The sequence below is a fragment of the Myceligenerans crystallogenes genome, from assembly GCF_039529775.1.
GTDB lineage: Bacteria > Actinomycetota > Actinomycetes > Actinomycetales > Cellulomonadaceae > Myceligenerans > Myceligenerans crystallogenes.
Window position 1 is genome coordinate 1 of record NZ_BAAANL010000004.1, and the last position, 57,671, is coordinate 57,671.

46 protein-coding genes and 4 tRNA genes (1 of these 50 running past the window's edge) are annotated in these 57,671 nt (G+C 72.9%); 18 read left to right on the forward strand and 32 right to left on the reverse strand.

Going from position 1 to position 57,671, the window contains the following annotated elements; all coding sequences use genetic code 11:
• Positions 1-619 precede the first annotated feature (619 nt).
• The 3 genes from ABD208_RS10315 to ABD208_RS10325 form a co-directional block, all read right to left on the reverse strand.
• Positions 620-1,852, reverse strand: coding sequence for a thiolase family protein (locus ABD208_RS10315; protein WP_344102320.1), 1,233 nt, complete (start codon positions 1,850-1,852; stop codon positions 620-622).
• A gap of 57 nt (positions 1,853-1,909) precedes the next feature.
• Positions 1,910-1,982: transfer RNA gene (locus tag ABD208_RS10320), tRNA-Arg, on the reverse strand.
• Between the two features lie 381 nt (positions 1,983-2,363).
• Positions 2,364-2,452, reverse strand: a tRNA-Ser gene (locus ABD208_RS10325).
• Positions 2,453-2,610: 158 nt separating this feature from the next.
• Between ABD208_RS10325 and ABD208_RS10330 the strand changes: the two genes are divergently transcribed.
• A complete protein-coding gene (locus ABD208_RS10330) occupies positions 2,611-4,320 on the forward strand; it encodes a GMC family oxidoreductase N-terminal domain-containing protein (RefSeq protein ID WP_344102323.1) in 1,710 nt (569 codons plus the stop codon).
• A gap of 1 nt (position 4,321) precedes the next feature.
• Here the strand turns inward: ABD208_RS10330 and ABD208_RS10335 are convergent.
• The 5 genes from ABD208_RS10335 to ABD208_RS10355 all read right to left on the reverse strand — a co-directional run bounded on the left by ABD208_RS10335 (position 4,322) and on the right by ABD208_RS10355 (position 10,207).
• A tRNA-Ser gene (locus ABD208_RS10335) sits at positions 4,322-4,406 on the reverse strand.
• An 83-nt stretch (positions 4,407-4,489) separates the two neighbouring features.
• On the reverse strand, positions 4,490-5,038 hold the full coding sequence (locus ABD208_RS10340) for a GTP-binding protein (protein ID WP_344103220.1): 549 nt from the start codon (positions 5,036-5,038) through the stop codon (positions 4,490-4,492).
• A 229-nt stretch (positions 5,039-5,267) separates the two neighbouring features.
• Entirely contained in the window at positions 5,268-5,681 is a 414-nt protein-coding gene (locus tag ABD208_RS10345; protein ID WP_344102326.1) for a DUF742 domain-containing protein, read from the reverse strand.
• A 10-nt stretch (positions 5,682-5,691) separates the two neighbouring features.
• Positions 5,692-6,141 (reverse strand): roadblock/LC7 domain-containing protein, encoded by a 450-nt coding sequence (locus ABD208_RS10350; protein ID WP_344102328.1) that lies wholly within the window; start codon positions 6,139-6,141, stop codon positions 5,692-5,694.
• Between the two features lie 37 nt (positions 6,142-6,178).
• Positions 6,179-10,207, reverse strand: a complete 4,029-nt coding sequence (locus tag ABD208_RS10355) for an ATP-binding protein (RefSeq protein WP_344102330.1) — start codon at positions 10,205-10,207, stop codon at positions 6,179-6,181.
• Positions 10,208-10,368: 161 nt separating this feature from the next.
• On the opposite strand from ABD208_RS10355, the gene ABD208_RS10360 reads away from it, so the two are divergent.
• Both ABD208_RS10360 and ABD208_RS10365 read left to right on the forward strand, forming a co-directional pair.
• Positions 10,369-11,346, forward strand: coding sequence for an NAD(P)H-quinone oxidoreductase (locus ABD208_RS10360; RefSeq protein WP_344102332.1), 978 nt, complete (start codon positions 10,369-10,371; stop codon positions 11,344-11,346).
• Positions 11,347-11,366: 20 nt separating this feature from the next.
• Positions 11,367-12,002, forward strand: coding sequence for a bacterial proteasome activator family protein (locus tag ABD208_RS10365; RefSeq protein ID WP_344102334.1), 636 nt, complete (start codon positions 11,367-11,369; stop codon positions 12,000-12,002).
• 18 nt (positions 12,003-12,020) lie between these two features.
• Here the strand turns inward: ABD208_RS10365 and ABD208_RS10370 are convergent, their stop codons facing one another.
• From ABD208_RS10370 to ABD208_RS10385, 4 genes are all read right to left on the reverse strand, one after another.
• A complete protein-coding gene (locus ABD208_RS10370; protein WP_344102336.1) occupies positions 12,021-12,890 on the reverse strand; it encodes an EamA family transporter in 870 nt (289 codons plus the stop codon).
• 68 nt (positions 12,891-12,958) lie between these two features.
• Positions 12,959-14,074: a hypothetical protein gene (locus ABD208_RS10375; protein ID WP_344102338.1), complete on the reverse strand. Its 1,116-nt coding sequence runs from the start codon at positions 14,072-14,074 to the stop codon at positions 12,959-12,961.
• A 45-nt stretch (positions 14,075-14,119) separates the two neighbouring features.
• The gene (gene dcd / locus ABD208_RS10380) at positions 14,120-14,695 is read right to left on the reverse strand and encodes a dCTP deaminase (RefSeq protein ID WP_344102340.1); all 576 of its coding nucleotides are present in this window, start codon (positions 14,693-14,695) and stop codon (positions 14,120-14,122) included.
• Between the two features lie 63 nt (positions 14,696-14,758).
• Positions 14,759-15,196: a TM2 domain-containing protein gene (locus ABD208_RS10385; protein WP_344102342.1), complete on the reverse strand. Its 438-nt coding sequence runs from the start codon at positions 15,194-15,196 to the stop codon at positions 14,759-14,761.
• Between the two features lie 132 nt (positions 15,197-15,328).
• On the opposite strand from ABD208_RS10385, the gene ABD208_RS10390 reads away from it, so the two are divergent.
• From ABD208_RS10390 to ABD208_RS10400, 3 genes are all read left to right on the forward strand, one after another.
• Positions 15,329-15,399: transfer RNA gene (locus tag ABD208_RS10390), tRNA-Gly, on the forward strand.
• Between the two features lie 284 nt (positions 15,400-15,683).
• A complete protein-coding gene (locus tag ABD208_RS10395) occupies positions 15,684-16,736 on the forward strand; it encodes an SPFH domain-containing protein (RefSeq protein WP_344102344.1) in 1,053 nt (350 codons plus the stop codon).
• Positions 16,736-17,740 carry a hypothetical protein gene (locus ABD208_RS10400; protein WP_344102347.1) on the forward strand — a complete coding sequence of 335 codons (1,005 nt, stop codon included), beginning with the start codon at positions 16,736-16,738 and terminating at the stop codon, positions 17,738-17,740. Before ABD208_RS10395 ends, ABD208_RS10400 begins: the two co-directional genes overlap by 1 nt.
• A 50-nt stretch (positions 17,741-17,790) precedes the next feature.
• On the opposite strand, the gene ABD208_RS10405 is transcribed toward ABD208_RS10400, so the two are convergent.
• Positions 17,791-18,660, reverse strand: coding sequence for a sugar phosphate isomerase/epimerase family protein (locus ABD208_RS10405; RefSeq protein ID WP_344102349.1), 870 nt, complete (start codon positions 18,658-18,660; stop codon positions 17,791-17,793).
• Positions 18,661-18,746: 86 nt separating this feature from the next.
• Positions 18,747-20,474 (reverse strand): phosphoenolpyruvate--protein phosphotransferase, encoded by a 1,728-nt coding sequence (gene ptsP, locus ABD208_RS10410; protein WP_344102352.1) that lies wholly within the window; start codon positions 20,472-20,474, stop codon positions 18,747-18,749.
• 83 nt (positions 20,475-20,557) lie between these two features.
• Here ptsP and ABD208_RS10415 point away from each other — a divergent pair, with 83 nt between their 5' ends.
• Entirely contained in the window at positions 20,558-21,013 is a 456-nt protein-coding gene (locus ABD208_RS10415) for a PTS sugar transporter subunit IIA (protein ID WP_344102355.1), read from the forward strand.
• Between the two features lie 47 nt (positions 21,014-21,060).
• Here ABD208_RS10415 and ABD208_RS10420 read toward each other — a convergent pair whose 3' ends face one another.
• Positions 21,061-21,672: a TetR/AcrR family transcriptional regulator gene (locus tag ABD208_RS10420; RefSeq protein ID WP_344102357.1), complete on the reverse strand. Its 612-nt coding sequence runs from the start codon at positions 21,670-21,672 to the stop codon at positions 21,061-21,063.
• 229 nt (positions 21,673-21,901) lie between these two features.
• Here ABD208_RS10420 and ABD208_RS10425 point away from each other — a divergent pair, with 229 nt between their 5' ends.
• Positions 21,902-22,909 carry a hypothetical protein gene (locus ABD208_RS10425; protein ID WP_344102360.1) on the forward strand — a complete coding sequence of 336 codons (1,008 nt, stop codon included), beginning with the start codon at positions 21,902-21,904 and terminating at the stop codon, positions 22,907-22,909.
• A gap of 761 nt (positions 22,910-23,670) precedes the next feature.
• Positions 23,671-24,393: a GntR family transcriptional regulator gene (locus tag ABD208_RS10430; protein ID WP_344102363.1), complete on the forward strand. Its 723-nt coding sequence runs from the start codon at positions 23,671-23,673 to the stop codon at positions 24,391-24,393.
• A 54-nt stretch (positions 24,394-24,447) separates the two neighbouring features.
• Here ABD208_RS10430 and ABD208_RS10435 read toward each other — a convergent pair whose 3' ends face one another.
• The 7 genes from ABD208_RS10435 to ABD208_RS10465 form a co-directional block, all read right to left on the reverse strand.
• A complete protein-coding gene (locus tag ABD208_RS10435; protein WP_344102365.1) occupies positions 24,448-25,482 on the reverse strand; it encodes a pirin family protein in 1,035 nt (344 codons plus the stop codon).
• A 147-nt stretch (positions 25,483-25,629) separates the two neighbouring features.
• The gene (locus tag ABD208_RS10440) at positions 25,630-26,787 is read right to left on the reverse strand and encodes a magnesium and cobalt transport protein CorA (RefSeq protein ID WP_344102367.1); all 1,158 of its coding nucleotides are present in this window, start codon (positions 26,785-26,787) and stop codon (positions 25,630-25,632) included.
• 563 nt (positions 26,788-27,350) lie between these two features.
• Complete coding sequence (locus ABD208_RS10445) at positions 27,351-29,369, reverse strand: NHL domain-containing thioredoxin family protein (RefSeq protein ID WP_344102369.1); 2,019 nt, start codon at positions 29,367-29,369, stop codon at positions 27,351-27,353.
• Between the two features lie 10 nt (positions 29,370-29,379).
• Complete coding sequence (locus ABD208_RS10450) at positions 29,380-29,724, reverse strand: hypothetical protein (protein WP_344102371.1); 345 nt, start codon at positions 29,722-29,724, stop codon at positions 29,380-29,382.
• A 156-nt stretch (positions 29,725-29,880) separates the two neighbouring features.
• Positions 29,881-30,981, reverse strand: coding sequence for a hypothetical protein (locus tag ABD208_RS10455; RefSeq protein ID WP_344102373.1), 1,101 nt, complete (start codon positions 30,979-30,981; stop codon positions 29,881-29,883).
• 210 nt (positions 30,982-31,191) lie between these two features.
• The gene (locus ABD208_RS10460; RefSeq protein ID WP_344102375.1) at positions 31,192-32,151 is read right to left on the reverse strand and encodes a phosphate/phosphite/phosphonate ABC transporter substrate-binding protein; all 960 of its coding nucleotides are present in this window, start codon (positions 32,149-32,151) and stop codon (positions 31,192-31,194) included.
• 52 nt (positions 32,152-32,203) lie between these two features.
• Positions 32,204-33,379 (reverse strand): TIGR03364 family FAD-dependent oxidoreductase, encoded by a 1,176-nt coding sequence (locus tag ABD208_RS10465; protein WP_344102377.1) that lies wholly within the window; start codon positions 33,377-33,379, stop codon positions 32,204-32,206.
• 195 nt (positions 33,380-33,574) lie between these two features.
• Between ABD208_RS10465 and ABD208_RS10470 the strand changes: the two genes are divergently transcribed.
• Both ABD208_RS10470 and ABD208_RS10475 read left to right on the forward strand, forming a co-directional pair.
• Positions 33,575-35,611 carry a bifunctional copper resistance protein CopD/cytochrome c oxidase assembly protein gene (locus tag ABD208_RS10470; RefSeq protein ID WP_344102379.1) on the forward strand — a complete coding sequence of 679 codons (2,037 nt, stop codon included), beginning with the start codon at positions 33,575-33,577 and terminating at the stop codon, positions 35,609-35,611.
• A 102-nt stretch (positions 35,612-35,713) separates the two neighbouring features.
• Positions 35,714-35,995: a WhiB family transcriptional regulator gene (locus ABD208_RS10475; RefSeq protein ID WP_344102381.1), complete on the forward strand. Its 282-nt coding sequence runs from the start codon at positions 35,714-35,716 to the stop codon at positions 35,993-35,995.
• 144 nt (positions 35,996-36,139) lie between these two features.
• Here the strand turns inward: ABD208_RS10475 and ABD208_RS10480 are convergent, their stop codons facing one another.
• From ABD208_RS10480 to hisC, 4 genes are all read right to left on the reverse strand, one after another.
• A complete protein-coding gene (locus ABD208_RS10480) occupies positions 36,140-37,708 on the reverse strand; it encodes a dihydrolipoamide acetyltransferase family protein (RefSeq protein ID WP_344102383.1) in 1,569 nt (522 codons plus the stop codon).
• Positions 37,709-37,720: 12 nt separating this feature from the next.
• A complete protein-coding gene (locus ABD208_RS10485; protein WP_344103222.1) occupies positions 37,721-38,755 on the reverse strand; it encodes an alpha-ketoacid dehydrogenase subunit beta in 1,035 nt (344 codons plus the stop codon).
• A gap of 20 nt (positions 38,756-38,775) precedes the next feature.
• Positions 38,776-39,951: a pyruvate dehydrogenase (acetyl-transferring) E1 component subunit alpha gene (pdhA, locus tag ABD208_RS10490; RefSeq protein ID WP_344102385.1), complete on the reverse strand. Its 1,176-nt coding sequence runs from the start codon at positions 39,949-39,951 to the stop codon at positions 38,776-38,778.
• Between the two features lie 246 nt (positions 39,952-40,197).
• The gene (gene hisC / locus ABD208_RS10495) at positions 40,198-41,295 is read right to left on the reverse strand and encodes a histidinol-phosphate transaminase (RefSeq protein WP_425561095.1); all 1,098 of its coding nucleotides are present in this window, start codon (positions 41,293-41,295) and stop codon (positions 40,198-40,200) included.
• A gap of 116 nt (positions 41,296-41,411) precedes the next feature.
• Between hisC and ABD208_RS10500 the strand changes: the two genes are divergently transcribed.
• Entirely contained in the window at positions 41,412-41,810 is a 399-nt protein-coding gene (locus ABD208_RS10500; RefSeq protein WP_344102389.1) for a phage holin family protein, read from the forward strand.
• 111 nt (positions 41,811-41,921) lie between these two features.
• The gene (gene purB / locus ABD208_RS10505) at positions 41,922-43,397 is read left to right on the forward strand and encodes an adenylosuccinate lyase (RefSeq protein ID WP_344102391.1); all 1,476 of its coding nucleotides are present in this window, start codon (positions 41,922-41,924) and stop codon (positions 43,395-43,397) included.
• A gap of 151 nt (positions 43,398-43,548) precedes the next feature.
• Here the strand turns inward: purB and ABD208_RS10510 are convergent, their stop codons facing one another.
• Together ABD208_RS10510 and ABD208_RS10515 are read right to left on the reverse strand one after the other, a co-directional pair.
• A complete protein-coding gene (locus tag ABD208_RS10510) occupies positions 43,549-46,443 on the reverse strand; it encodes a YhgE/Pip family protein (RefSeq protein ID WP_344102393.1) in 2,895 nt (964 codons plus the stop codon).
• Positions 46,440-49,241, reverse strand: coding sequence for an MMPL family transporter (locus tag ABD208_RS10515; protein WP_344102395.1), 2,802 nt, complete (start codon positions 49,239-49,241; stop codon positions 46,440-46,442). Before ABD208_RS10515 ends, ABD208_RS10510 begins: the two co-directional genes overlap by 4 nt.
• Before the next feature lie 121 nt (positions 49,242-49,362).
• Between ABD208_RS10515 and ABD208_RS10520 the strand changes: the two genes are divergently transcribed.
• On the forward strand, positions 49,363-50,076 hold the full coding sequence (locus ABD208_RS10520; protein WP_344102397.1) for a TetR/AcrR family transcriptional regulator: 714 nt from the start codon (positions 49,363-49,365) through the stop codon (positions 50,074-50,076).
• 96 nt (positions 50,077-50,172) lie between these two features.
• Here the strand turns inward: ABD208_RS10520 and ABD208_RS10525 are convergent, their stop codons facing one another.
• Entirely contained in the window at positions 50,173-51,558 is a 1,386-nt protein-coding gene (locus tag ABD208_RS10525) for a glycoside hydrolase family 6 protein (protein ID WP_344102399.1), read from the reverse strand.
• A gap of 342 nt (positions 51,559-51,900) precedes the next feature.
• Between ABD208_RS10525 and ABD208_RS10530 the strand changes: the two genes are divergently transcribed.
• The 3 genes from ABD208_RS10530 (at position 51,901) to pgm (ending at position 54,401) form a co-directional block, all read left to right on the forward strand.
• Positions 51,901-52,107 (forward strand): hypothetical protein, encoded by a 207-nt coding sequence (locus tag ABD208_RS10530; RefSeq protein ID WP_344102401.1) that lies wholly within the window; start codon positions 51,901-51,903, stop codon positions 52,105-52,107.
• Positions 52,108-52,331: 224 nt separating this feature from the next.
• Positions 52,332-52,652, forward strand: coding sequence for a GNAT family N-acetyltransferase (locus ABD208_RS10535; protein WP_344102403.1), 321 nt, complete (start codon positions 52,332-52,334; stop codon positions 52,650-52,652).
• Positions 52,653-52,703: 51 nt separating this feature from the next.
• Positions 52,704-54,401, forward strand: a complete 1,698-nt coding sequence (gene pgm, locus ABD208_RS10540) for a phosphoglucomutase (alpha-D-glucose-1,6-bisphosphate-dependent) (protein ID WP_344102406.1) — start codon at positions 52,704-52,706, stop codon at positions 54,399-54,401.
• Between the two features lie 26 nt (positions 54,402-54,427).
• Here pgm and ABD208_RS10545 read toward each other — a convergent pair whose 3' ends face one another.
• From ABD208_RS10545 to ABD208_RS10555, 3 genes are all read right to left on the reverse strand, one after another.
• Positions 54,428-54,742, reverse strand: coding sequence for a GNAT family N-acetyltransferase (locus tag ABD208_RS10545; RefSeq protein ID WP_344102409.1), 315 nt, complete (start codon positions 54,740-54,742; stop codon positions 54,428-54,430).
• A 10-nt stretch (positions 54,743-54,752) separates the two neighbouring features.
• Positions 54,753-55,616 carry an LPXTG cell wall anchor domain-containing protein gene (locus ABD208_RS10550; protein WP_344102411.1) on the reverse strand — a complete coding sequence of 288 codons (864 nt, stop codon included), beginning with the start codon at positions 55,614-55,616 and terminating at the stop codon, positions 54,753-54,755.
• A gap of 481 nt (positions 55,617-56,097) precedes the next feature.
• Entirely contained in the window at positions 56,098-57,243 is a 1,146-nt protein-coding gene (locus tag ABD208_RS10555; protein ID WP_344102413.1) for a VIT1/CCC1 transporter family protein, read from the reverse strand.
• 170 nt (positions 57,244-57,413) lie between these two features.
• Here ABD208_RS10555 and ABD208_RS10560 point away from each other — a divergent pair, with 170 nt between their 5' ends.
• Positions 57,414-57,671 carry the 5' portion of an RNase H family protein gene (locus ABD208_RS10560; RefSeq protein ID WP_344102416.1) on the forward strand. 342 nt of this gene lie beyond the right edge of the window, so the window shows 258 of its 600 coding nt (coding positions 1-258); its start codon is at positions 57,414-57,416; the stop codon falls past the right edge of the window.

The following is a 57,671-nucleotide window of genomic DNA, read 5'->3' on the forward strand; positions in this document are numbered from 1 at the left end:
CAACATCCCCATAACGAGGATAAATTTGGCATTGACTATCAAGCACACTGTTGAGTTCTCAAACAACCGACGCACACATCCGAACCAGAATCTCTTGATCCCGGCCCGCTCAGGGCGACTCGTAAAACTTACCAGATCGATTTCCCTGTCCCAAATCCTCGAAAGTGATCTGAGCCGAAGGTGATTCGACAGGCCCCACCCGATCGAGAGCGCACGAGGCACCCGGTAGATCTTGAGTGGGTTTCCGCCCCGGGACCGGCCAGTCCGCGTGATCCGCGGTTCCGTCCGTGCCTCCCTGTCGGGCGAACAACGAGAACGTTACGTGAGGCGGTCCGGCGAGTCAAAACGAGACGCCCGTGACGCCGACCACACCAGCGCGTTCACCCACCCGAAGACAAAGTGAACACCAGCCCGGTGCGCCCCGGCCCCCAGCGATCCCCCGCTGCAGGGCCCTCGATGGCTCGTGAGCGCCCCCGTTCCCCAAGGAACCGCCAGCAAGCAGGCCATTGAGTAATTTTTGGTTCAGTTTTCTCCCGGCCCAGCGGCGTCCCGCCGCAGCTCGGCCCCGGTGCGACGCCGCGGTGCGACGCCCCGCCGCCTCGGCAGACCGCCGCGTCCGTCACGACGCTGCCGCGGTGCCCGCAGTGTTCTCGGGGGATCCCAGGTTCTCCAGGACCACGGCGAGCCCCTGACCGACACCGATGCAGATCGCCGCCACGCCCCACCGGGCCCGCTCCGCCCGCAGCCGGCGGGCGAGGGTACCCAGGACCCGGGTGCCGGATGCCCCGAGCGGATGCCCGAGGGCGATCGCACCGCCCCAGGTGTTGACGATCGACCCGTCGATCCCCCAGCCGTCGACGCACGCGAGCGACTGCGCGGCGAAGGCCTCGTTGAGCTCGACCGCGCCGACGTCGTCCCACGTGATGCCCGACCGTTCGAGCGCACGGTTGGCGGCGTCGACCGGGGCGTAGCCGAAGTACTGCGGTGCGTTGCCGACGGCCGCTCGGCCGGCGATCCGCGCGAGCGGATCGAGCCCGATCAGGCTCGCCGCCTTCTCGGAGCCAAGCAGCGCGGAACTCGCGCCGTCAGACAGCGGGGAGGAGTTCGCGGCGGTGACCGTGCCGTCCGGCCGGAAACTGGGTTCGAGCGTCGCGAGCTTCTCCGCCGATCCGCCGAGGCGGATCGGTTCGTCCCCGGCAAGCGGCTCCTTGCCCGCGCCGGGGCCGGCGTACGGGACCACGAGGTCGTCGTAGCGGCCGGCCTCCCACGCCTCGTGGGCCAGCCGGTGCGAACGCAAGGCGAACTCGTCCTGGCGGACCCGGGAGATGCCGAACCTCTCGCGCAGGCGCTCGGTGCCCTCCCCCATGGACACGGTCCAGTCCGGCTGCATGCGGTCGTTGACCAGACGCCAGCCGAGCGTGGTGGAGACCATCTCGAGGTTGCCCGCCGGGAATCCGCGCGCGGGCTTCGGGACCACCCAGGGCGCCCGGCTCATGGACTCGACGCCGCCCACGACGACGACGTCGGCGTCCCCGCTCTCGATCGCCCGCGCCCCCTGGATCGTCGCCTCGAGGGCGGAGCCGCAGAGCCGGTTCACCGTGACGCCGGTAACCGAGACCGGAAGTCCGGCAAGCAGCACGGCCATGCGGGCCACGTTCCGGTTGTCCTCGCCCGCCCCGTTCGCGTTGCCGAGGATCACGTCGTCGATCCGCGCGGGATCCAGCCCCGGAGCCCGCGCGACCTGTTGCCCGACCACGAACGCGGCGAGATCATCGGCCCGGGCCCCGGCGAGCGCGCCGCCGTATCTCCCGAACGGCGTCCGGACGGCGTCGTACACGTATGCCTGCACCATCGCACCTCCACGGACGACAAAGGCCCTGACATCAGTGTCAGGGCCGTCATCTGGAAGTGCGCCCGGAGGGATTCGAACCCCCAACCTTCTGATCCGTAGTCAGATGCTCTATCCGTTGAGCTACGGGCGCCTACCGCTCAGCCGCTTCCGGCCGAACGACGAGAACACTACCCGGTCAGCCACCAGTTCCCAAACCGAAATCCCCCGACGTGACCGAGGACACCCCACCAGCCCCCACCCCCCAAAGCAAAACGGCCCCCAGAGGCCCAGAACCTCCCGAGCCCACTCCAGGAAGCCGACGCCAACCGCCCGCAAGCCAAACCTCATGGACAACCCACGTCGAAGGCCGGCGACAACTCAGCTCAAGGGCCGGCAGACCCGCACCCAACCCACGTCATCGGGGGTCCGGGGGCATGCCCCCGGGGCGGGGCGTGGGGGCTCCGCCCCCACAAGAAATGGCGATGGTGAGCCGGTTCTCCGTCAGGAGAACACACTCCACCCCTCACCAGAGCGGAGACGGCGGGATTTGAACCCGCGAACGGCTTGCACCGTTACCACCTTAGCAGGGTGGCGCACTAGACCTGACTATGCGACGTCTCCACGTGACGACACGCCCGTACTGCTGGGAGGCGACGCCCGCGGCGACCAGAGTACCTGGCGCACGGCCCGTCCGGCAAAGCGGATCCCCGCAGGCGGTCGGCTCCAGTATCACGACGGCATTATTGGAGACTGTTTCAGTACTCCGCTACCGTTCCGGCATGGACTACGACTACGACGTCTTGGTCATCGGATCGGGCTTCGGCGGCAGCGTGGCCGCCCTCCGGCTCACGGAGAAGGACTACGCGGTGGGCGTCCTGGAGGCCGGCCGCCGGTTCGCCGATCACGAGTTCCCGGCGAACAACTGGCATCTCAAGGACTACCTCTGGGCCCCCGGGCTCGGCTGGTACGGCATCCAGCGCGTCACGCTCCTGCGCGACGTGCTGTGCCTGACCGGCAACGGGGTCGGCGGCGGGTCGCTCGTCTACGCGAACGTCTCCTACCGCCCGCGCGACGACACGTTCTTCCGCGACCCCGCCTGGGCGGACATCACCGACTGGAAGGCCGAGCTGGACCCGTACTACGACCAGGCGGCGCGCATGCTCGGCGTGACGACCTACCACGGCGACTCCCCCGCGGACCACCTGATCCGCGGGGTCGCCGACGACCTGGGCGTCGCGGACACGTTCCGCCCCACCGACGTCGCCGTCTGGTTCGGCCCGGGCGGCGCGGCGCGCCCCAGCCCCCGGGAGACCTTCCCCGACCCGTTCTTCGGCGGCGCGGGCCCCGAGCGCACGGGTTGCCGGGAGTGCGGCGAGTGCATGACCGGCTGCCGGCACGGCGCCAAGAACTCCCTCGCCAAGAACTACCTGTATCTGGCGGAGCAGGCGGGCGCCGTCGTCCACCCCCTCACCACCGCGCGGACCGTGCGGCCGCTGGCCGGCGGCGGCTACGAGGTCCTCACCCACCGCACCGGCCGACGCCGCGCGGACCGGCGCCGCCTCACGGCCCGCCAGGTGGTGTTCGCGGCGGGCACGCTCGGCACGCAGGACCTCCTGCACCGGATGCGGGCCGACGGCGAGCTGCCGGGGATCTCGGACCGCCTCGGCGCCCTGACGCGCACCAACTCCGAGGCGCTGCTCGGCGCCGTCACCAAGAAGGTGGGCGAGGCCGACTACACGCGCGGGGTCGCGATCTCGTCGTCGATCTTCCCCGACGAGCACACGCACGTCGAGCCCACCCGCTACGGGAAGGGGTCCAACCTGATGGGGGCGCTCGTCACGCCGCTGGTCCCCGGCGGCAAGCCGCTGCGCCCGCTGCGCTGGATCGGCGTCCTGCTGCGCCACCTCGGCTGGCTGCGGGTGCTCGTCGACTACCGCCGCTGGTCGGAGCGCACCGTGATCGCGCTGGTGATGCAGGACCACGACAACTCGCTGACGGCGTACCTGCGGCGCGGTCCGTTCGGCAGGCGCCTGACGACCCGCCGGCCCGATCGGAACGGGAACCCCGAGTGGATCCCGCAGGGCCACGAGGTGGCGCGCCGCATGGCGGCCCGGATGGGCGGGGTGGCGGGAGGGATCGTGACGGAGCCGTTCGGCGCCCCGGTGACCGCCCACATCATGGGCGGCTGCACGATCGGCTCCACGCCGGAACGCGGCGTCGTCGACCCCTACCTGCGCCTGTACGGGCATCCGGGCCTGCACGTCCTGGACGGCACCACGATCTCCGCCAACATCGGCGTCAACCCGTCCCTCACGATCACCGCGCAGGCGGAGCGCGCCTGCGCGCTCTGGCCCAACAAGGGGGCCGACGACGCCCGCCCGCCCCTCGGCTCCGCCTACCGGCGCGTCGAGCCGGTACGGCCGCGTCGCCCGGCCGTACCGGAAACGGCACCGGCAGCCTTGCGGCTGCCGATCGTGGACATCACCTGAGCGGAGGGCGAGGGATTCGAACCCCCGGTGCATTGCTGCACAACGGTTTTCAAGACCGTCACATTAGGCCGCTCTGTCAGCCCTCCCGGGCGCCTGTCGCCAGGCGCCGGACAAGTCTAACGGCGGGCCGTCCCGGAGAGGACAGCCCGCCGTCGGCGTACGAGTGGGCTCAGCCCTGCTTGCCCGCGCGGAGCTGACGCATGGCGAGCTGGACCAGCGCGATGAGCGTCTGCTTCGTCGCCGCACGCGACCGCGCGTCCGTGTACAGCATCGGCACGTGCTCGGGGATCTGCAGCGCCTCGCGCACGTCCTCGAGCCGGTGCTTCGCGACGCCGTCGAAGCAGTTCACGCCGACGACGAACGGGATGTTCCGCGACTCGAAGTAGTCGATCGCGGGGAAGCACTGCTCCAGGCGGTCCGTGTCCACCAGGACGACGGCGCCGATCGCGCCGCGCACCAGGTCGTCCCACATGAACAGGAAGCGGTCCTGGCCCGGCGTACCGAACAGGTACAGCCAGAGGTTGCCGGGCAGCTCCACGCGGCCGAAGTCCATGGCCACGGTCGTGGTGGTCTTGCGGTCGGTCACGCCACCGGCGTCGTCCACGCCGACCGAGTGCTCCGTCATCGCGGCCTCGGTGTTGAGGGGCTCGACGTCGGAGATCGATCCGATGAACGTGGTCTTGCCGACGGCGAAGCCGCCGGCCACCACGATCTTCACGACCGTCGGGGCGGTGCGCTCGCCGGCGGGCTGCGCCGCGGCACCGGTCTGGCCCGCGGGGGGCTGCCGGTGGACGGGCGGAGCCGGCTGCGCGGGCTGTGCCGGGCGCGGTTCGGCGGACGGTGCCGCGGGCGCGGACCCGCCTCCGCCGAGGACGCTCTGGCGGGCCGGCGTACCTGTCGCGGATTCGGACACCGGCGCCCAGTTCGGGCCGGCGCCGGTCCCGTTGCTAGAGGGCGGAAATGCCATTCAGAACACTCTCCAAGACACTGAGCGACAGGCCCGAGTTCGAGCTTCCATGGCCTGTGTGGACATTGACGGGGGTCGAGGTGTGCACCGTGATGTGCCCCTCCTCCTGCATGTCCGCCACGAGGATCCGGACGACACCGAGAGGAAGCCGGAGCAGGGCGGAGAGCTCGGCGATGGACACGTACGTGTGCGCGGCGTGCTGCAGGATCGCGCGCTTCTCGGGCGGGAGGCCCTGACCGTTGACGGCTCCGGGCATCACCTCGACGAGGGCCTCGAGCGGCAGGTCGGACATCGCCGACCGCACGCGGCCCCCGGTGACCGCATAGGGGCGGACCGTCGATGTCTCGTGGACATCGGCGGACCCCTGGGAACCGAATGGCTGTGCGTACGTCATCGTCGTCGCCTCATCCCACGTTGGCGGCTCGGGTCTGACCGTCGACCGGGAGGCTGCCACGCATCTCGGAGATCAGCTGCGGCGTGAGCGTGGCCTCGGTGCGCGAGACGAGCAGGGCCATCTCGTAGCCGATGAGGCCGATGTCGCAGGAGGCTTCCGCCACGACGCCCAGGACCGAACCGTTGGACACGTTCATCAGGAAGAGGAAGCCGTTGTCCATCTCGATGATGGCCTGCCGGACGTTCCCGCCGTTGAGCTGGCGGGACGCGCCCCGGGTGAGGCTCGACATACCGGACACGATGGCTGCCAGCTGGTCGCCGCTGGTGCGGTCGAGCTGATCCGACATCGCCATGAGCAGCCCATCCGCGGAAACCACGAGCGTGTGGCGGCTTCCCGGAACGGTACGCACGAAGTTGTCGAGCAGCCACCCGAAATTCGTTGCTTCGGTGCTGAGGGTCACTTCAGTTCCTCCTAGTCAGAATCCACAGACGCGCATGTCACCGCGACTGCGGCGCTGAGTCAGGGACATCATTCATCGTCGAGAGGGACCACGTCGAGTCCCCGCCGTCGTAGTTGGTTCCGGGATCGTGCTCTGTCCCGCTCTGGTCCACGGCTTCCTCACGGCCACGCGCGGTCGCCGACTGGAACGCCGACAACCGTGAGCGGAGCTGCTCGGGGTCACGCTCGATGCGAGCCGAGTGCTTGCCGTCCGACACCGGGTCCGCTCCCGTGCCTGACGCGCCGCGTTCGCGACGTGTCAGCCCGGCGGGGGCGGTGGCCGGCGCGGCGGCGACGGACTCGGGTTCGTAGAGGCTCGCGCTCTTCACATCGTCTTCCTGGTAAGCCCCCCGGTTCAGGAGGCTCGTCATCTCTTCGTACAGCGTCGCGGACGCCATCCACTCCGACCTCGCCTCGACCGAGTCCCGGACGTAGGAGGGGTCGAGCGGGTTCTGCCCGTCGCTGTCCGCACCCGCCGTATGGCGGGCGAGTGGTGCGGGCTCACCGTACGACGACGGGTCGTACACGGCACCCGTCCCGGCGGAATCGCGCGACTCCGGCCTGGCCGGCGCGGAGGACGGCAGCGAGATCGGTGCCGGCGTCTCGGTCGCCGGAACGCGCGCGGCCGGAGCCGGTGCCCGCTCGGCCACCGGGGGCCGGGTCGCGTCGGCCGGCGGCATCGGCACGGCCTCCGTGGCCGGCCCGGCGACCAGCACCCGCGACGAGCGCGGGTCCAGCGGGCTGGTGGCCGGTGCGGGCGGCTGCACGGGGGCACGGGGGACGGTCAGCGCATCCGGCACGTCGGGGGCGTCGTAGGCGCCAGGGGCAGGCACGACGGCGTGCGCCCGCGTCTCCTCCAGCGCCCGCTGGTAGCCCTCCTGGTACCCGCGCTGGTAGGTCTCCTCCTGCGGGGCGGGCGGCGACGTCGGCGCGGAACCGGCGTGCGATCCGGCGGCGTAGCCGGCCGCGGCGGCGACGCCGGCGGTCGCGACATCCGCGCCCGACGGCACGGGAGCCTCCTGCGGAAGCGCGCCGATCGGTGCCTGGTCCGCGAACGGACCGCCCTCGGGCTGGTAGGCACGGAGCTCACCGGTGGCCGGCTGGCCGGGCCTGCGCCCGAACAGCCCGCGCTTGCCCGCGGGGGGAGCCTTCAGGTCCCGCACCGAGCGACGGCTCGGGAGGTCCTGCATGAGCTCCTCGAACGCCGGCAGCGCCTCGTAGCTCTCGCCCTCGCCCGGGCCGAAGGGCTCGGCGCCGAAGGCGGCGGACGGCGGCACGTGGCCGGGCCGGACCTGGGGCTGCGCGGCGGTCATCGGGCGGGCCGCCGTCGGGACGGCGCTCGTCGGCGGACGGGAACCGCCCGCCGCGGGGAACCGCATGATGTCCGTGTCGGGGCCGCCCGGCAGCGAGGCCGGGTCCGCGGCGACGGGGTCGAGCTGGAGCGACTGGGAGTCACCGCCGTCGGCGTTGCTCAGCGAGCGGAAGCTCGAGAACAGGGCGCTGCGCTGGTCCACGTTCACGGGCGCCGGCGAGGTCTCCTCGAACACCGGCGTGGACGTGGTCGCGAGGTCCTCCTGCTGCTTCTTCGCCGTCGCGCGGCTCGGCAGCGACCGGCCGCGGGAGACCTCCTGCGGAGGCGTCCAGCCGGCTTCCTCGCTCTGCACGTCCCCGAGCTGCGGTGTCTGCAGCTCGGGCAGGACGATGGAACCCGTCGGCGTCGTCTGCATGCCCGTGGCCTGGGAGTTCGCCGCGGGGGACTGCCGGCGCCGCGGCATGCCGAGCGCCGTCGTGCCGTCCGTGAGGGCGTCGAGGTCGACCGGGACCGCCAGCGGCGGTTCGGCCTGCTGCATCGCGCCCGTCATCGGGGCCGGCGTCTGGAACGCCGCCGCCGGGGCGGCGACCTGCGGGCGCTGGGCCGGCGGGGCGGACTCGATGCCGGGGAACGACGTCGTGCCGGGCGCGGCGGGAGCCACCGGGGACACCGGCGCGCCGTTCGGGGCGCCGCCGCCCATGCGTGCCGCGGCGGCCTGCGTCGAGGCCTCCAGCGGGTCGGTCGGCTGCGGCAGCGGCATCGAGCTGTCCGGCAGGAAGAGCACCGCCGGGAAGCGCACCGTGACGATGGTCCCGTTGCCGTCCGAACCGGTGGCGAACTCGACCGACGCGCCGAGGCGGTCGGCCAGGCGGCCGACCACGAAGAGGCCGAGGCGCTGGGCGCCGACGGCGTCCGACGCCGCGTGGCTGGCGACCTTCGAGTTGGCCTCCGCGATCTCCTCGGGCGTCATGCCGAGGCCGTGGTCGCGGACCGTGACGGTGACGAACTCCTCGGTGCGCTCGGTGGCGACCTCCACCGGCGTGTGCGGCTCGGAGAAGTTCGTCGCGTTCTCCAGGAGCTCGGCCAGGAGGTGCGCGGCGTTCAGCGCGTTGTGGCCGAGCATCATCGGGTCGGTCACGAGGTTGAGGCGCACGCGGTCGTACAGCTCGATCTCGGACGACGCCGTACGGATCACGTCGGAGACCGGCATCGGCTGGCGGACGCGACGGCCCGAGTCGATACCGGCGAGGACCAGCAGCGACTCCGCGTTGCGGCGCATTCGCGTGGCGAGGTGGTCCAGGCGGAAGAGGTTCGACAGCGTGGTCGGGTCCTCCTCGGATCGCTCGAGGTCGTCGAGGAAGGCCAGCTGCCGGTTGAGGAGCACCTGGTCGCGGCGGGCCACGTTGACGAACATCTCGGCGATGGACCCGCGCAGGGCCGCCTGTTCCCGGGCGACCTCGATCGTGGTGCGGTTCACGTCGTTGAACGCGGCGGCCAGCTGGCCGATCTCGTCGGAGGACTCGACGCTGATCGGGTCGAGGTTCATCGTCGGGCCCTGACCGGGGACCGACACCTGCTCCACCAGGGTGGGCAGGCGGTCCCGGACGACGCCGGCGGCCTGGGTCAGGCGGCGCAGCGGCGAGACCAGGCGGCGCGCGATGACGAGCGCGGTGATGATCGAGAACGCCAGGGCGCCGACGGCGATACCACCGGTGACGAGGGCCTGGTTGAAGGCCTCCTGGGCCTGCGCCTGGGCGAGCCGCAGGGCGTCCTGGCGGACGCCGTCGCGGACCACGCGGGCCTCCTGGACCCAGGCGTCCGACTCGGTGGCGAACGCCGGGATGAGCGCCCGCTGGTTCAGCACGCCCTCCACGCCGCCACCCTGGAGCAGGATGTCGCGCACCGTGCCCAGGGAGCCGTCCATGGGCGGGGCCTGGCTCTCGCCGGGGAGCTTGTCGAGCGCCTCGTTCGTCTGGTTGAACTGGATGTTGCCCAGGGTGATCTCGTTGAGCGCGCGCAGCTCGTAGGCCGGGTTGAGCTCCTCGTCCTTCTCCTGGGCGACGACCGCCTGGGTGATCAGGTTCGAGATCAGGGGGCGCTCGTATGTGTTCGTGAGCATCAGCTCGTCCAGTAGCTGGTGCGCCCGGATCCGCTCGCCGAGGTCACGGTCCGCGGTGGTGTCCGCGAGCTGGGTCATCACGTTGACGGAGTCGTCGATGAAGATGTTGTAGGCCTTGGTCACCGTTCCCTCGGCGATCTGGCCGTCACGGACCTTCCCCTGCACCTCGGCGACCTCGGTACGGTCGTAGATCGCCTGGTCGATGGCCGCCTGCACGCGGGGATCGAGGAAGTTCGTGCTGAGGGACTTGAACTGCTGGTCCCGCTTGTCCAGCGCGGCGGTGGTCATCTCCTGCGCCGACGGCAGGGCGTACTTGATCTCGCCGTCCTTGTTCTTGACCGGCTCGCCGTTCTTCTCCTCCGGGGTGCCGTTGACGAGGAGCATCTTGGCTCGCTCGGCCTGGCACGGTTCATCCCCGGAAGGGCAGTCCGCGGACGCCAGAATCATCAGCGCGCGCTCCTGTGCGAACGCCGTACCCGCGTCGTCCTGCAGCTCCAGCGCCTCGACGAGTTCAGCCGTCTGCTGCGCGGTCAGAGCACGCTCGATAGCGGTCCAGGTGATGAAGGACGCCGCAATGATCATGACGAGGGCAGGCACGACAAGGGTCGCAAGAACTTTCCCGCGAACTCCCAACCTGCGGAACATGCGTACCTCTCTCCATCACTGTCCGCGACCGTTCTCCCGGCTCGCTCACGCGCGCCCGGCACTCTCTCGCGGAGTGCGTACATGTGACCGACGCCCGGCTAGGCTCCATCGGTGTGCGAGCCGTCACGATATCCGCATCCGGGCACCGAGGGAAACTCTCCCTTTCGACCCTGTCTGACCCGGTACCCGCGGAAGGCGAGGTGCTCGTCGACGTCGCCGCCGCCGGCGTGAACCGCGCTGACCTGCTGCAACGAGCGGGACAGTACCCCCCGCCCGCCGGAGCGCCCGACTGGCCCGGCCTCGAGATCTCGGGCGAGATCGCGCGTGTCGGCTCCGGCGTGTCGTCCTGGCACGCGGGGGACCCCGTGATAGCGCTCCTCGACGGCGGAGGCTACGCGGAGCAGGTCACCGTTCGCGAGACGCAGGTACTGCCGGCACCCCGAAGCGTAGACCGGATCGACGCAGCCGCGCTTCCCGAGGCGTTGTGCACCGTCTGGGACAATCTCGTGACCGTCGGCAGACTCCGCGCGGGTGAATGGGTGCTGATCCACGGCGGCTCCGGCGGCGTCGGCTCGATCGCGATCCAGCTCGCCAAGGCCCTCGGCGCCCGCGTGGCGACCACGGCCGGCGGCCCCGGGCGCGCCGCCCGCTGCGCCGAGCTGGGCGCGGACCTCGCGATCGACCATCGCGCCCAGGACGTCGTCGAGCAGGTCCGGGAGGCCACGGGCGGCGCGGGCGCCGACGTCGTCCTCGACATCCTCGGCGCCGGCTCCCTGCGGGAGAACGTGCGCGCGCTGGCCCGGGGCGGGCGGCTCGTCGTCATCGGCCTGCAGCAGGGCCGCCGGGGCGAGCTCGACCTCGGCGCGGTCCTCGCCAAGCGGCTGACGATCACGGGGACCACCCTGCGCTCCCGGCCCGCGGCGGAGAAGGCCGCCGTCGTCGCCGCCGTCCGCACGCACGTCCTGCCGATGGTCGACGACGGGCGCATCCGCCCCGTGATCCACGACCGCCTGCCGCTGGCCGACGCCGAACGCGCCCATGACCTGCTCGAATCCGGCGACGCGTTCGGCAAAGTGCTTCTCCTTCCCTGAAGAGACGGAACACTGGTGTCATGACGGACTCCGACGAGACAGCACAGAACCGCATCGACGACGCACCCGCCGCGGGCCCCGCCCCGGTGGCCTACCCGCAGGTCGTGAACCCGGACGGGTCACCGGTCACGAGCAGCGGCGACGAGCAGGCAGAGCAGGCCGCGAGCGCCGCGGACGACCGCCCCGGCAAAGACGCCGAGGACATCGTCGGGCAGGTGGAGGAGCCCGCCAAGGTCATGCGGATCGGCGGCATGATCAAGAAGCTCCTGGAGGAGGTTCGTGACACGCCCTTGGACGACGCCGCGCGCACCCGGCTGGCCGAGGTGCACGCGCGTTCCATCAAGGAGCTGGAGGGGGGCCTGTCCCCCGACCTGATGGACGAGCTGCACCGCATCACCCTCCCGTTCAGTGACACGGAGCCGCCGTCGGACGCGGAGATCCGTGTCGCGCACGCGCAGCTCGTCGGGTGGCTGGAGGGCCTGTTCCACGGGATCCAGACCGCGCTGGTCGCGCAGCAGATGGCGGCGCAGGCGCAGCTGACCGGGATGCGGCGGGCCCTCCCGCCGGGCGCGCAGGCAGGGCACGGCCCGTTCCCGCCGCAGGGCCCGGGGCAGGGCGGCGACCAGCAGGAGCGCGGGCCGGGTCAGTACCTCTGACCTCTGCCGGCGCTCCGGTCAGTCCCGGGGCGGCGCCAGGACGATGGCCGCCGAGACGCACAGCAGGCCGACGATCTGGGCCGCTCCGGGGAACTGGCCGAGCATGACGGCGCCCACCACCGCGGCGGTCGCCGGGAGCAGTGCCAGGAGCACCGCGAAGGTGGCCGGCGGGACGCGCCGCAGCACCACCTGCTCCATCCCGTACGGGATCACCGAGGAGCAGACGGCCACGACGACGAGCAGGAGCACCAGGGCGCCGTCGGACAGCACCCGGGGCGCGTCGTGGGCGAGGAACGGCGCGGAGAGCAGCGAGCCGGCGGCCATGCCGACGGCGAGTCCGTCGACGCCCGCTCCGACGCGCGCCACCCGGCGCCCGAACAGGATGTAGAGGCCCCAGCAGGTCGCGGCGGCGGCGATGGCGCCGAGCCCGATCGCGGCGTCGGACGGCGACAGGCCGGAGTCCAGGGTGACGCCGGCGAGCAGGACGACGCCGGCGGCGGCGGCCGCGATGGCCGCCCGCGAGCGCAGGCCCCGCCCGGTGAGGGCCGCCACGACGACGGGGCCGCAGAACTCGATCGCGACGGCGGTGCCGAGCGGGAGGTGCTCGATGGCGAGGTAGAAGGTGAGGTTCATGGCGGTGAGGACCGCGCCGAACGCGACCGACCAGCCCAGGTCGTGCCGTGTCCAGGTGCGGCGCCAGGGCCGGCGCCAGAGGAGGAGCACGAGGGCGGCGAACGCGATCCGCCACCAGCCGACCTCGCCTGCCCCGAGCGTGGCGAAGAGCCCCACGGCGACTCCCGCACCCGCGTACTGCGTCAGCCCGGACGCGATGAACACCACGGGTGCGGGGACGCGTTCGAGCACGGCGGTCAGGGAGGGGAGGCTCACCGCCGGACCCTAACCCACCCGGCCGGGGCGGGGCCTCCGGTCGCGCGGCGGGGTCGCCGCGCGCGGGATCACAGGTCGGCCGGGTCGACCAGGAACTCGTCCTCGTCGGCAATCTCGCCGCCCACCGCCTTGTGGAGCGCGGCCGCGACGCGGACCACGAGCTCGGCGGCGCGCTTGCGGGCGACGCGGTGGCTCATGCCGGGCTGTTCCTGGTTGGCCTCGATCTGGTCGGTGGGTTCCCAGTGCACGCGGTAGCGGACGGCGCCGTCGGCGGTCCACGGCAGGCCGCGGAGCACGGGCGGGAGGTGTTCCTCCCCGGCGACCTCGACGGCCACGATGCCGTCCACGCCCAGCTCGATGAGCAGGCCGTAGCCGTGCAGCACCTGGGGTGCCCGCAGGGCCGCGATGTCGAACTCCTCGGCGGTGGCGTGGAGCTTCCTGCGATGCTCCGGGTCCATCTTCTCGCCGGGGTACAGGGGCTTGTCGGCGATGCCCGCGGGCGGGCCGCCCCATTCGACGCCCTCGGTCTCGAGCCGGGTGCGCGAGTGCAGCGGCCGGACGGTCGCGAGCGCGGCCTCGGGTTCGAGCCAGACGCTCGAGTACACGGACAGGTCGACGGCCGCGTCGGGGTCGGGGGTCAGGACGACGCCGGTACCCGGGCGCGGGCTCGCGCCGGCGGACGCCGTCGGCTCCCAGAGGCCTCCGACGTCGACCCGCAACGTGCCGTTGAGTCGGCGCGCCACGGCGACGAGCCAGGTCACGAGGCGCCCCTCCTCGCGTTCGGGCAGGCCCTGCGGGAAGGCGCGTCCGACGCCGTCGCGGTCGCCGATGCTGAATGGTGGCGCGCCGCGCTCCCGGTGGCAGACGACGTCGAACACCATCGCGCTGCCGGGCGGCAGCCCGGCGTCGAAGCCGTCGCCGCGGGCCGCGTACGGCCCGGTGAGCGTCGCGTGCCGGGAGACCCGCAGGATCCCGGGCGCGGTGCCCTTGGCGCGCGGGCCCTGGGGGGCGCCGGCGCCGTCGCCCGGCCCGCTCCCGGCGGGCGTGACGTCCCAGCGCGTGGCCGCGAACCGGGACATCGCCAGGACCTCGAGCTCGTCGACGACGACGTCGCCGGGGACCGCTAGCAGGTGCCGCGCCTGATGTGCCTGGGCCGCGCCGCGCGGCAGGGGCGGGTACTCCATGCCGGAAGCCTAGCCCTGTGGACGGAGCGTCTCGTCCACCGTCCGTCACACGGGGGTGTGGTGGAACGACTTCCACGAGCGGGACGCCGTCGGACCGCGTTGTCCCTGGTAGCGCGAGCCGTAACGGTCCGAGCCGTAGGGGTGCTCGGCCGGGGACGAAAGGCGGAAGAAGCACAGCTGGCCGATCTTCATGCCGGGCCAGAGCGTGATGGGGAGCGTGGCGACGTTGCTCAGCTCCAGGGTGACGTGGCCGCTGAAACCCGGGTCGATGAAGCCGGCGGTGCTGTGGGTCAGCAGGCCGAGGCGGCCGAGGGAGGACTTGCCCTCCAGGCGGGCGGCGACGTCGTCGGGCAACGTGACGGTCTCGTACGTGGAGCCGAGCACGAACTCGCCGGGGTGGAGCACGAACGGCTCGCCCTTGTCGACCTCGACGAGGCGCGTGAGCTCCGGCTGCTCCTCGCGCGGGTCGATGTAGGGGTACTTGTGGTTGTCGAAGAGCCGGAAGAACTTGTCGAGGCGCACGTCGATGCTCGACGGCTGGATCATCTCCGCGTCGTACGGGTCCAGGGCGACGCGCCCGGCATCGAGCTCGGCACGGATGTCACGGTCGGAGAGCAGCACGCGCACACGCTACCGGGCGCCGGGTGCGAGGGCCCGGCGTGCCCGGTCCGCGGGTTCCCGGGGTCAGTCGGCCAGGGGGCGCTGCTTGGCGTCCTGCGACCAGTAGCCCTTGCGCACGACCAGGTAGAGGATGCCCTCCACGCCACCCCAGAGCGCTCCGACCCACGGCTGCGTGGCCAGGGTGCTGATGATCGTGACCGCGAGGATCAGGAAGCCCAGCCCCTTGTAGCCCAGGTAGAAACGGTGGGCGCCGATCCCGCCGAGGAAGATGCCGAGCAGGCCGGTGACGATGCGCGACTTGCCCTTCACCTTGGGGTCCGGCGCCTTCGGGGCCTGCGGCGCGGCGCCCGGGAAGTTGACGGGGCGCGTGTAGCCCGACTCGACACGCCGGCCGCCGGGGAGCGGGAGCGTCTCGTTGAGGGGCCGTCCGCCCGGGACCTGGACGGTCTTGTCGTAGTCGATCGCCTCGGTGGGCTCGTCGTTCGGGTGGTGCCTGTTCACGGCGTCTCCAGTCGCGGGGGTGTCGCCGGCTTCGGCTGCCTGACGACGTGGGTTATGATCGGGGCGCACACCGGTTCGGATCGGGCGCTCCCCCCATCGTAGGGTGGGCGAACCCCTCTGAACCAGGACGTTGCGGGTGTAGTTCAATGGTAGAACTTCAGCTTCCCAAGCTGATAGCGCGGGTTCGATTCCCGTCACCCGCTCGGGACGATGGGCGATCTGTGTTCGGTGGTGACCGAACCGGGTCGTCCCTCTTGTTTTTTGCGGGGGCGGAGCCCCCGCGCCCCGCCCCGGGGGACTGCGTCCCCCGGACCCCCTGCCGCCGGCGAGGTCCGAACTTTGGCTTCTTGCGGCGCGGGGGCCATCGGGGGATGCCGCTCCTCGCTCTCCTCGCTCTCCTGTGCTGTTCTGCCTGCCGTCGGTATGCCCATTGGTGGTCTGAAAGCTGGATATCGTCGGCGCGACGACAACCAAGGAGAAGACGTCGATGGCCACCATCAAGAGGTATCCCGCACTGCGCCGCTTCCTCGGGTCCGCGAGTGAGTACGTGGTCCACCTGCACAAGGGTGCGGTGCGGCACCAGGGCGTCGGGCAGGCGTTCTGGTTCCTCCCGGACACGTCGGTGCTCAGCGAGGTACCCGCCACGGACCAGGAACTGCCGGTGCTGTTCCATGCCGTCACCCGGGACCAGCAGGACGTGACGGTCCAGGCCACGGTCACCTACCGGTTCGGCGATCCGGTCCTGGCCTCCCGGCGTCTTGACTTCGGCATCTTCCCACCGCGCCCCGGCGACGCCGCGAGCGGCCGCCAGCAGGTGGGCTCCATCGTGGGGCAGCTCGCGCAGTCCGTCGCCGTCGACCACGTCGCCACCCTTGACCTCGCCACCGCCCTGGCTTCGGGCGTGGGCAGCGTCCGCGCGGCCCTCGCGTCGCTCGGCGAGGAACCCCGGCTGACCGCGACCGGGATCGAGATCCTCGGCGTGCGCGTGCTCGCGGTGTCGCCCGAGGCCGCCGTCGAGAAGGCGCTGCGCACCCCGGTCCGCGAGCGCCTCCAGGCCGAGGCCGACCGTGCGACGTACGAGCGGCGTGCCCTCGCCGTCGAGCGGGAGCGCACGATCTCCGAGAACGAGCTCGCCAGCCAGATCGAGCTCGCCGCGCGGCGGGAGCAGCTCGTCGCCCAGGAGGGCGCGAACATGCGCCGCGAGGCGGAGGAGGCGGCCGCGGCCGCGCTGGTCAAGGCCCGCTCGGACGCCGAGCGCCGGGAGATCGACTCGACGGCCCGCGACGCCGAGACCCGCCGCATCGACGCCGCCTACGCCGCCCGCGAGGCCGCGCTCATGCAGGTGTACGCGCAGGCCGGCAAGGACGTGCTCACCGCGCTCGCGCTGCGCGACGGCGCGCGGAAGCTCCCGTCGATCGGCAACCTCACGGTCACGCCGGACCTCGTCACGGGGCTTCTCGGCAACCTCGCGGGCGGCGCCGGCGCGGCGGCGTCGGACGGCGGCCCGGCCCGGCCGGACGCGCGGCGCGGCGAGCGCTGATGTCGCTGCGTCACCGCGCGGTCCTCGTCCACCGGCGCACCGAGCTCGAGGAGCTCCTCGACCGGCACGCGACCCGCGGCCAGGCGGAGTTCTTCCTGCGCACGCGCGGCCGCACGCTCGCCGAGGTGCAGGAGCGGCACGACGCCGTCGCGGCCGCCCGGCGCACCGTCGCCCAGGGCGTGCCCGCGGACTGGGCGCTGGCCGACGTCGAGCGGTCCGACCTGGACCGCTTCCTGTTCGCGCCGGAGGACGTGGTGGTGGTCGTCGGGCAGGACGGGCTCGTCGCGAACGTCGCGAAGTACCTGGCGGGGCAGGCGGTGATCGGCGTCGACCCCGAGCCCGGCCGCAACGCGGGCGTCCTGGTGCGGCACCGTCCGGAGGAGGCGGCCCGCCTGCTGGCGGCTGCGGCCGTCCCCGGCCGACCCGCGGCAGGCGGTCGCCCCGCGCCCGGCGGCGACCGCAGCCGGACGGGCGGCGGCGCTGACCGCGGCCGGGTACGGGGCGGCGGCCACGGCGGCACCGGCACGCCGTCGGGCACCCTGGCCTACGACGAGCTGACCATGGTGCGCGCCCGGCTCGACGACGGGCAGGAGGTGCACGCCCTCAACGAGGTGTTCGTGGGGCACGCGAGCCACCAGTCGGCGCGCTACGTCCTGACGACGGGCGGGCGGGGCGAGGCGCAGTCGTCGTCGGGCGTCATCGTGGGGACCGGGACGGGCGCCACCGGCTGGTGCGCCTCGCTGGCGCACGACCGCGGCGGCCGCACCCTGCCCGGCCCCACCCAGCCGGCGCTCGCCTGGTTCGTCCGCGAGGCGTGGCCGTCCCCCACCACGGGCGCCACGCTGACCGACGGCGTCCTGGGGCCGGGCGACGAGATCGTCCTCACCGTCCGCTCGGACCAGCTCGTGGTGTTCGGCGACGGCGTCGAGGACGACCACCTCGAGGCCGGCTGGGGCCAGGACCTCCGCATCACCCTGGCGGACCGCCGCCTCCGCCTGGTCTGACCGGGCGACGCCCCGGGCCCTGCCGCGACGCCGCTCGCGCGGGCCGAACCTCAGGAGGCCGGGACGTCCGCGTTCAGGCCCAGGTGGGTGCGGGCGTAGGTCAGGGCCTCGCGGAGGTCGGCCGTGCGTTCCTCGGCGCTGCGGCCGCGGGTGGAGATCTCCAGGCAGACGTCGCCCTGCCAGCCCTGGCGGGCCAGTTCCGCGAGCACCTTGTCGCAGCGCATGGTGCCCCGGCCGGGCACGAGGTGCTCGTCCCGCGGGCTGCCCGTGCCGTCGGCCAGGTGCAGGTGGCGCAGGCGGTCCCCGAAGATCGACAGGAGCTTCATGCCGTCCTGCTGGGCCACGCTCGCGTGCGAGAGGTCGAGCGTGACGGCGTCGTACCCGTGCTCGGCCGGGTCCCAGCCGGGCAGGTAGGCCTGCAGCTCGCGGCCGCCGCCGCGCCACGGGTACATGTTCTCCACCGCGATCGTCACGTCCGTGTTCTCGGTCAGCGTCGCGACCTGCTCCTCGAACTGGCGCGCGTACTTGAACTGCCAGCGGAACGGCGGGTGCACCACCACCGTCGTCGCGCCCAGTTCCTGGGCCATCTCGACGGTACGGTCCAGCTTCGGACCCGGCGCCCTGCCCCACACGCGCTGGCTGACCAGCAGCGTCGGGGCGTGCACGGACCGCACCGGGACGCCGGTCTCGGCGGAGTACCGCGCGAGCGTCAGCGGATTCCGGGTGGCCTCCTCCGACCAGATCATCACCTCGATGCCGTCGTAGCCGATCTCGGCCGCCGCCTCGAAGGCGTAGGGCACCCGGCGCGGGAAGACGGAGGCGGTGGACAGCGTCACGTGGACGCCGGGGACGTCCGACGCGGGGGTACCGGGTACGGCGGTCGCGGGCAGCGCGCCGTCTGGTCCGATCGGTTCCGACATGTTGCCACCTTATGCGGGATTCGTGACGTCAGCGTGACGGTGGGGTTCACACGGCATGGCGCCGTGCGCAGCGAGGACGCGGGGAATCAGGGGTGCTCCCCCTGCCTCCGGACGGCGTCCCGGACCGCGTCCCGGGCGGCACGCGCGGTCGGCGAGTCCAGGGCGAGCGCGGCCAGTTCCCGGCAGCCCTCCAGCGTGACCCGGGCCAGCGACTCCGCCACCGCGGCGAGCGCGCGCGGTGTCATCGACAGCGACGTCACGCCGAGTCCCACGAGGACCGGTGCGAGCAGCGGGTCGGCGGCGGCCTCGCCGCACACGCCCACGGGACGACCATGCACCGCCGCGCCCGCGCACGCCACCCGGACGAGGTCGAGCACGGCGGGCTGCCACGGCGTCGAGAGCGCCGCCACCCCGGCCAGGTCGCGGTCCGCCGCCATCGTGTACTGCGTCAGGTCGTTCGTGCCCAGGCTCGCGAAGGCGGCGTCGGCCAGCAGCCAGCGCGACTGGAGGGCCGCCGCGGGCGTCTCGATCATCACGCCCGCGGTGTCCAGGCCGTGCGCGGCGCACGCCGCGACGAACTCGCGCGTCTCGTCCGCGGTCGCGATCATCGGGGCCATGACCCACACCTCGGCGCTGGCGGAGCGCGCGGCCCGCGAGATCGCCTCGAGCTGCCGGTCCAGCACGTCCGGATGGTCGACGGCGGTCCGGATGCCCCGCACCCCGAGCGCCGGGTTCTCCTCGTGGCCGGGCGTGAGGAAGCGCAGCGGCTTGTCGGCGCCGGCGTCGAGCGTGCGCACCACGACGCGCCGTCCGGCGAACCGCGCGAGCACGGCGCGGTAGGCGTCGACCTGCTCGTCGACCGTCGGCTCGGTGCCGCGGCCGAGGAAGCAGAACTCGGTCCGGAACAACCCCACCCCGCGGGCGCCCTTGTTCGCGGCGACGTCGGCCTCGGCCGGGTCGGCCACGTTGGCCACCAGGTCGACGTCGTACCCGTCGCGGGTGCTCGCCGTGCCGTCGAACACGCCCCGGGAGGGAGGCCGGCGGCGGACGACGGCGCCGGGCGCGCCCTGCCCCTGCCCGGCGTCCTCCTCGGTACCGAGGCCCGCGGCGATCAGGTCCGCCGCCTCCGGCGCCACGATCACCTCGCCGTCGGTCCCGTCGACGAGCACCGTCTCCCCCGCCGACAGGCCGGCCGCGCCACCGAGCGCGACGACGGCCGGGATCCCCAGCGCACGCGCGATGATCGCCATGTGCGAGGTGGGCCCGCCCTGCGTCGTGACGACGGCCAGCACGGTCGCGGGGTCGAGGGTCGCCGTGTCGGCGGGCGCGAGATCCGCGGCCACGAGCACGAACGGGTGGCCCGGATCGGGCACGCCGGGCGGCGTCGCCCCCGTCAGGGCGGCGACGATCCGGTCGCGCACGTCGCGCACGTCGCGGGCGCGTTCCGCCATCGGGTTGCCGAGCGCCTCCAGCTGCGTGGCGACCGCTCCGGCCGCGTCCCACACCGCCCGCTCGGGCGTCAGGTGGTCGGCGCTGACGCGCCGCGCCGCGTCGGCGGCGAGCGTCGGGTCGGCGGCCATCGCGGCCGTGACCGAGAGGATGTCCGCCGAGGTGCCGGTGGCGCGTCCGGCCCGCTCGGCCAGGTCTTGTTCCACCCGCGAGGCCGCGTCCTTGACGGCCTGGACCGCGTCGGCCACCGCCTCGGGCGCGATCCGGTTCGTCGCCGGTTCGGGCACGCGCGGCGGCATGTGGACGACCGGGCCCGCCGCCCGGCCGGGACTCGCGGGGACACCGGTTCGCTTGTCGCCGGGCATGCCGCTCCTGTCTGCAGGGAGTTCGACCTCGAGTGCGCGAGGCACGTTACCGGGTCCGGGGCTCTCCTGCGAGGATGACGGGCATGCGAAGCGTGCTGAACCCCGTCGCGGGCACCGTCGTGGCGATGTCCGAGGTCCCCGACCCGGTGTTCGCGCAGGGCATGGTCGGGCCGGGGATCGCCGTGGATCCGGGCCCCGCGGCGGCGTCGGACGCGTGCGCGCCCATCGGCGGCGTCGTGCTGAGCCTGCATCCGCACGCGTTCGTCGTCGTCGGCGACGACGGGCGGGGCGTGCTCGTCCACCTCGGGATCGACACGGTTCAGCTCGGCGGCGAGGGATTCGTGCCGCACGTCGCCAAGGGCGACGTCGTCGTCGCCGGCCAGCGGGTGATCACGTGGTCACCGCGTGCGGTGTCCGACGGCGGCCGCCCGGCGCTGGTCCCGGTCGTCGTGCTGGAACTCCCGGCGGAGGACCTGGAGATCCTCGTCCCGCCGGGCGAGACGATCGCGGCGGGTGCACCGCTGCTCGCCTTCTCCTGATCTCCCGGGCGCCTGCCCGGTGGCCGGAGCCTGCCCCGGGCTCCCGCTCAGGCCGGGACGCGGTCCGGGACGCGCGTTCCGACGGCACGCAGCACGAACGTCTCCGTGGCGCGCACGGTGCGCTCGCGGGCCATCGGCTCGTCGGGGATAAGGCGGCCCGACAGGCAGGCGTTGACGAGATGCACGGTGGGCTCGAGGTCCTGCGGGGGGAAGACGCCGGTCTCGATGCCCTGGCTGATGATGCGCCGCAGGATCGACTCGACGATCTCGGCGTGCTCGCGCAGCCGGGCCTGCGTCGCCCGGGACAGCACGCTGCGCAGTTCGGGCCCCGGCGCGAGGTGGAACACGCGCGTGAGCTGGGCCTGCTGGCGGATATAGGTGCGCAGCTGCTCCACGGGATGCTCGACGCCGTCCAGGGCGCGTTCGAGGGTGTGGGCGTACTGCTCGGTCTCGTGCGTGATGAAGCCGAGCAGCAGCGATTCCTTGTCGTGGAAATGGTTGTAGACCGCCGTGCGGCCCACGCCCGCCGCCGCGGCGATGTCCGCGAGCGTGATCGTGTCGAACCCGCGTTCCGCCATGAGCGTCGACAGCGCCGTGAAGAGCTTCTGCCGGGTCATCTGGCGGTGCTCGTGCAGACTCTTGCCGATGATCTTGGGCATGCTGACATGATACGAGCCAGCCGTCAGAATCAACGAATCCACCGGTTTCCAGCGGTCTATAACGGGTTGTGATCCCAGGTCAACCGCCCTCTACCGCCTGCTCGTGTTGCGTGGCGGAAACGTGGGGCTCATCACGACGAAACAGTCCCGGCGTTGTGTCACCGCGGTGTTTCACAGTGGTAACACAAGAGGTCTGGGATGCTGCAAACGGCGCCAGTAGGGTTCGGCCATGACGTTCCTTGCCGGGTCCATCCCTGCAGAACACGCTGCAGGACACATCCTCGTCCTGCCCTGTCCCGACGAGCCGGTGGCGGTCAGCCCGATGGCGGCGGCCTGGTTCTCCGACGTCGCCTGGCTCCGGGAACCCGCGCGCACCGCGGGCGCCCGCAGGATGACCGGGGCGAGGTTCCGCGGGATCCAGCAGAGCGCGTTGGTGACCCCGGGCGTCATGCGGCTGGGCGAGGAGCACATCGCCACCGGTCCGTTCACCCTGGACGCGAAGAAGCTCGCCGAGCTGGGCATGAACGCCAGGAAGGGCGAGGCCTACGCGCTCGCCCGCAGCGACGGGCTCCGGGACGTGCGGGGCGCCGCGCCGTCGTCGTACGAGGATCGCGACGGCATCGCGCGGTCTTTTCCGCAGGCTCTGCCCCAGGGCGAGGAGCTGCGCGTCATCCAGTGGGCGGTCGCGGCGGCGCGCAAGACGGGCGGGATGGTGCTCGGGGACGGGCGGCAGCCGATGGTCCCGGATCCCCAGGGCTCGGTGAACCTGGCGCTGTACAGCGCGCACCCCCTCGCGCCCGGCGACGTGCTGCCGCTGCTGCGCGCCTTCATCGCGACGGCGGAGGTCCGCTCGGACCAGCCCACGCCCGACGGCTCGCCCCGCTACCAGCTGGCCGGCGCCACCGCGTACGACGGCACGATCGTGGTCGACGTCGAACGCGTGGACCGCGTGCCCCGCGCCCTGGGCGCGCTCGACTGGCGCGCCTACGGCCCGTTCGCCTACCGCCTGAGCTGGGTCCCGGCCGACCCCTACGAGCTCGAGCTCGAGCAGCCCTCCGGGCTGCACGTGATCGCCCGGGCACGCATGCGCGCCTCGCTCGCGCGCCTCGCCCTGACGTTGCAGAGCAGGATCGCGGGGGTCGTCGTCGACGACGGCGGGTTCGTGGCCAACGCCACGGAACTCGAGGGCCGGAACGACGCGCAGACGAACGACGGCGGCGCCCGGGTCTGGGTCTGAGCCCGGGTTCCGGGCCCGGTTCCGGGTCCGAACCAGAGGGGCGAGACCTCGGTGAGGTACGGCAGGGTTCGCCACGGCGCGTCACCCGCTTCCGGCATGTCCGCCCGGGGCGGCACTCGTGCACCTATATGCCGATCGGTTATCCACAGATTTTATCCACAGGGCTGTGTACAGCCTGCGAACCCGCAGGCCAGCCTGTGGACAAACCTGTGGGTAAAACTGAGGGTGAAATTACATCGCTGGAGCGGTTGCCATGCCCGGCCCGCCCAACTAGAACGAGAACATGATTCGGTGAGTGACGGCCTGATCGGTGCGCTGCAGCCGTACCGAAGGGCCGGGCCGCCGGACGCCGGTCGACCGGAGAACGACAGGACGTCCCGTGCCACGGCACGGGCTGTGGGTGACGACACAGGTGCCTGAACGGACCCGGGAGACCACCCGCGTCCGACGCGCCCTGAACCAGTTCTGGCCCGGCGACCCGGGCCAGAGGGGCGTGAACCGGAGCCGTGACGTCGACGCGGCGCCTCTGTACCGTCGGCATCCCCGAGGATGCGCGGCGGAGGTACGCGGTTGCCAGGGCTCCCGGCCTGCCCCGGGGGCCCTGGCCCCTTCTCTTCCCCATGTTCCGCCGAGCCTGCCCTGCCCGTCCAGGCGCCTAGTCGATCATGTCTATGATGACTAGAGTCCGGAAGTTCAACGCCGAAAAGTTGCGCATACGCAAGGGCAGATAGTTAGGTGGATCCGTGTCTAGAGAGGGCCGAGTGACTGCATCCAGTATTGCCAAGGACCTGCGCGCGGAGATCCGCGCGGGAACGTACAAGCCTGGCGACCGACTTCCCAGCGAAGCGGCGCTGATGGCCACCTACGGCGTCGCCCGCATGACGGCCCGCCACGGGCTGTCCATGCTCAAGGACGAGGGCCTCACGGTCACGCGTCACGGGTCCGGCGTCTTCGTCCGCGCCTTCGAGCCGATCGTGTTCGACAGCACGGGCAAGAAGTCCGACGACAGCACGATCATCCCGGTGATGGACGAGACCGACGCCGGCCTCACCGTGCGCACGCTCGCCGTCACGCCCGAGGAGGAGCCCACGGAGGAGGCGCGTGTCGCGCTCGGCCTCGACGAGGGCGTCCAGGTGACCACCCGCGAGCGCCTGCACGTGCGCGGGCGCAAGCCGCTGCTGCACGGCGTGTCGTACATCCCGGCGTCGATCGCCGCGGGGACCCCGATCGCCCAGGACGAGATCGGCGCGGGCGGCACCTACGCGCGCCTCAAGGAGCTCGGGCACGAGCCCGTGAAGTTCCACGAGGACGTCGTGGCCCGCATGCCCACCATCGAGGAGATCGAGGCGCTGCGCATCGAGCCCGGCACCGCGGTGCTCCAGGTGATGCGCACCGCGATCGACTCCGACGGGAAGCCGGTCGAGTACAGCCGCATCGTGCTGGACGGCGGGGAGTTCATGCTCCGCTACGACTTCGACGCGTGATCCCGTCGCCGGGGTGCCGGGCCGGCCGGAGAGCCCGCCGCCCCGGCACCGAGGTCAGGACGGGCGGGTACGCGGCTTGAGGCGGATGTCCGGAAGGACCGGCGCCCGCAGGGGGCCTGTCGCGTACCCGTCCACCTGACCGAATCGCCGGGCGCGCGCGCCGCCGGCGTAGCTCGTCGCCCCGCCGGGCAGGTCCGCGATCTGGGCCGTCCAGTCCGCGCGGGCGCGGGCGACGTCGTCGTGCGAGCGCCCGACGAAGTTCCACCACATGACGACGTCCTCCGTGAACGGCGTGCCGCCGATCAGGACGGCGCGGGCCGGCCCTCCGGGGCCGGCCGTCACGGTGAGCCGTCGTCGCCCCGGGCTCACGAAGCCCAGGGACGACGCCGCCACGGGGGCGCCCTCGAGCCGGACGTCCCCGGAGTCGACGACGAGCCCGTGCTCGAACGCCGGGTCGACGTCGAGGCGGAGCTCGGCGCCGGGCTGCAGGTCGAGCTGCGCACCGACGAGCGGGGTGTAGGTCGTCGCGGGTGAGGTGAGCTCCTCCCCGGCGACGTGCAGGGTTCCCAGGAAGACCTGGACGCGGGCGCCGTCGGCGTCGGCGACGGGCAGGTCCCCGTGGTGCTCGAAGGCGGGGTCGACACCGAGCGCGGCGCCCGGGAGCGCGGTCCACAGCTGGATCCCGTGCAGCAGGCGGGGCCGTGACCCCGCGGGCGACTCCTCGGAGTGCGAGATGCCGCGGCCGGCCGTCATGAGGTTGAGCTCGCCGGGACGTACCGCCCGCAGCGAGCCGACGGAGTCACGGTGCAGGATCTCGCCCTCGAACAGCCAGGACACCGTCTGCAGCCCGGTGTGCGGGTGCGGCGGAACCTGCATCCCGGCCGACCCGGAGACGTCGTCGGGCCCGTAGTGGTCGCTGAAGCACCACGCCCCGACCAGCGAGCGCGCCCGCTGCGGGATGGTGCGCCGGACGGTCATCGCCCGCGGCCCGCCGAGCGGCACCTCCCGCGGCTCGAGGAGTTCGACGCCGTCCCCCGCCTCCCCGGCGGTGCAGACCTGCTCGGCGGGCCGGGCCTCAAGATTGCTCATACGGCGAGCCTAGGCCGTGGTCCGAGCCGGCCGCGATCGGCCAGATGTCGAGCGGTCGGTCTGCTGTCAGTGCGGTCGGCCCCTCAAGGAGCCGACTTCTCGACATCGGACCGACCGACCCCGACAACCGGCCGACCGCATCGCCCGTCAGATCCAGCGCTTCCCGCGGAACACCCCGTACAGGCCCACGCTGACCGCCGCCATGGCGATCAGGGCGGCCGGATAGCCCCAGGGCTGGTCGAGCTCCGGCATGGCCTCGAAGTTCATGCCGTAGACCGTGCCGACCAGCGTCGGGGCGAACAGGATCGCCGCCCAGCCGGAGATCTTCTTGACCTCCTCGCCCTGCTTGAGGCTCACCTCCGACAGGTGCTTCATCTCCTCGTTCTGCCGCTGCGCCACGAGCGTGGAGTTCACCGTGAGGATGTCGCGCAGGGCGGCGCGGTACGAGTCGATGCGGTCGGCCGCCTCGGTGAGGTGGTCGGCGACGTCGCGCAGGTAGGCCTGCAGCTCCGGGTGGACGTCGTACTTCTCGGCGCCCTTCTCCAGGGAGAAGCAGATCTTCTGCGCCGGCCGCACGGCCCGCTGGAAGTCCACGACCTCGCGCGAGAGCTCGTAGGTACGCCGCGAGACGTCCGGGTCTCCCCCGAACACCTCGGACTCGATCTCGTCGATGTCGTTCTCCAGGCCGGCGACGACGGGCGCGTAGCCGTCGACGACGTCGTCCAGGATCGCGTACAGCACCGCCTCCGGGCCGCGGGCCAGCATGTCCCGGTCCGACTCCATCCGGGCCCGCACGGCGGCGAGGTCCGGGGACGCGCCGTGCCGCACCGTGACCACGAAGTCCGGGCCGACGAACACGTGCAGCTCGCCGAACTCGACGCGCTCGGCGGCGTCGTCGTACCGCGCGGCGTGCAGCACCGCGAACAGCGTGTCGCCGTACCGCTCGATCTTGGGCCGCTGGTGCGCCTGGATGGCGTCCTCGACGGCGAGCGGGTGCAGGTCGAACTCGATCGCGAGGGAGTTCAGGACGGTCTCGTCCGGCCGCTCCAGCCCGATCCAGGCCATGCCGCCGGGGCGGCTGCGCAGGGCGCGGAACGCGTCGGAGAGCTTCGTGAACGAGGCGGTGCGCTCGCCGTCGTCGTAGATCGCGGCGGCGACGACCGGGGAACGGCGCGGCACCGCCGACGCCGTGGCGTCGGGGTCGGGCACGGCGAACGGTGCCGCGGGACGACGGCGGGGACGCGGGCGCAGCGCCTCCAGGAGCGGGCGCGAGCGGACGGGGCGTGCGGGCAGGAACGTAGCCATGGGGGAACTCCGGGATCGTCAGGCCGCCGCGGGCCGCGTTGCCACGTGATCGCGCCGGTGGGGCGCTGTTCACGCAGGGCCGGGCGGGGTGACGCCGGGACGCGGTGGGACGGCAGGTGGATCGTGCGGGCGGAGTACCGCAGCCGGAGCTCGGGAGACGGCCGGCGCACCGGGGCGAGGCCGCGCGGGGGCGGGCCGGCTCTGGTGCGAGGCGGGAGGTCCGGGCCGAGCTGTCAGCTGCGGCTCGGACTACTGGGGGGCTCGCTGCGTGTCATGAGCTCCACCCCCTCAGGGTCCTGGCGGCGTATCGGCCGCGACGATCGCGCGGGCCCTGCCGGGCCTCCGCGGAGATTTCCTGCGGCTCCCAGCTTAGCGCCTCGGGTCACGCCCTCGAAACCATTCGAGACGGCCGTCACAGGGATTTCACCCGCAGGTCGCGCGCCTGACCGGGGCCCTCCACCGGAGCGTCGGCCTCGGCCTCCCCGGCCCCGCCGGGGCCAGCAGGGCCGCGCGGCGCCGGGTCAGCCACGCCGGGTCAGCCACGGCGGGCCGGCCGCGCCGGGTCAGCCGCGCAGGGGCAGGGTCAGCACCGGCGACGCGGCCACGGAGGTCACGCGCACCGGGACGCCCCAGTCCTGCTGGGCCAGGTGGCAGGCCGGGAAGAGGTCCGGATCGGGCGCGCCGTCCGGGCCCAGGGGCACCTTGTCGCACGACGCCGCCCGCGCGGTCACGTGCAGGACGCCCTCGCCGGCTTCCGGGTTGATCTCCAGGTCGCGGTGCAGGTCCGTGCCGGTCCCGGCTCCGGCCAGCAACAGCTCGGGCGGCGTCGCGCTGACGCGCAGCTCGGTGGACGGCCCGAAGCGGTCGTCGAGCTTCTGCCCCGGGGCGGGCTCGAACGGGACCTCGAGCCGCAGCAGTCCCGGCGCGATGTCCGTCGTGGGCCGCTGCGTGCGGCGCGCCCCGGAGTCCAGGATCTCGCCGGCCAGGTCCGCCGGCAGCGCGACCCGCGTCAGCCGGTGCGCCGCGGACTCGACGACCAGCAGGTGGAGCGCCGCGGCGGCGTCGTCGGCCCCGTCCTGGAGCTGCACGACGACGCCGGACGGCTCGGCCAGCCCCGTGGCGAGCGTCGACACCTCCCCCGTCGCCGGGTCGAAGCGGCGCAGCGCGCCGTTGTAGGTGTCGGCGACGACGACGGAGCCGTCCGGCAGGACCGCGACGCCGAGCGGGTGCTGGAACAGCGCCTGAGCGGCCGCGCCGTCCCGGTGGCCGAAGTCGAACAAGCCCTGCCCGACGGCGGTCTCCACCCGGACCTCGGTCTCGCCCTCCGGGACGACGGTCCGCAGTGCGGACGTCTCCGCGTCGGCCAGCCACAGCGCGCCGTCGGCCGCGACCGCCAGGCCGGACGGCTGCGCGAACCAGGCCCCGGAGCCCGGGCCGTCCTCCAGGCCCTCGTTCATGGTGCCGGCGAGGAGACGGAGGGTCCCGGCGCCGTCGGCGGCGGCCGGGTCGAACGCCCAGAGCGTGTGGTTGCCCGCCATGGCGACGACGAACGCGCCGAGCGCCTCGGACCAGGTCACGTCCCACGGCGACGAGAGCCGGACGGTGCGGGCGGCATACACCGCGGACGGGTCGAAGGACTCGGCCGGGAGCCGGGCTCCCTCCGCCTCGGCGCCCGGCGTCGCGGCCGGGACCGGGCGGACCGGCTCGACGTTCTCCTGCCCGCCCACCATGAACTGGCGGCCGGTGCCCGCGATCGTCACCACGGCGCCGTCGGACAGGCGCACGCCGCGCAGGGCGTGGTTGACCGTGTCGGCGACGACGACGTCGTACCCCGCCGCCGCACGTAGTCGCTCCGGGACCGGGCAGAGGCCGTTGGGCTCGCTGAAGCGGGCCTCGCCCGGGCCGCCGTCGAGCAACCCGCGCTCGCCCGAGCCGATGCGGCGCACGAGGGTCTCGCCGTCGGGCGCCAGCTCGGCGAGGGAGTGGTGGCCGGCGTCGGCGACCAGCAGGTTCCCGCCCGGCAGCGTGATCGCCTTGGCGGGGAAGCGGAGCGTGCTGGGCTCCGGCGCCGGGGCGACGTACGGGCCGTCGCCGCGATGCAGCGTGCCCTTGGCCTCGTGCTCCTCGATCAGCTCGGCCACCAGCGCGCCGATCGCGGACGCGTGTCCCTCCCCCGCCATCTGCGCGACGATGTACCCCTCCGGGTCGACGACGACGAGCGTGGGCCAGGCGCGTGCGGTGTACGCCTGCCAGGTGACCAGGTCCGGGTCGTCGAGCACCGGGTGGTGCACCTCGTGGCGTTCGACGGCCGCGGCGAGCGCGGCCGGATCCGCCTCGTGCTCGAACTTGGGCGAGTGGACGCCGACGATCACCAGGACGTCCCGGTGCCGCGCCTCGAGCTCGCGGAGCTCGTCGAGGACGTGCAGGCAGTTCAGGCAGCAGAAGGTCCAGAAGTCCAGGACAAGGATCTTCCCTCGCAGCTGCTCGAGGGAGAGGGGCGTGCCCCCGGTGTTCAGCCAGCCCCGTCCGGCGAGCTCCGAGGCGCGGACGCGAGGCAGGCGGGTGGCAGGAGTGGCGCTCACCCCAGCATTGTCACCCGGCGCGAACCGCTCCTACGACGCGCACTCGCACCGAGACGTCGCCGATCTCCTCAGGGACCTTGTCGACCACGGCCGGATCGACCACGTTGACCTGCAGCACCCAGCTGCCGTCCTCGCGGGGCAGGTCGTCGACCGCCACCTGATGCGCGAGGACGTTGACGCGTCCTGCCCCAGGGGCCGGCAGGTGCTGCACGGCGACGCCTCCGGGACCAGGGCGTCCGGGCTCGATCGGACTGCTGAACTCGGGGGCCACCCCGATTCCCACCACGCCGCCGATTGTGGAGACCGCGTCGCGCAGACCTGACTTCGCCGCGCGCGCTTCATCCAGTGTTGCCATCGACGCTCACCTCCCGACCCGTCGTCATGACCCACCATTGTGCGCCCGATGCTCCGCCATGGCCAGGGCACTTCGACGGTTCGTCGGAGTGGCGAAGATCACATTTTGGACGTAACGCCGAACGCAATGACGTCTAGCCGGCAGGAGACGCGGGGGTTAAATCCCGGTGACCGCCAGCTCCACCTCCATGGTATCGAGAACGACGTCGATCGGGTTCGCGTAGGTCAGTCCCTTGCCCCCCTGGCCGCCGCTCTCCGAGCCCGCGAAGAGCAGCCCGATCGCCGCGCCGTCCTCCCGGTACACCAGGGCGCCGGAGTCCCCGCCGCGCGAGAACGGGCCACCGTGGCCCTCGATCTCGACCTGGTCGTCGAAGGTCAGCGCACCGAGATCCTCGTAGCCCACGATGACGTCGTCGAGCTCGATCGCGGTGACCCGGCCGCGGGTGACCGCCGTCGTCCGTCCCACCTTCTCCACGGTCTCGCCGCCCAGCGGGCGCGCGATCCGCGCGACCGGCCCCACGGGATAGGCGTGGTCGACGTCGACGCTGTCGATCCGCGCGATCGCCGCGTCGGTGACGCACGCCTCGTCGGCGCCGAGCCGGGCGACCCGGGTGAGCTCGCCGACGCGGTCGCCGGGCCGGAGCCCGCCGTCGGCCGGGCCGGGCTGGAGCACGACGTCGCCCGGGCGGGCCTCCGGGCTGCCGGCGAGCACGTGGTAGTTCGACAGGACGTAGAGGGCGTCCGGCTCGTCCGGGCGGCGCACGAAGGCGCCGAGCGTCCCCGCGGTCACCCCGACGTGCCCGATGGACACGCCGGGCCGCAGCGGCCGGACGCGGCTCGTCTCCCCCTTGGCCTGCGAAGTCGGGGCAAGCCGCCGCGGGCCGAGCTCGGCCAGCGGGCGAACCCGTCCGGTGCGGCGCACGTCGGCGCCGGGCCCGGCCTCGTCGGCGATCCTGCGCACGACGGCGCGCGCCTGCGGCACGCCGAGACGGTACCGGACCGCGATCTCGTACCCGCCGTCGGCCCGCGACACGAGGCCGAGCGCCAGGGTGGGCGCGCGGACGACGTCGGCCGCGGTCAGGCGTTCCGGCGCGGCCTCCGGCGCCTCGCGGTCCCCGGGCCGGGCCGGCCGCTCGAGTGCCTGCGGCCGGGGCCGCGCGGCGTCACCCGGGACCACCAGCGGTCCGTACCGCTCGCCCAGTTCACGTGCGAAGTCTGCAAGCTGCTCCTTCATCTTCCGGGCCGCGTAACGCTCCATGCCACGATCCTTGCCGACCACACCGACACGACGACGGACAAGTCGCCGCGACACGCCGGATGACGCGAAAAGTCATCCAAAACCTGGACAACGGCAATCTGAGCCACCTCCAGGTCACGGCGGGTCCGCCGGGTCCGTGCGCGGGCGGACGGGCCGCGAGGTGGCACCGCGTGCGGTACCACCTCGCGGGTCCGGCGCCGGCTCGGGAGGTCAGAGATCGGCCGCCGTGAGGGACAGGGAGTCCACCAGCGCGCCCAGCTCCGTGTAGGCGATGTCGTCGATGCCCACCAGGCGCCCGCCCGGGGCCAGCCCGATCTTCGCCCCGACCTTCCCGACGGGGTCCGGCTCGAGGTTCAGCAGCGCCGCCTCGACGGCGGTGACGAACGCCTCCCCGGAGCCGTCCGGGACCACGATCGGGTCGCTCGGGACCGCGCCCGACTCCCAGATCATCCGGTGGGCGTCCGGCTCGAACTCGCCCGCCGCGACGGCGGCCGCCATAGTCTGCGAGTCGATCTGGGCGGCCTCGGCCTCGCCGTTCACGAGGGCGGCGAGCGACTCCTGCTGCCCGCCCGTGTAGGTCACGCCGACCTCGCCGAGCGGGATCCGGGCGTCCGCGAGCGCCTTGCGCGGCAGGATGTCGCCCTGCGTCGTGCCCTGCTTGCCGAGGGCGAGCGTGTGGCCCGCGAGGTCGCCGGGCACGGCGATCCCGGAGTCCGCGGGCACCCAGATGGCGGACTTGTAGGTGGCCATGTTGCCGTTGGGCCGGCTGAACGTGGCGACCGGGGTCGCTCCGGCCGTGCGGCTCACGACCGCGTAGCCGACGGGCGTGAGGTGGACGATCTGGATCGTGCCCTCATCCAGGGCGGCGACGACGGCGGCCGGGTCCTCGAAGACCTTGACCTCGACGGGGCAGTCGAGCTCGTCGGAGAGCGCGGCGGCGAAGCCGGCGTAGGCCAGCTCCAGCTCGGCGGGGTTGCCCTGGGGCTGCACCCCGTACCGGATCCCGTCGGCGGGGCAGACGGTGTCGGCGGCCTGGGAGGCGGCGGTGGCGCACGCGCCGAGCGTGCCGGCGGCGAAGGCGCAGACGGCGAGGCCGGCGGCGAGGCGGACGAGCCGGGCGGGTGCGGTGGGTCGGGTCCTGACTTCCGGGGACATGGTCACTGGGGTCACGCGGGTTGCCTTCATGGGGGTTGGGCTCCTCGCAGAGGGGTGTTGAGCGGGCTCATGAACGCAGCGCTTCCTCCACGACCTTGGCCGCGAGGCCGAACGCGCACGTCATGCCGATCCCGGAGGTGACTGACACCACGGAGACGCCGGGCATCGGCTCCGAGACGAGGAACGGCTGGGGCGCCGAGGGGTAGGTCGCGTCCCAGCGCTCGATCGCCTGGAGCGGGACGCCGAGCAGGGCCGCGCCCTCCGCGAGGAGGAGGTCGTCGAGCGCCTGGGAGCGGAAGGGTTCGTGGGTGAATCCGTAGGCGCGCGTCTCGCCGAGCGTGACGGTGCCGTCGGGCAGCTGGGTGACCATGAGGTTCAGGCCCGCCTCCAGCAGGTCCGGCCGGTCCTGCGCGAGCCGCTCCCGGACCCGGGCCACGGACGGGCTCCAGGCGAAGCCGTCGTGACGCAGCAGGGACGTGCCGGTGAGCACCGCCGGGCCGATCTCGCCGATCGCGCGGCGTGCGGACCGGGCGGGTTCCGCGCGCAGCATCTGCTGGCGGCACTGCTGGATCCCGGCCTCGAGGGCGGCGACGGGGAACAGCCGCTCGACCTCGTGTCCCACCGCGCACACGACGCGACGTGCGACGACGTCGCCGCGCGTGGTCCGCACGAGCGTCACGCCGCTGCCCGGCTCCAGCCCGACGACCGACGTCGACCACTCGACGCGGCACTCGCGCCGGGTGTTCAGCCATGCGGCGACGGCCGCCACCGCGGTGCGCTGGTCGACGCGCAGGTCCAGCGGGAGGAACGCCCCGCCGGTCACGCCGCGCGGGGAGACGGGTGCGCGGTCGGTCACGCCCTTGCGGGTGAGGATCTGGGCGTCGCCGTCGCGGCGGGCGGCGAAGTCGTCGAGGACGGCGAGCTCGTCGTCGGCCCGCGCGACGACCAGGGTTCCGGTCTCGCGGACCGCGAAGCCCGCCTCCTTGCCGAGGCGGAGCCAGCGCTCACGCGCGGCGAGCGCGTACGAGAGCGCGATGCCGTCCTGCGTGGTGACGCCGATGTGACCGAAGTTCCGCACCGAGGCACCGACGGCGCGTGCGTCGCGCTCGACGACGAGCACGGACCAGCCCCGGGAGATCGCCTCGACCGCGTGGGCGAGGCCGACGATCCCGGCACCGACGATCACGAGATCGACCCGCGAGGGCAGCAGGGGAACTCCGGGCAGGCTCGTACGTCGGCTCACGCCCTGAGCCTGCCGGAGCGGCACTCTACCGCTCAAGAGCGGCGCTGTCCTGCGAAAACACCTTCAGGCACAATTCATGCTCAGTTCCGGGTACGCCATGTGACGACCATCTGGGGTTCACCGGCAGGTCATCTTCGGGCCAGGGCCGGTGCACAACGTTTCATCGCGCCACCTGGCGAGGAATAGCCTTGGCCGGTGACCACCACCCGCGACCGACTGCCCTCCGGAGCGACGACCCTCCTGCTCGCGCGCCCGCGGTGGTTGCCGGTCGTCGTCGCGGGCGGTTTCGTCGCGGCGCTCGGGGCACTGGTCGCGGCCGGTTCGTTCGCCGGCGCGTTCGCGCCGTTCCAGCAGTTCGCCGATCCGGGGATCCTGGCGCGCTGGGGCACCCCGGTCGCGCGGACGACGTCGAACCTCGCCGCCGCGGTCACGCTCGGCTCGCTGGTGCTGGCCGCCTTCGTGCTCCCGTCGGGGAAGAGCGCCGGCCGCGCGCTGAACATCGCGGGCGCCGCGGCGGGCGTCTGGACGATCGCCGCGCTCGCCGCGCTGGTGCTCGGCACCTCCTGGGCCACGTTCCTGCCCGTGTCGGACCCGGCCTTCGGGACGGCGCTGTGGTCGTACGTGACCGACGGCGAGGTGGGCCGGGCCCTGCTCGGCGCGGCGCTGCTCGCGGCCGCGACCGCGACGACGGCGCTGCTGGTGCGCGGCCCGACGGGCGCCGCCGTGTGCGCCCTGCTGGTGCTGGCCGCGTTCGGGTTGCAGGCCTCCACCGGCCACGCGGCGGGCGCCTCCAGCCACGACCTCGCCGTCTCCGCGATGTTCCTGCACCTGACCGGGGCGGCGATCTGGGTGGGCGGCCTCGCGGCCGTCGCGCTGCTCGGCCGGGGCGCGACGACGCAGGCCGCCACGATCCGGCGGTACTCCGCCGTCGCGGGGTGGTGCCTCGTGATGGTGGCCGTCAGCGGCCTGGTCAGCGGGTGGATCCGGCTCGGCGGCCTGGGCGCGCTCGGCACGGACTACGGCACGCTGCTGGTCACCAAGGTGCTCCTGCTCGCCGCCCTCGGCGCCGTGGGCTGGCTGCACCGGAACGGCGTCGTGCGGCGGCTGGAGGGGGTGCAGCGGCTCGACGGCGCCGTGCGGCACGCGGGCCTGCTGTTCTGGCGGCTCGCCGCCGTGGAGCTCGCCGTGATGGGTGCGGTGTCCGGCGTCGCCGTCGCCCTGGGGTCGACGGCGCCGCCCGTGCCGGACGAGCCTGTCGCGGACCCCACCCCGGCCGAGCAGGTCACGGGGCATCCCCTGCCGCCCGAGCCCACCGTCGCGCGCTGGTTCACCGAGTTCCAGTGGGACGTGCTGCTCGCGTTCGGCTGCGCGGCCGGCGTCGTCGTCTACCTGACCTGGGTGCTGCGGCTGCGCCGGCGCGGCGACCGCTGGCCGGTGCTGCGCACCCTGGCCTGGTGCGCGGGCATGGCCACCCTGTTCTGGGTGACGAACGGGGGCGCGGCCGCGTACGGCCACGTGCTGTTCAGCGCGCACATGGTGCAGCACATGATGCTGGCGATGGTCGTGCCGCTGCTGCTGGTGCTGTCCGCGCCCGTCACGCTGCTGCTGCGGGCCCTGCCCGCGCGCAAGGACGGGTCCCGCGGCCCGCGCGAGTGGGTGCTCTACCTCGTGCGGTCCCGGTACGGCACGTTCCTGGCGCACCCGATCGTGGCCGCCGTGCTGTTCTCCGGCGGGATGGTGCTGTTCTACTTCACGCCGCTGTTCGAGTGGTCCCTGACCACCTACGCCGGGCACCTGTGGATGACGGTCCACTTCACCCTCGTGGGGTACCTGTTCGCGAACGCCCTGATCGGCATCGACCCGGGGCCCGAGCGGCCCGCCTACCCGCTGCGCCTCGTGCTGCTGTTCGCGACGATGGCGTTCCACGCGTTCTTCGGCGTCGCGCTGACGAGCGGCACCGCCCTGCTCGTCCCCGAGTGGTTCGGCCTGATGGGCCGGGAGTGGGGCCCGTCCGCGATCGAGGACCAGCAGCGCGGCGGTGCCGTGGCCTGGGGCATCGGCGAGCTGCCGACGCTGCTGCTGGCGATCGGCGTGGCCGTGCGCTGGTCCCGCTCGGACGACCGGGAGGCCCGGCGCGGCGACCGCGCCGCCGAACGCGACGGCGACGCCGAGCTGGAGGCCTACAACGCGATGCTCGCCCGCCGCGCGGAACGCGCCAGGCGCCCCGGCTGACGGGGCGCGGGGTCGCGACCGCCGCCGGGGCGGTGTGGGCGAAGAAAAAGTTCGGTAGCCCCCATCCTTTTTCCGGTGGGGTGCGTTCTAAGGGGTGTGAACATGATCGCGACCACCCCCAGCGCCGCTGATGTTCTGGAATTCGCACGCGCGGACGTGCCGTGCGCTCAGAAGCCCGACCTGTGGTTCTCCGAGCACCCGTCCGAACTCGAATCCGCGAAGCGGCAGTGTCTGACGTGCCCTCTGCTCCAGCAGTGCCTCGACGGCGCCATCACGCGCCGGGAACCGTGGGGCGTCTGGGGCGGGCAGATCGTCGTCGACGGCATCGTCCGGCGGCGCAAGAACCGCCGCGGCCGCCCGCGCATGCAGGAGATCGCCGCCTGACGTGACGAAGGGCCCCGCGGCCCCTGAACTCCGTCGAGGCAGCGCCCCCAGAGACGCACCAGGCTGCCTCGACGGACAAGACACGCCGAGGTGATCCGCGGCCGGTACCCAGACCGGCTCAGGACCACCTCGGCGTTGTTGTCGCTACCGGCCCCAGACCAGCCCGCGGGACGGGTCCTGCAGCACCGCGGCCACGTCGGCCAGGAACTTGGCGCCGAGCTCGCCGTCCACCAGCCGGTGGTCGAAGCTCAGCGACAGCTGCGTCACCCAGCGCACCGCCAGTTCGCCGTCGTGCACCCACGGCTGCTGCCGGATCGCGCCGAACGCGAGGATCCCCGCCTCCCCCGGGTTGAGGATCGGCGTGCCCGTGTCGATGCCGAACACGCCCACGTTGGTGATCGTGAACGTCCCGCCCGTCATGTCCGACGGCGGCGTCCGCCCCTCCCGGGCCGTGCTCGTCAGGCCGGAGATCGCGTTCGCGAGTCCCAGCAGGTCGAGCCGGTGCGCGTCCTTGATGTTCGGCACCACGAGCCCGCGCGGCGTCGCCGCCGCGATGCCCAGGTTCGCGTAGTGCTTGTAGACGATCTCCTGCGCCGCGTCGTCCCAGCTCGCGTTGATCTGCGGGTGCCGCCGGATCGCCAGCAGCACCGCCTTCGCCGCGATGAGCAGGGGCGTCACCCGCACTCCCGTGAAGTCCCGGTCCTGCTTCAGGGTCTCCACGAGCTCCATCGTGCGCGTCACGTCCACCGTGTGGAACACGGTCACGTGCGGGGCGGTGAACGCGCTGGCCACCATCGCCTCGGCCGTGCGCTTGCGCACCGACTTCACGGGCACGCGCGTCTCGCGCCCGTCCCCGCTGACCGCGCCGGACTCGAGCCACGGCTCGGTGTCGCCCGCGTAGGTCGCCAGCTGCTTCGGCTGCGCCGCCGTCTGGTGCGCCAGCACGTCCTCACGCGTGACGATCCCGCCCGGGCCGGACGCGTGCACGCCCGCGAGGTCGATCCCCAGGTCCTTGGCCAGCTTCCGCACGGGCGGCTTGGCCAGGACGCGCGTGCGCGCGTCGTGGGCCGGCACGCTCGCCACGGCGGCGTTCGCCGCCGGACGGCTGAGGTCCGGCGACGGCGCCGGGGCAGGCGGGGCGGTGCTGCCCGACGGCGCCGGGACCGCCGGTCCGTTCGCCGACGACGACGCCGGGCGGGACACCGGTGCGGGTGCGGGCTGGACCGGCGCGGGGGCCGGCGCCGGAGCCGGGGCGACCGGAGCCGCGGAGGCGGCGGCCGTCGTCGTGCCCGATGATCCCGGCTGGAAGCGGCGGCGCCGGCCGCTCACCTTCGCCTCCTGCGTGCCGTACCCGACAAGGACCGAACCGGACGTCTCCTCCCCCGCCGCCGAGGACGACGCGGACCCGCCGGAAGCGGACGCGCCGTTCTCCGCCGGGCCCTGCCCCGCGGCGCCGCCGGACGCCGCACTGCCCGCGACGGAGATCTCGATGATCGGCGTGCCGACCTCGACCGTGGTGCCGGCCTCGACGAGGAGCCCGGCCACGGTGCCCGTCCACGGGGAGGGCAGTTCGACGAGCGACTTGGCCGTCTCGATCTCGACGATGGTCTGGTTCACCCGGACCGGGTCACCGGGGGCGACCTTCCACTCGACGATCTCGGCCTCGGTCAGCCCTTCCCCGACGTCGGGCAAGGGAAAGCTCTGGTTTGCCACGTTCTCTCCGATTCAGTGCGCGAAGGCGCGGTCGACGGCGTCGAGCAGCCGGTCCACGCTCGGCAGGTAGTCGTGCTCGAGCTTGGCCACGGGGTACTGCATGTGGAAACCGCCCACCCGCAGCACCGGCGCCTCCAGCGCGTAGAAGCACTCCTCGGTGACGCGCGCCGCGATCTCGGCGCTCACGCCGTAGAAGACCGGCGCCTCGTGGGTCACGATGCAGCGGCCCGTCTTGCGGACGCTGGCCACCACCGTGGCGGTGTCGATCGGGGAGAGGGCGCGCAGGTCCACGACCTCGGCGGAGCGGCCCTCGGCCGCGAGCGCGTCCGCCGTCTTCAGCGCCGTGGCGACCGTGGGGCCGTAGGCGACGATCGTGATGTCGGTGCCCTCGCGGGCGATCCGGGCCTTGTTGAGCGAGTCCGCGGAGACGGGGGCCGCGAGGTCGACCTCCCCCTTGGTCCAGTAGCGGCCCTTGGGCTCGAAGAAGATCACGGGGTCCGGGCAGGCGATGGCCTCCTGGATCATCGTGAAGGCGTCCTGCGGGGTGGACGGGCTGACGACGCGGAGGCCGGCGGTGTGCGCGAACAGCACCTCCGGGCTCTCGCTGTGGTGCTCGACCGCGCCGATGCCGCCGCCGTACGGGATCCGGATGACCACGGGCATGGGGACGGCGCCCCGCGTGCGGTTGTGGATCTTGGAGAGCTGCGTGGTGATCTGGTCGTAGGCGGGGAAGACGAAGCCGTCGAACTGGATCTCGCAGACCGGCCGGTAGCCGCGCATCGCGAGGCCGATCGCGGTGCCGACGATGCCGGACTCCGCGAGCGGCGTGTCGACGACGCGGCTCTCGCCGAACTCGGCCTGCAGGCCGTCGGTGACGCGGAAGACACCGCCGAGGGGGCCGATGTCCTCGCCCATGAGGAGGACCTTGTCGTCGTCGGTCATCGCGGCGCGCAGGCCCTCGTTGACGGCCTTGGCCAGGGTGAGGGTGCGGGTCCCGGCCTCGCGCGGTGCGGGGGACGTCGTGGCCTGGCCGGTCTGCTCCGTCATCGGGTGCTCCATCGTGGCGGTCATCGGTTCCCTCCCTGCTGCGCGGCGGTCGCGGCGAACTGCTCGCCCGCGGTGATCGGTTCTCCTGCTTCGTACGCCTCGAACCACGCGCGGTCCTCGGAGACGATGGAGTGCTCGGTCGCGTAGACCGTCTCGAACATCTGGGTCTTCGTGGACGGTTCCAGCTTGCGCACCTTGTCGCGGAGCCGCTCGCCGAGCGCCTCGGCGTCGGCCTCGAGCTGCTTCTCGAACTCGCCGTCGATGACGCCCTCGCGGGTCAGGAGGACGCGGAAGCGCTCGATCGGGTCGCGCCGGGCCCAGACCTGTTCCTGCTCGGTGGTGCGGTAGCGCGTGGGGTCGTCCGACGTCGTGTGGGCGCCCATGCGGTAGGTGAACGCCTCGATGAACGTGGGACCGCCGCCCGAACGGGCGCGTTCGAGCGCCTCCGACGTGACGGCGTAGCACGCCAGGACGTCGTTGCCGTCGACGCGCAGGCTCGGGATGCCGAAGCCCTCGCCGCGCTTGTAGAGCGGCGTGCGCGTCTGGCGGGCCAGGGGCTCGGAGATCGCCCACTGGTTGTTCTGGCAGTAGAACACCACGGGCGACTGGTTCACGGCCGCGAAGACCAGGGCCTCGTTGACGTCGCCCTGGGAGGTGGCGCCGTCGCCGAAGTAGGTGACGACCGCGGCGTCCTTCTCCGGGTCGCCCGTGCCGACCAGGCCGTCGCGCTGGATCCCCATCGCGTAGCCGGCCGCGTGCAGGGCCTGCGAGCCGATCACAACGGTGTAGACCTGGGCGTTGTGCTCGTGCGGGTTCCAGCCGCCGTGGTCGCTGCCGCGGTAGAACTCCAGGCGGTCCACGGGGTCCACCCCGCGGACCTGCAGGACTCCGTGCTCCCTGTAGGACGGGAACACGTAGTCCTGCGGGGCCAGCGCGTACGCGTTGCCGACTTGCGCAGCTTCCTGCCCCCGCGACGGGGCGTAGAGCCCCAGCTCTCCCTGACGCTGCAGGGAGGTTGCCTCGTCGTCGAACCGGCGGGTGAGCACCATGTCTCGGTACATCCCGCGCAGCTGCTCCGGGGTGAGGTTCTCGATCCGCTTCCGGTACGCGGAGTTGCCGCGGCCGGTGACCCTTGAACCCTCGGGTGTGAGGAGTTGCAAGAGCGGGACCTTGTCCTCGCCGATGTCGCTGTTCACGATCTCTCCTTCGCTGCGGGCCGTAACCTACGTTCACGTAGCCTACGCAAGCGTAGGTTAGGGGCCACGGTGTCCGGCAGCCGCCGTGTCAGCCAAGGCTCGGGTCGCTAATTTGGAGGATCTCCCCAACGACCTCGCCCCGGCGGCGACAGCGGTGTCGCCGGGAGATGGCATCTTTCCCGTTCAGGGTGGCATCGGACGGGCGGAAAGAAAAGCTCGGCACGGGGTGAGGAGAAGAATCTCCCGTCATCGGCGCCAGGAGGCGGCCAGCTTGAGGAAGGCGTCGTTGGCCTCCTGCTCGCCGATGGAGACGCGGAAGCCGTCGCCGGCGAAGGGGCGGACCAGGATGCCTGCCGCAGCGGCCTCGGCGGCGCGGTCCACGGTGGCGTCGCCGAGGGCGAACCAGACGAAGTTGCCCTGGGCCTCCGGGAGGTTCCAGCCCTGGTCGCGGAGGGCTTCGGTGACGCGGGTGCGCTCGGCGACCAGGGCGTCGACGCGTTCCATGAGCTCGGACTGGGCCGCGGGCTCCAGGGAGGCGAGGGCCGCCTGCTGGGCGATCCCGCTGACGCCGAAGGGGGTCGAGGTGGCGCGGATCGCCGTGGCGAGGTCCTGGCGGGCCAGGGCGTAGCCGACGCGCAGGCCCGCAAGCCCGTAGGCCTTGGAGAAGGTGCGCAGGACGACGACGTTCGGGTGGCCGGCGAGGAGGGCGACGCCGTCGGGCACCTCCGGGTCGCGGACGAACTCCAGGTAGGCCTCGTCGACGACGACGAGGACCTCGCGCGGCACCGCGGCGAGGAAGGCGGCGAGCTCGTCCGCGCGGACCGCCGGGCCCGTCGGGTTGTTGGGTGTGCACACCAGGACGACCTTGGTGCGGGGCGTGATCGCGGCGGCCATGGCGGGCAGGTCGTGGCGGCCGTCGGCGGTGACCGGGACGGTGACCGACGTCGCGCCGGCCACGGCCGCGTAGATGGGGTAGGCCTCGAAGCTCCGCCACGCGTAGACGACCTCGTCGCCGGGTTCGACGACGGCGTTCAGCACGTGACCGAGGACGGCCACCGAACCGGTCCCGACGACGACGTTCGCGGGCTCGAGCCGGACGTGCTCCGCGATCCTCCCGATCAGTTCCGTGGCGAACATGTCCGGGTACCGGTTGACCTCGCCGGCCGCCCGGGCGATCACCTCGCGGACGGATTCGAGCGGCGGGCAGGGATTCTCGTTGGAGGACAGCTTCCAGGCGCCGGAACCCGGGGCGACGCGCGCGCCCGGCACGTAGGCGGGCAGCGCGGCGACGGCGGCACGCAGCGGGACCGTGGTGTTCTCGGGGATGTTCACGCGAATCAGCATGCCACGGTGCGCCGCCTGGGTGGAGACCCGGAATCGTCCCTGAGAACCCTGAATTTCCCGGGGTTCGCCGCGTCGTTCTCCGCGGTTCCGGCCGTGCCGCCGGTAGGTTCGGGAGCATGAGGCTCCTGTTGCGCATCCTGGCCACCGCGTTCGCCATCTGGCTGACGACGGTCCTGTTCGCCGATCACGTCGAGGTCGTCTCGCCCGAGGGCACCGGCCCGTACCTGCTCGCGCTCGTCATCATCGCCGTGATCTACGGCCTGGTGCATGCCATCGTCAAACCACTCGTCAACCTCATCGCCCTACCGCTCTACATCCTCACGCTGGGGCTGGTCTCCCTGCTCGTCAACGCGTTGATGCTGTGGATCACCACGCTCCTGACGGGGATCTTCGACAGCTACGGGCTCACCGTGACCGGCGGGTTCTGGTGGTTCGTGCTGGCGGCGTTCGTCATCGTCGTCGTGCAGCTGGTCGTGATGGCGTTCGTGCCGGACCGCGCCAGGGAGAAGAAGTGACCTGACGACGCCGGGCCTGCCCCGGGTGCCGCGTTCCCCGGTGAACGTGGCGTGCCGGGGCGGGCCCGGACCACGCGGCCCCCTGCCGGGACCGCGTGGGAAACTGTGGGCGTGCCAGAAACGACCGTGAACACGCCCGTCCCCGCCCGCGTCAGCCTCGCCGAGGTGACCCCGCCGATCGCCCTGGGGCCGCTCGACGGGCGGTACCGCGGGGCCGTCGCGTCGCTCGTGGACCACCTGAGCGAGGCCGCGCTGAACCGCGAGCGCCTGCACGTCGAGGTGGAGTGGCTGATCACGCTGTGCAACGGGGCGGACGGCGTGCCGGGTCCCGTGGTGCCGGGCGCGCCGCGCCTCACCGACGACGAGGTCGCGTACCTGCGGGCGATCCCGGCGTCGTTCGGCGCGGAGGAGATCGCCGAGCTCAAGGCGATCGAGCGCGAGACGGTGCACGACGTGAAGGCGGTCGAGTACTTCGTCAAGCGGCGGATCGCGGCGGCGCCGGAGCGGCTCGGGGCGACGAGCCTGCCGGCCGCGTCGGAGCTGGTGCATTTCGCGTGCACGAGCGAGGACGTCAACAACCTGTCGTACGCGCTGATGGTCGCGGGGGCGGTGCGGGACGTGTGGCTCCCGGCGGCGTCGGCGCTGACGGAACAGGTCGCGGGGCTGGCGCGGGAGCACAAGGCGGTGCCGATGCTGAGCCGGACGCACGGTCAGCCGGCGACGCCGACGACGCTGGGCAAGGAGCTGGCGGTACTGGCGCACCGGCTGCGGCGTCAGGTGGAGCGGGTCCGGGGCGCGGAGTTCCTCGGGAAGATCAACGGCGCGACGGGCACGTACGGGGCCCATGTGGTGGCGGTTCCCGGGGTGGACTGGCCCGCGGTCTCGCGTGCGTTCGTCGAGGGACTCGGGCTGGTGTGGAACCCCTTGACCACGCAGATCGAGTCGCACGACTGGCAGGCCGAGGTCTACGCGGACGTGGCCCGGTTCAACCGGATCCTGCACAACCTGTGCACCGACGTGTGGACGTACATCTCGCTCGGCTTCTTCACGCAGATCCCGGTGGCCGGAGCGACCGGCTCGTCGACGATGCCGCACAAGGTGAACCCGATCCGGTTCGAGAACGCCGAGGCCAACCTCGAGATGTCCTGCGCGCTGCTGGACACGCTGTCGGCGACGCTGGTGACGTCGCGGCTGCAGCGGGACCTGACGGACTCGACGACACAGCGGAACATCGGGCCGGCGTTCGGTCACGGCCTGCTGGCGATCGACAACGTGGCGCGCGGGCTCAAGGCGCTGGCGGCGAACGCGGAGCTGATGGCGAAGGACCTCGACGAGAACTGGGAGGTGCTCGGCGAGCCGGTGCAGTCCGCGATGCGGGCGGCGTCGGTGGCGGGCGTGCCCGGCATGGACAACCCCTACGAGCGCCTCAAGGAGCTGACGCGCGGCCGGCGGGTCGACGCCGCCCGGATGCGGGAGTTCGTCGCGGGCCTGGGCCTGCCCGACGACGTCGCGGCGCGCCTGGCGGAGCTGACGCCGGCGGCTTACACGGGGCTGGCGGAGCAGCTGGTGGACGAGTACCTGGCGTGACGTCCGGGCCGGCGGGCCGGCCGTCAGGGGCGGCTGAGCGGCTGAGCGGCTGACGACGGTTGCGGACCGCAGGCAACGAATCGGCGGCCGGGCATCTGCCCGGCCGCCGTTTCGTTTCTTCCCCGGGGAACTCAGCCCCGCGGTGCGCCGGTCATGCGGTCCGGAGTTCCGCGGCGCGGACCGTGCGGCTCCTGGCGACGACCAGTGTCGTCGCCGCCACCCCGGCCAGGGCCCAGACCACCAGGCCGGTGCAGGCCGCCGCCGGGTTGCCGGTGGACTCGGTGACCGCCGACAGGGCTTCCTGGGCCGCGCCCGTCGGAAGGGCGGCGGCCAGCGCCCGGAGCGCCGCGGGCGAGGTCGAGACGACGCCCGCCCCGATGACCAGGACCGCGACGAGCAGGCTGATACCCCGGCCGACGTGACCCAGCACTGCCGCGAGACCCTGGTTGACGGCGACGAACGCGACCGAGGCCAGGATGCCGAGAGCGATCGCCGCGGCCCAGCCGCCGGCGTCGAGCTGCTCGACCCCGGCAAGGATCGCTCCGCTCACCGCCCCGGTCGCGACCGCGATCCCGGCCGGAACGGCCAGCGCCCCGGCCACCTGCCGCAGCGGCGAACGCGTCGATCCGCGGGCGCCGAACGGCACCGGCGGGAACACCAGCATCGTCCCGAGAGCCCCCAGCCAGAGCGCCAGCACCGCGAACATCGGCCCGGTGGCCCCGGTGCCGAGCTCCAGGGCATCGCCCACCTCGACCGGGTCCGCCACCACCGAAGCCAGCGACTCGCGCTCGGTCTCGGTGTAGGCAGGCAGCTCCTCGGTGGCCGTGTCGAGCCCGTCGGACAACGCGCCGGCTCCCCCGGCCAGCTTGTCGATACCGCCTGCTACTCCGTCCACGCCATCGGCGACCTTCTCGGTCCCTGTGGCAGCCGCACCGGCCCCGTCCGCGACCTTGGAAGCCCCGTCTGCGAAGTCATCGAGGCCCGTGGAGAACGTGCCGGCGTTGGTCGACAGCGTGGTCGCACCACCGGCGAGGCCGTCCGCACCGGTCGACAGCTTGGTCACGCCGTCAGCCAGGTCACTCGCACCAGCTGCGGCCTTGTCCGCGCCGAACGAGACGTCGGCCGCGCCCCCAGCAATGCCGATCGCGGCGTCGGCAAGTCCATCCACACCGGTCGAGAGCTGATCCACGCCACCAGCAATCTCTGTCACTCCGCCTGAGATTGCTCCCACGCCGCCTGCTAGTTCGCCGGCACCCGCTGACAGGTCACCGGCCCCAGCCGAGATCTCGTCCACGCCGCCTGCAAGCTCTGTCGCACCATCGGAGATATTGCCTGCGGCAGCTGCGAGATTACCTGTTCCCTCAGCGAGGCCGCCGACGCCCGCAGCCGCCTGATTCGCCCCGTCGCGCAACTCGGCCGCACCACGAGCAAGGTCACCGGCGCCGTCGGACAGCCCGGCCGCACCGTCGGCCACCTGCCGGCTACCCCCGGCGAGTTGCCCCGCATCGGTCGCGAGTTCGTCCACACCCGCAGCCAGACCCCCGAGCCAACTCGGGAGGTCACCCGTCCCGGGCGCCGTGGTGTCCATATGAGCCAGATCGGCACAGACGTCCCTGAGGTCGGCGCTGGACTCGAGCAACGCCGGGTCCTGACACACCGGACCGAGTCCGGTCGAGAGAACTTCCAGGTTCGCCCCCAGTTCGTCCAGGCTTGCGAACGACCCCTGAGCCTGCCCGGCAAACGCCACCATTTCATCGTTCAGCCCTGACGCCTGATGCGCGAGCGCACCGTTCTGGTCGGCGACGCCCTGCGCGCCACCGGCAAGCTCACGCGCCCCCGAGGACAGTGCGCCGGCACCGTCGGCAAGGTCCTCGGCTCCGATGGCGAGTCGCCCGACACCAACTGCGACCTGGTCCGCGCCCGCAGCGAGCTCACCCGCGCCGTCCGCCCATTGATGGGCGCCGCCGGCCAGCTCATCCGCGCCACCAGCCAGCTCCCCCGCCCCGCCGGCCAGCTCATCCGCGCCACCAGCCAGCTGCCCGGCGCCACCAGCCAGCGCGTTCGCGCCACCGGCCAGTGAACCCGCGCCATCGGACAGCGCGTCCGCGCCGCCTGCCAAAGCTCCCGCGCCGCCCGCCCACAAGCCGGCCCCCGAGGCGAGGCCCTCCGCACCCGCGGAGAGCTCGCTCGCACCACCGGCCAGTTTGCCGGCGCCACCGGCAGCCTGGTTCGCGCCCGCGGCCCAGACGCCGACGCCGCCGGCCCAGGTGTCCGCGCCGCCGGCCCACTGGCCGGCACCGTCCGCGAGCGTGCCGGCACCTCCGGCAAGCTCGTTCACGCCGTCGCCGAGCTTGGCGACGCCGCTCGACGCCTCCTGCGCGCCGTCGGCAAGCTTGGCCGCGCCGTCGCCGGCCTTGGTCGCGCCGTCGGCCAGCTCACCCGCGCCGTCGGAGGCCTTGCCCAGTTCGTCGGAGAGGGTGGAGAAGCCCACCAGGACGTTGTCGACGTAGGTCTTCGTGAGGGTGTCGCCCATGACCTGGGTGGCCGTCTGGGCCACGATCTGGGCCAGGGCGTCGTCCAGGACGCGGCCGTCCGCGGCCGTGGCGACGTCGATGGTCGCCTTCTCCGCCTCGGACGGGTCGTCGCTGCCGAAGGACGTCGCCGCGGCGGAGAAGCCCTCGGGGATCGTCACGACCGCCGCGTAGGTTCCGTCGGCCAGGCCCTCGCGGGCCGTGTCCTCGTCGGCGACCTGCCAGTCGTAGCTGTCGTCCGACGCCGGGACGGCCGCGGACTCGCCCTCCTCCGGCGTCTCGCCGCCGCTCACGAGCCCGGCGGCGAGCTGGCGGCCGAGGGGCGCGAGCTGCCCGTCGATCTCCACCGGCTCGTCCAGGTTCACGATCGCCGCGGGAACGGTGTCGAGCCGGTCCTGCGGGTTCCACAGGGCTGCCAGGAGCAGGCCCAGGATCAGGATCGGCAGCAGGGCGACAGCCACCGCCCGCCGCCGGTCCTGGACCGGCTCCGGCCGCAGCCACCTCGTCGCGGTCATGCCCGAACCTCCTGCATCGACGTGTCGTTCGCTGGTACCTGCTGATATCCGTGGCGGGCCCGTACGGCCGCGCCGGCGTCCAGGACCGGGGCCCCGGCCGGCGCCAGGTCGGTCGCCGGGGCACCGACGGCCCCGATGACCGCCGTGATCCCGACCCGCTGCGCGTCCGCGAGCGCCCGCGCGAGGTCGCCCCGCATCCCGAGCTCGCTGACGGTCTCCGTGCCCGTCACGACGACGACCCGCGCCTTCTCCCGTACGGCACGCCGCACGGCCTCGTCGGGCGCCGCCCCGTTCCGGGCGTCGCCGGCGGCGTCGACGACGGCGACCCGCCCGCGGACTGTCGCCGCACGTTCCGGCAGCACCAGGCCGGTGGTCTTGAGCTTGCCGGTGACCTCGGTCCCGCCGGTAGCCACGACCCGCCCGGCGATCGCGTGGAGGATCCCGCTGACCTGGACGGCGGTGTCGCCGCGTACGAGCAGCACCCCGCCGCGCGGCAGCCGGAGGCTCACCGGCCCGGCCACCACGCCGGACGGGTCGGCGATCGTCAGGCCCTCGGCGGCCACCGCGTCCTGTGCGCCCGGCTCGGGCCAGTCGGCGAGGGCGATCTCGCGTGCCAGGCCCTCGCCCTCGACGTCGAACGACGGCAGCAGCCGGTCCAGCCACGCCGGCATCCACCAGGCCTTGTCGCCCAGCAGCGCCAGCGCCGCGGGGACGAGCATCATGCGCACGACGAAGGCGTCGACGAACACGCCCACGGCGAGCCCGAGCGCGATCGGCTTGATGCTCGACGACCCGTCCGGCACGAACGCCACGAACACGGCGGTCATGATCACCGCGGCCGCGGTGACGACCGCCGCCGAGCTGCGGAACCCGCTCTCGATCGCGCGTCTCGCCCGGTCCGGGCCGGTGCCGTGCACGTAGTCCTCCCGCATGCGGGAGACGAGGAACACCTCGTAGTCCATCGCGAGGCCGAACAGGATGCCCATGAGGATGATCGGCATGAAGCTGATGACCGGTCCGGTACGGGTCACGCCGAGCAGTTCGGCGCCGACCCCGTTCTCGAACACGAGGGCGATCACGCCGAACGCCGCCCCCACGGACAGCAGGTACCCGATCGTCGCCTTGACCGGTACGGCGATCGACCGGAACACCATGGTCAGCAGCACCAGCGAGAGCCCGACGACGAGGATCCCGAACGGCAGCAGCGCCCCGCCGAGCTTCGCGGAGACGTCGATGCCGACCGCGGTCTGGCCGGTGACGGCGAGGTCGACGCCGTACTCGTCGAGGAAGTGGTCGTGCATCGAGCGGATCTCGCGGACCAGCTCCTCCGTCTCCTCGGACGCGGGCCCGCCGGTCGGCACCACCTGCACGATGCCGGTGTCCGCGGTCTCGTTGGGCGTCGCGAGCGGGACGTCGTCGACGCCCGGCAGCTCGGCCAGCTCGTCGCCGATGTCCTCCATCAGCTTCAGCGGGTCGTTGCTGGTCAGGATCGAGCCGGTGACGATGAGCGGCCCGTTGAAGCCCTCGCCGAACTTCTCGGACACGAGGTCGTAGGTGACGCGGGCCGAGTCCTCCTCGGGAAGCACGCCGGCGTCCGGCAGCGCGAGCCGCAGGTTCGCGGCGGGCAGCGCGAGGGCGCCGAGCGCCGCGATCACCAGGACGATGGTCAGCGCCGGGACCTTGGTCACGACCCGCACCCAGCCCGCGAAGAAGCCGCGGGACCCCGCGTCGGCGGGCCGCGCCCCGGCCGCGGCGGCCTTGCGCGGCTTCCGGGCCTTCGGCCGCAGCCGCTCGCCCGCCATGGCGAGCAGGGCCGGCAGCAGCGTGAGCGACACGATCACGGTGAGCCCGACGGTCACGGCCGCCGCGATCCCCATGACCGACAGGAACGGGATCCCGGCGACGCTCAGCCCGATCAGGGCGATCATCACGGTGAGCCCCGCGAACACCACGGCCGACCCGGCGGTCGCCGTAGCCCGCGCGACCGACTCCGCCACGGGCAGCCCGGCCCGCAGCTGCTCCCGGTGCCGCGACACGACGAACAGGGCGTAGTCGATCCCGACGGCCAGCCCGAGCATCACCGCGAGCATCGGGGTCGTCGAGCTGACCGGCCCGAGCGCGGTCGCGGCGAGCAGCAGCGCCATCGAGACGCCGACGCCGAGGATGGCGTTCAGCAGCGGGAGCCCGGCCGCGATCAGCGAGCCGAGCGTGACCACGAGCACGACCATCGCGACCAGCAGGCCCACCCCCTCGGTGAGGGTCGGCGTGGGCATCTCCGTGGCGAACAGCTGCCCGCCCAGGTGGGCCTCGGCGCCTGCCGGGAGCGCCGCGTCGAGCGCGTCGGCCTCCGCGTGCAGGGCGTCCTTGGTCTCCGGCGTGATCGATCCCTGGGGCCCGTCGAGCTGGACCTGCAGGATGGTCGCGGTCTCGTCGTCGGACACGGACGCCGTCAGCTGGTCGTCGTACGGCGACGTCACCGCCTCGACCTGCCCGACGTCACCGAGGGCGTCGACCGCCTCCTCGACGACGTCCCGCACGGCGGGGTCCTCGATCGTCGTGCCGTCCGGCACGACGACGATCACCTGCGCGGAGGCCCCGCTCACCTGCGGGAAGGTCGCCGAGAGCTGGTCGAGCGCGACCTGCGACTCGGTGCCCGGGATGGCCACGGAGTTGTCGAAGCCCTGCTGCAGCAGGCCGGCCGCGCCGCCCGCGAGCGCCAGCACCACGATCCAGCCGGCCAGGACGAGCCGGCGCATGCGCACGGCCCAGCGGCCGAGCGAGTAAAGAACTGAGGACACGAACGCTCCCGAACTGGGTTCCGACGGTTCGATGCATGACTGTATCGGATACACCCGTGTATCGGAAACGCGGCGGGGCGGACTAGAATCGCCGGGTAGCACCATCCACACGAGGAGACCCGTGACCGCCGAACCGCTGCCCGACAACGGCGCCGGAGCCGAGCCGGAGACGCCGGTCGAGCGCGCCCTGGCCGCACTGACCCCGCTGACGCCCCGCCGCGAGCGCACCCGCGCCCGCCTGCTCGACGCCGCGTACGCGGTGTTCGCGCGCGACGGCATCAAGGGCGCGTCGATCGAGGTCATCTGCGAGACCGCGGGGTTCACCCGGGGGGCGTTCTACTCGAACTTCGACAGCAAGGAAGCCCTCTTCCTCGCCCTCGCCGACCGGCTCAAGCGCCGGCAGCTCGCCGCCCTGGAGTCCGCGGCGCACTCCCTCGACCCGGAGACGATCGAGGGCGGCAGGATCCACCGCGACGCCATCGCGCACGTCCTGGGCGCGATGGTGGCCGAGAAACCGGACGACGCCCGCCAGTGGACCATGCTGCACGCCGAGCTGCAGCTCCTCGCCATGCGCGACGCCCGGGTCGCCGAACTGGTCGCGGCCCACGACTCCGCCGTCCGGCAGGAGGTCTCGGAGCTCCTGGCCGGGATCCTCGAGACCCTCGGGCTCCGCTTCGTCGTCGACGACGAGGCGGCCGTCGACCTGCTGTTCGCCACCCACCAGCACTGCGCCCGCCGGCAGGCGTTCGCGCACGCCCCGGGGGACGACGACGCCGCGGCCGGCCACGACCCGCTCAACGACCTGGTCGGCCTCCTCGTCACCACCAGGGACTGAGCCGCCGGCCCGCCCCGCGATGCAGCAGACCCCCGGCCACGGATCAACCGTGACCGGGGGTCTGCCTCATCGGTGCCTCACCGGCTCAGCGGCGGATCACCAGTGGGCGTTGCGCGCCAGCTCCAGTGCCATGGGCTGCCACCACTGGCCGGCGGCCGGGCCGCCGTTGCACGCGCCGTCCGACTCGCCCGGCAGCTTCACCCAGAGGTACGCCTCCAGGTTGGAGCTGTCGTTCACGAGGGCCGGCTTGTCGCCCAGCGCACGGCCGGACGGGTTGCACCAGTCGCCGCCGGGGCCGTTGCCGTTGCGCGAGGTGTCGATGACGTACGGACGCCCGCCGATCATCGACGAGACCTGCTCGCCGTAGGCCCGCGAGTTCGCCGTCGTCTGGTAGTTCGACACGTTGAGCGCGAAGCCGGCCACGCCGTCGAACCCGACCAGGTTCAGGCGGCGCGCCGCCTCGCTCGGGCTCAGCCAGGCCGAGTGGCCCACGTCGACGAACACGCGGGCACCCTTGTTGGCCAGGGCCTTCGCGGCGTACTTGAGGTAACCGACCCGGTCACCCTGCCCGGAGCAGTCGCCGAGCATGGCGAGCGCGTCGGGCTCGAGGATCACGTAGGGACGGCCCTGGATGCCCGAGGCCATCGTGTCGATCCACGCGGCGTACTCGCTCTCCGCGACACCGCCACCCGAGTGGTTGCCGCAGTCGCGGCCCGGGATCGCGTAGATCGTGAGGATGCCGGTCTTGCCCGCCGCCACGGCGCGGGACGTGTAGTCCACGACCTCCGCGCGCGCGTGCTCGTCGTCGGCCCAGTTACCCACCCAGTAGGACTGCGGCGTCAGCGCGATCTTCGCCAGCAGGTCCTTGTCGGTGCCCGACGCCGCCTGCCAGGCCGCGTAGGACTGGTTCGCCGTGTCCACGAGGAAGCCGCTCGTCTCGGTCGGCTGCGAGGGCGAGACCGACGGCGAGGGGCTCACGGACGGCGTCGGGCTCACGGACGGGCTGACCGACGGGGACGACGACGCCGACGCCGACGGCGTGCCACCGCTGACACCGCCCGTGCACGTCGTGCCGTTCATCGCGAACGACGCCGGGACGGCGGCCGAGCCGCTGCCGATCATCCCGAACGACGCCGACGCGCCGGTGCCAAGGTTTCCGTTCCAGCTGACGTTCGTCGCCCGGACGCTCGTCCCGGACTGGGTCACCTGGGCGTTCCATGCCTGGGTGACGGCCTGACCGGAGGCGAACTGCCAGGTGAGGTTCCACCCGGAGACGGGGTCGCCGAGGTTCTTGAGCGTGACGTCGGCCTGATAGCCGCCGCCCCACGAATTGGTGATGCGGTACTGGACCTCACAGCCGGTGGCGGCAGCGGCGCTGGTCGCGCCGGCGGTCGCCGCCGCGAGGGCGCCTCCGGTGCCCAGCGAGATGATGGCTGCCAGTGCGGCCCACCTCGCCCGGCGTCGGGTACTCGAGGTACGCATGGGATCTCCTTCGATCGATGCCGTTCGACCGCAAGGTACGGACCGCCGGCCCCGCAACGGCACCGGGTAAAGCGTTTAGGTACCCAACGGACGCGGAAAGCCGCCACCACAAGATGCCCTTCACGTGGAAGAACCCGCCAGCAGGGCGACGTGTCGTACAACTTCACATTGTCATGAATCTGTGTAACAGTTTTCCCACGGCGCCCCGCACGGGGCGCCGGCCAACTGAAGAGGACGGCCGGTCACCGGTACCTCGCAGGTACCGCCACCCGGCCGAAGAGCAGCACTGCACAGCACCACGCAGGCAGCCCCCGAGCCCTACAGCCCCCGGAGGTCAGCAACGTGACGCACTCGAAGAGCTCGACCGCGCGGAGCGCGCACTGGACCCTGGACCGCTCACGGGCCGACGGCCCGGCGAAGCTTCTGGACCTCGGCGGCTACGGCCGCCGCCGGTTCCTCACCATGGCCGGCATCGGCTCGGCCGCCACGGCCGTCTGCGTCTCGATCGCGGCGCTCGACCCGGCCCTCTTCTTCGGCCCGGGCTGGTAGAACGCGATCCCACCTGTTGCGCCCAGGGTCTCGACACGAGGGCCTCACCGGCGGCAACATCTCAGGCTGACGGGCCCGGACAACGACGTCCGGGTCCGTTTCTCTCCCTTCCCTCCCGGCCCCCGCCGCCCTTCCCGCCCCCGCCAAGCCCATCCGAAGCCACGCTGCTACCAGGAGTGATGTCGATCATGGCGATCAACCCCACCGATCCGTACATTGGCCCGATGACCACGCAGCACGAGCAGGAGGAACGGCGGGGCAACGACGAGTACGAGATCGTCGACGACGCCGGCGCCGGACGCTACGAGGCCCGCCTGGCCGGCGGAACGGTCGTGGGGTACCTCGAGTACCAGACCGACGGCGACACGATCACCATGCCCTCCACCGTCGTCGACCCGCGGCACCGCGGGCACGGCATCGCCGCGCGGCTCGCCCGGACCGCGCTGGACGCGGCCCGCGACGCGGGCAAGAAGGTCGACCCGCAGTGCTGGTACGTGGCCGAGTACATCGAGAAGCATCCCGAGTACGCGCCGCTCGTGGGCTGAGCGCCGCAGGCCGTCCCCGGATCACGCCGCCGACCTGGCAGTATCGGTGTCATGCACCCGCGCGCCGGAACTGTCGCTCAAGAAGCTGATCTGATCGACGTCGACCGTGTGGTCGGCGCCTACTACGACCTCCGACCGGACCCGGAGAACCCCGCCCAGCGGGTGGTCTTCGGCACCTCCGGGCACCGGGGCTCGAGCCTCGACGGAGCGTTCAACGAGGCCCACATCGTCGCCACCACGGCGGCGATCGTCGAGTACCGCCGCGAGCAGGGAACGGACGGCCCCCTGTTCATCGGCCGGGACACCCACGCCCTGTCGCTGCCCGCGTGGCAGACCGCCCTGGAGGTGCTGGCGGCGGCAGGGGTCACGGTGATGATCGACGCCCGCGACTCGTACACGCCCACGCCCGCCGTCTCGCAGTCGATCCTGCTGCACAACGAGGCGCTGACCGAGGCCGGGGTGCGCACGTCGGGCCCGGGCCTGGCCGACGGCATCGTCGTCACGCCCAGCCACAACCCGCCCCGCGACGGCGGGTTCAAGTACAACCCGCCGCACGGCGGGCCGGCCGGGTCGGACGCGACCGGTCGCATCGCGGACCGCGCCAACGAGATCCTCGCCGGCGGCATCGCCACGGTCCCGCGGATCTCCCTGGAGGCCGCGCTCGCCGCGGGGACGACGCACCGGCACGACTTCCTCACCACCTACGTCGACGACCTCGCCTCCGTCCTGGATCTGGAGGCGATCCGCTCGGCCGGGGTGCGCATCGGCGCCGACCCGCTGGGCGGGGCGTCCGTGGAGTACTGGGGCGCGATCGGCGAGCGCTACGACCTCGACCTGACCGTCGTGAACCCGCAGGTCGACCCGCGGTGGGCGTTCATGACCCTGGACCACGACGGCAGGATCCGGATGGACTGCTCGTCGCCGTCGGCCATGGCGTCGCTGGTCGCGACGATGCGCGGGACGACGACGGACGCGGCGTCGTCGGGCCCCGCGCCCTACGACATCGCCACCGGGAACGACGCCGACTCCGACCGGCACGGCATCGTGACGCCCGACGGCGGCCTGATGAACCCGAACCACTACCTCGCCGTGGCGATCCGCTACCTGTTCTCCGGCGGCCGGCCGGACTGGGGCGACGGCGCGGCGATCGGCAAGACGCTCGTGTCGTCGTCGCTGATCGACCGGGTCGCGGGCGGCCTGGGGCGGAAGGTCGTCGAGGTGCCCGTCGGATTCAAGTGGTTCGTGCCCGGCCTGCTGACCGGGGAGGTGGCGTTCGGTGGCGAGGAGTCCGCCGGCGCGTCGTTCCTGCGCCGCGACGGCCGCGTGTGGAGCACCGACAAGGACGGGCTGCTGCTCGCCCTGCTCGCCTCGGAGATCCTGGCCACCACCGGGAGGACGCCCTCGCAGCACCACGCCGAGCTCGTCGCGGAGTACGGCGAGTCCTGGTACGCACGCGTGGACGCCCCCGCCTCGCGCGAGGAGAAGGCAGCGCTCTCCGCCCTGTCGCCGTCGGACGTGACCGCGACCGAGGTCGCGGGGCAGCCGATCACCGCGAAGCTGACCGAGGCGCCCGGCAACGGCGCGAAGATCGGCGGCCTGAAGGTCACGACCGCCGACTCCTGGTTCGCGGCCCGCCCCTCGGGAACCGAGGACGTCTACAAGATCTACGCCGAGTCGTTCGTCTCCGCGGAGCACCTGACCGAGGTGCAGGCGGCGGCCAGGGAGGTCGTGGCGAACGCACTGACCTGAGCCCGCGCCGTCGTCGTGGGAAGGGCCTACTCGGCCGGCGGGACGGTGACCAGCATGTCGTCGTACTCCGGCGCGTGGTTCCGCACGTAGCGGCGGAAGAACGGGCACAGCGGCACGATGCGGTCGTGGTTGCCGCGAGCGATCGCGAGCGCGTCGTGCGCGAGCCGGGAGGCGATGCCCTGTCCCTCGTACTCGGACGGGACCTCGGTGTGCGTGAAGATCACGGTGCCGCCGTCCCGTTCGTAGGCGGCCAGCCCCGCGAGCGTGCCGTCGGGCAGCCGTGCCTCGAACCGGTGCTCGGCCGGGTTGTCGACGACGGTCACGGCCAGGTTGTTGCTCATGGCGACATCGTCACACGACGACGCCGGGTCGGCACGAGGCCGGCCCGGCGTCGTACGCCCTGGGTGGATCAGCGAGATCTAAGGCCTCGACCCGCTGGTACCTGCGGCGCACCGCGATGAGCGCGGCACCGGTCAGGACCATGCCGCCGGCCACGCCGGCGACGGCGCCCGACTCGAAGCCGGTCTCCGCGAGCGGGCCCGCGTCGGCGACCGTCTCGGTGTCGGTCGTCGTGCCGGCCGGCGTCACCGCGGAGACCTCGACGGTCACGCCGTCGTCGGAGGTCTCGACGTCGACGTCCGGCGTCTCGCCGCCGATCGGGTTGTTGACGGAGTCCGCGGGCGGCTCCGTCGGGTCGACGACGCCGCCGCCACCGGTGCCGCCCGTGGGCGGGTCGGTGGGTTCGGTCGGCGGGTCGGTGGGGTCGACCGGCGGGTCCGTCGGGTCGACGGGCGGGTCGGTGGGGTCGACGGGCGGGTCCGTGGGGTCGACCGGCGGGTCGGTGGGCTCCGGGTCGACCGGCGGGTCCGTCGGCTCCGGGTCGACGGGCGGGTCCGTCGGCTCCGGGTCCACCGGCGGGTCCGTGGGCTCCGGGTCCACCGGCGGGTCCGTGGGGATCGTGCCGCCGCCGCCCTCGCCCGGGTCGGTCGGTTCGGTGGGGTCGTCCAACGGCTGGACGACGTCTCCGACCAGCGTGAGAACCGCGCCGACCAGCCCCTCGTCCGCCTCCGCCTCGGCCGTGGCGTTGTCGCCGGTCGTCGTCGGTTCGGGTGCCGGGGCGGCGTCCTCGCTCGCGAACGCCGCGCTGCCGCCGGCGGCCACGAGCCCGCCCGCCACCACCACAGTGGTCACGAGCCGGCTGAACTTCTTCTGCATGCTGTTCCTTCCGGTTGTTTCGTCGGGCCGGTCTGCCCTCAGACACTTCCGGACAACATCATTCACAACCCGGACGAAACATGCCAGCAAAATGCACGGTCCGCTCCGACTTTTCTGGAGATTTCACCGAACCCTAACCGGGAGCTACCCTTCCCTTACCCCGGCCCGCCGGCTCCGCCGCCCGGCTGCGGACAGCACCCCGGGCCCGATCCGGGGAGGCGGATCGGGCCCGGGGCTTCCTGCGTCGGTACGGGCGTCAGGCGGGGGTACCCCCCAGCGGCATCCCCGACGTCCACCCCCGGCCAGCGGCGATCACGTCCCCGTCCTGCGGCACATCCCCCAGAGATGTCCCGTCGGCCGAAGCCGGCTCACCACGTGCCGGCCGTCTGCCGGCGACGCGTCCCGAGGGAGCGCAGCTGCTCACCACTCTGCGGCCATTTCACACTTTGTGCAACGCGACGGAGAAAGTTCTTGTCAGGCTTTATGGAACGACTGTTCCGAAAGCCAGGCCCAGCCCGTACGTCGCCGCGGCGGCCCCGAGACCGATGACCACCTGCCGCGCCGCCCGCGTCATCGGCGAGGCCCCCGACAGCAGGCCCACGATCGCCCCGGTCGCCAGCAGCGCCACGCTGACCAGGCTCGCCGCGACCGCCACGGCGACGGGCCCCGTCAGCCCGAACAGGTACGGCAGCACCGGGATCAGCGCGCCCGAGGCGAAGAAGCAGAACGACGACGCCGCGGCGCCCCAGGCGGTCCCGTGCGTCTCGTGCTCGTCGGCCTCAGCTCCGGCCTCGCCGCCGGGCGCCTCGTCCACCAGGTGGTTCACTCCCCTGGCCGCGGCGGACACGTCCGCCAGCGCCAGGTCCGCCTTGATCTGCGCCTCCGTGGCGGACATCCCGCGGGCGCGGTAGACCAGGGCCAGTTCGTTGGCGTCCAGGTCCAGGTGCGGCAGCGCGTGGGCGGCGTCGGGCGACGGCGACGACGCCTCCAGCAGCTCCCGCTGCGACCGCACCGACACGAACTCCCCCGCGCCCATGGACAGCGACCCGGCGAGCAGGCCCGCCAGGCCGGACAGCAGCACCGTCTCCTGCGCCACCCCGGACGCCCCGATCCCGAGCACGAGCGCCAGGTTCGAGACCAGGCCGTCGTTGGCGCCGAAGACCGCGGCGCGGAAGGTCCCCGACATCCGGTTCCGGCCGCGCGTGGCGAGGCTGCGCACCACCTCCTCGTGGATCTGCTCGTCGGCGGCCATCGTCGCGGTCGCGTCGGCGTCGCGCGCATACGCCGAGCGCGCCTCCGCCCGTTGCATGAGGGCCAGCACGAACACGCCGCCGAACCGCCGGGCGAGAAATCCCAGGATCCGGAACCGCAGTTCGGTGGGGACGGGCCGCCCGACGTCGTCCCCGAGCAGGTCGAGCCAGTGCTGCTCGTGCCGTTTCTCGGCCTCGGCGAGCGCCAGGAGGATCGCGCGCTCCTCGCCGTGGCGGCGTCGGGCGAGATCGCGGTACCAGCCGGCCTCGGCGCGTTCGGCCGCCAGGTAACGCCGCCACCTGCGCAGATCCGCCGCGGTACGACGACGCGACGGATGCGATGCGGCCGCTCGCCCGGCCGGGGTGGGTCCGGTCATGGCGTCATGATCGCAACGAAAGGCGGTTCGTGGGTTCCGGAACGAGTGGCGGCCGGATTCCGGAATTCCGGCCCGGGAATCTTCGCAGGTACGAACCCGGCGCCGGGAATCGGATCAACCCCGCCCATATTCCGTGTCGCCCTATCGAGCACACCACTCGACAAGGCACAATGGACGCCGTGATCATCCTCAGTGCCCACGGGGACGCCGTCGGGGACCCGGGCGCCATCGGCTGGGCATGGATCGACCACACGGACGGGCACTTCGATTCCGGCGGCGCCGCCAGCGGGACCGAGAACTCCGCCGGTCTCACCGCCGTCCTGCGCGCCATCGAGGCGCATCCCGGCAGCGAGCCGCTGCTGGTCGAGTCGGGATCGCAGCAGGCCATCCGCGTCGCCGCGGAGTGGCTGCCGTCCTGGAAGGCGAAC

What these genes read in the sequence shown, in the direction of transcription:
- ABD208_RS10315 (WP_344102320.1), bottom strand. Translation starts at nt 1,852, where the DNA reads ATGGTGCAGGCATACGTGTACGACGCCGTCCGGACGCCGTTCGGGAGA.
- ABD208_RS10330 (WP_344102323.1), top strand. Translation starts at nt 2,611, where the DNA reads ATGGACTACGACTACGACGTCTTGGTCATCGGATCGGGCTTCGGCGGC.
- ABD208_RS10345 (WP_344102326.1), bottom strand. Translation starts at nt 5,681, where the DNA reads ATGACGTACGCACAGCCATTCGGTTCCCAGGGGTCCGCCGATGTCCAC.
- ABD208_RS10365 (WP_344102334.1), top strand. Translation starts at nt 11,367, where the DNA reads ATGACGGACTCCGACGAGACAGCACAGAACCGCATCGACGACGCACCC.
- ABD208_RS10375 (WP_344102338.1), bottom strand. Translation starts at nt 14,074, where the DNA reads ATGGAGTACCCGCCCCTGCCGCGCGGCGCGGCCCAGGCACATCAGGCG.
- ABD208_RS10395 (WP_344102344.1), top strand. Translation starts at nt 15,684, where the DNA reads ATGGCCACCATCAAGAGGTATCCCGCACTGCGCCGCTTCCTCGGGTCC.
- ABD208_RS10400 (WP_344102347.1), top strand. Translation starts at nt 16,736, where the DNA reads ATGTCGCTGCGTCACCGCGCGGTCCTCGTCCACCGGCGCACCGAGCTC.
- ABD208_RS10405 (WP_344102349.1), bottom strand. Translation starts at nt 18,660, where the DNA reads ATGTCGGAACCGATCGGACCAGACGGCGCGCTGCCCGCGACCGCCGTA.
- ptsP (WP_344102352.1), bottom strand. Translation starts at nt 20,474, where the DNA reads ATGCCCGGCGACAAGCGAACCGGTGTCCCCGCGAGTCCCGGCCGGGCG.
- ABD208_RS10415 (WP_344102355.1), top strand. Translation starts at nt 20,558, where the DNA reads ATGCGAAGCGTGCTGAACCCCGTCGCGGGCACCGTCGTGGCGATGTCC.
- ABD208_RS10420 (WP_344102357.1), bottom strand. Translation starts at nt 21,672, where the DNA reads ATGCCCAAGATCATCGGCAAGAGTCTGCACGAGCACCGCCAGATGACC.
- ABD208_RS10425 (WP_344102360.1), top strand. Translation starts at nt 21,902, where the DNA reads ATGACGTTCCTTGCCGGGTCCATCCCTGCAGAACACGCTGCAGGACAC.
- ABD208_RS10435 (WP_344102365.1), bottom strand. Translation starts at nt 25,482, where the DNA reads ATGAGCAATCTTGAGGCCCGGCCCGCCGAGCAGGTCTGCACCGCCGGG.
- ABD208_RS10440 (WP_344102367.1), bottom strand. Translation starts at nt 26,787, where the DNA reads ATGGCTACGTTCCTGCCCGCACGCCCCGTCCGCTCGCGCCCGCTCCTG.
- ABD208_RS10450 (WP_344102371.1), bottom strand. Translation starts at nt 29,724, where the DNA reads ATGGCAACACTGGATGAAGCGCGCGCGGCGAAGTCAGGTCTGCGCGAC.
- ABD208_RS10455 (WP_344102373.1), bottom strand. Translation starts at nt 30,981, where the DNA reads ATGGAGCGTTACGCGGCCCGGAAGATGAAGGAGCAGCTTGCAGACTTC.
- ABD208_RS10475 (WP_344102381.1), top strand. Translation starts at nt 35,714, where the DNA reads ATGATCGCGACCACCCCCAGCGCCGCTGATGTTCTGGAATTCGCACGC.
- ABD208_RS10485 (WP_344103222.1), bottom strand. Translation starts at nt 38,755, where the DNA reads ATGACGGAGCAGACCGGCCAGGCCACGACGTCCCCCGCACCGCGCGAG.
- hisC (WP_425561095.1), bottom strand. Translation starts at nt 41,295, where the DNA reads ATGCTGATTCGCGTGAACATCCCCGAGAACACCACGGTCCCGCTGCGT.
- ABD208_RS10500 (WP_344102389.1), top strand. Translation starts at nt 41,412, where the DNA reads ATGAGGCTCCTGTTGCGCATCCTGGCCACCGCGTTCGCCATCTGGCTG.
- ABD208_RS10510 (WP_344102393.1), bottom strand. Translation starts at nt 46,443, where the DNA reads ATGACCGCGACGAGGTGGCTGCGGCCGGAGCCGGTCCAGGACCGGCGG.
- ABD208_RS10525 (WP_344102399.1), bottom strand. Translation starts at nt 51,558, where the DNA reads ATGCGTACCTCGAGTACCCGACGCCGGGCGAGGTGGGCCGCACTGGCA.
- ABD208_RS10535 (WP_344102403.1), top strand. Translation starts at nt 52,332, where the DNA reads ATGACCACGCAGCACGAGCAGGAGGAACGGCGGGGCAACGACGAGTAC.
- pgm (WP_344102406.1), top strand. Translation starts at nt 52,704, where the DNA reads ATGCACCCGCGCGCCGGAACTGTCGCTCAAGAAGCTGATCTGATCGAC.
- ABD208_RS10545 (WP_344102409.1), bottom strand. Translation starts at nt 54,742, where the DNA reads ATGAGCAACAACCTGGCCGTGACCGTCGTCGACAACCCGGCCGAGCAC.
- ABD208_RS10550 (WP_344102411.1), bottom strand. Translation starts at nt 55,616, where the DNA reads ATGCAGAAGAAGTTCAGCCGGCTCGTGACCACTGTGGTGGTGGCGGGC.
- ABD208_RS10555 (WP_344102413.1), bottom strand. Translation starts at nt 57,243, where the DNA reads ATGACCGGACCCACCCCGGCCGGGCGAGCGGCCGCATCGCATCCGTCG.